The organism is Micromonospora sp. NPDC048868, from assembly GCF_043198195.1.
Lineage (GTDB): Bacteria > Actinomycetota > Actinomycetes > Mycobacteriales > Micromonosporaceae > Micromonospora > Micromonospora reichwaldensis.
Genome location: NZ_JBICUN010000015.1, coordinates 1 through 53,627 on the forward strand (window position 1 = coordinate 1; position 53,627 = coordinate 53,627).

At 74.6% G+C, this 53,627-nt stretch carries 59 protein-coding genes and 2 pseudogenes (1 of these 61 running past the window's edge); 33 read left to right on the forward strand and 28 right to left on the reverse strand.

Annotation, left to right across the window (positions count from 1 at the left end):
- Positions 1-466: dihydropteroate synthase (locus tag ACGFNF_RS21675; RefSeq protein WP_393170213.1), on the reverse strand; the 466-nt coding region annotated here is incomplete at its 3' end.
- Positions 467-665: 199 nt separating this feature from the next.
- On the opposite strand from ACGFNF_RS21675, the pseudogene ACGFNF_RS21680 reads away from it, so the two are divergent.
- The 4 genes and pseudogenes from ACGFNF_RS21680 to ACGFNF_RS21695 form a co-directional block, all read left to right on the forward strand.
- A pseudogene (locus ACGFNF_RS21680) lies at positions 666-1,028 on the forward strand (DivIVA domain-containing protein); the annotation flags it as partial.
- A 521-nt stretch (positions 1,029-1,549) separates the two neighbouring features.
- Positions 1,550-2,047 carry an SRPBCC family protein gene (locus ACGFNF_RS21685; protein WP_132231660.1) on the forward strand — a complete coding sequence of 166 codons (498 nt, stop codon included), beginning with the start codon at positions 1,550-1,552 and terminating at the stop codon, positions 2,045-2,047.
- A 190-nt stretch (positions 2,048-2,237) separates the two neighbouring features.
- Entirely contained in the window at positions 2,238-2,819 is a 582-nt protein-coding gene (locus ACGFNF_RS21690; RefSeq protein WP_151454727.1) for a DNA-3-methyladenine glycosylase I, read from the forward strand.
- A gap of 13 nt (positions 2,820-2,832) precedes the next feature.
- Positions 2,833-3,456, forward strand: a complete 624-nt coding sequence (locus tag ACGFNF_RS21695; RefSeq protein ID WP_393170216.1) for a hypothetical protein — start codon at positions 2,833-2,835, stop codon at positions 3,454-3,456.
- Between the two features lie 68 nt (positions 3,457-3,524).
- Here ACGFNF_RS21695 and ACGFNF_RS21700 read toward each other — a convergent pair whose 3' ends face one another.
- Positions 3,525-4,316 (reverse strand): enoyl-CoA hydratase-related protein, encoded by a 792-nt coding sequence (locus ACGFNF_RS21700; RefSeq protein ID WP_311410636.1) that lies wholly within the window; start codon positions 4,314-4,316, stop codon positions 3,525-3,527.
- Positions 4,317-4,318: 2 nt separating this feature from the next.
- On the reverse strand, positions 4,319-5,137 hold the full coding sequence (locus ACGFNF_RS21705) for a PaaX family transcriptional regulator C-terminal domain-containing protein (protein ID WP_357576614.1): 819 nt from the start codon (positions 5,135-5,137) through the stop codon (positions 4,319-4,321).
- Positions 5,138-5,326: 189 nt separating this feature from the next.
- Here ACGFNF_RS21705 and ACGFNF_RS21710 point away from each other — a divergent pair, with 189 nt between their 5' ends.
- On the forward strand, positions 5,327-5,494 hold the full coding sequence (locus ACGFNF_RS21710) for a DUF3117 domain-containing protein (protein ID WP_007455245.1): 168 nt from the start codon (positions 5,327-5,329) through the stop codon (positions 5,492-5,494).
- Positions 5,495-5,623: 129 nt separating this feature from the next.
- A complete protein-coding gene (locus tag ACGFNF_RS21715) occupies positions 5,624-7,090 on the forward strand; it encodes a leucyl aminopeptidase family protein (protein ID WP_393170218.1) in 1,467 nt (488 codons plus the stop codon).
- A 46-nt stretch (positions 7,091-7,136) separates the two neighbouring features.
- Here the strand turns inward: ACGFNF_RS21715 and ACGFNF_RS21720 are convergent, their stop codons facing one another.
- Complete coding sequence (locus ACGFNF_RS21720) at positions 7,137-7,724, reverse strand: O-methyltransferase (RefSeq protein WP_089003702.1); 588 nt, start codon at positions 7,722-7,724, stop codon at positions 7,137-7,139.
- Positions 7,725-8,003: 279 nt separating this feature from the next.
- On the opposite strand from ACGFNF_RS21720, the gene ACGFNF_RS21725 reads away from it, so the two are divergent.
- Both ACGFNF_RS21725 and ACGFNF_RS21730 read left to right on the forward strand, forming a co-directional pair.
- Entirely contained in the window at positions 8,004-9,347 is a 1,344-nt protein-coding gene (locus tag ACGFNF_RS21725) for a trypsin-like peptidase domain-containing protein (RefSeq protein ID WP_393170220.1), read from the forward strand.
- Between the two features lie 73 nt (positions 9,348-9,420).
- Positions 9,421-9,843: a preprotein translocase subunit TatB gene (locus ACGFNF_RS21730; protein WP_132231648.1), complete on the forward strand. Its 423-nt coding sequence runs from the start codon at positions 9,421-9,423 to the stop codon at positions 9,841-9,843.
- Positions 9,844-10,036: 193 nt separating this feature from the next.
- Here ACGFNF_RS21730 and ACGFNF_RS21735 read toward each other — a convergent pair whose 3' ends face one another.
- From ACGFNF_RS21735 to ACGFNF_RS21745, 3 genes are all read right to left on the reverse strand, one after another.
- A complete protein-coding gene (locus ACGFNF_RS21735; RefSeq protein ID WP_357576611.1) occupies positions 10,037-11,185 on the reverse strand; it encodes an Mrp/NBP35 family ATP-binding protein in 1,149 nt (382 codons plus the stop codon).
- A gap of 162 nt (positions 11,186-11,347) precedes the next feature.
- Positions 11,348-11,962, reverse strand: coding sequence for a DUF1003 domain-containing protein (locus tag ACGFNF_RS21740; protein WP_357576610.1), 615 nt, complete (start codon positions 11,960-11,962; stop codon positions 11,348-11,350).
- A complete protein-coding gene (locus ACGFNF_RS21745) occupies positions 11,955-13,241 on the reverse strand; it encodes a magnesium transporter MgtE N-terminal domain-containing protein (RefSeq protein ID WP_357576609.1) in 1,287 nt (428 codons plus the stop codon). The genes ACGFNF_RS21740 and ACGFNF_RS21745 overlap by 8 nt, the downstream gene beginning before the upstream one ends.
- Before the next feature lie 33 nt (positions 13,242-13,274).
- On the opposite strand from ACGFNF_RS21745, the gene ACGFNF_RS21750 reads away from it, so the two are divergent.
- Both ACGFNF_RS21750 and ACGFNF_RS21755 read left to right on the forward strand, forming a co-directional pair.
- Positions 13,275-14,144, forward strand: a complete 870-nt coding sequence (locus ACGFNF_RS21750; protein ID WP_393170223.1) for a PhzF family phenazine biosynthesis protein — start codon at positions 13,275-13,277, stop codon at positions 14,142-14,144.
- Positions 14,145-14,263: 119 nt separating this feature from the next.
- Complete coding sequence (locus ACGFNF_RS21755; protein WP_393170225.1) at positions 14,264-14,791, forward strand: hypothetical protein; 528 nt, start codon at positions 14,264-14,266, stop codon at positions 14,789-14,791.
- A 24-nt stretch (positions 14,792-14,815) separates the two neighbouring features.
- Here the strand turns inward: ACGFNF_RS21755 and ACGFNF_RS21760 are convergent, their stop codons facing one another.
- A complete protein-coding gene (locus ACGFNF_RS21760) occupies positions 14,816-15,547 on the reverse strand; it encodes an HAD family hydrolase (protein ID WP_393170227.1) in 732 nt (243 codons plus the stop codon).
- A 97-nt stretch (positions 15,548-15,644) separates the two neighbouring features.
- On the opposite strand from ACGFNF_RS21760, the gene ACGFNF_RS21765 reads away from it, so the two are divergent.
- Together ACGFNF_RS21765 and ACGFNF_RS21770 are read left to right on the forward strand one after the other, a co-directional pair.
- The gene (locus tag ACGFNF_RS21765) at positions 15,645-16,616 is read left to right on the forward strand and encodes a DMT family transporter (protein ID WP_393170229.1); all 972 of its coding nucleotides are present in this window, start codon (positions 15,645-15,647) and stop codon (positions 16,614-16,616) included.
- 199 nt (positions 16,617-16,815) lie between these two features.
- On the forward strand, positions 16,816-19,011 hold the full coding sequence (locus tag ACGFNF_RS21770; RefSeq protein ID WP_393170231.1) for an APC family permease: 2,196 nt from the start codon (positions 16,816-16,818) through the stop codon (positions 19,009-19,011).
- A 31-nt stretch (positions 19,012-19,042) separates the two neighbouring features.
- On the opposite strand, the gene ACGFNF_RS21775 is transcribed toward ACGFNF_RS21770, so the two are convergent.
- The 6 genes from ACGFNF_RS21775 to ACGFNF_RS21800 form a co-directional block, all read right to left on the reverse strand.
- Positions 19,043-19,786, reverse strand: coding sequence for a class I SAM-dependent DNA methyltransferase (locus ACGFNF_RS21775; protein ID WP_393170233.1), 744 nt, complete (start codon positions 19,784-19,786; stop codon positions 19,043-19,045).
- On the reverse strand, positions 19,770-21,017 hold the full coding sequence (locus ACGFNF_RS21780; RefSeq protein WP_393170235.1) for an MFS transporter: 1,248 nt from the start codon (positions 21,015-21,017) through the stop codon (positions 19,770-19,772). Before ACGFNF_RS21780 ends, ACGFNF_RS21775 begins: the two co-directional genes overlap by 17 nt.
- The gene (locus tag ACGFNF_RS21785) at positions 21,014-22,033 is read right to left on the reverse strand and encodes an alanine racemase (protein WP_393170237.1); all 1,020 of its coding nucleotides are present in this window, start codon (positions 22,031-22,033) and stop codon (positions 21,014-21,016) included. Before ACGFNF_RS21785 ends, ACGFNF_RS21780 begins: the two co-directional genes overlap by 4 nt.
- Complete coding sequence (locus ACGFNF_RS21790) at positions 22,030-23,124, reverse strand: SagB family peptide dehydrogenase (protein ID WP_357576600.1); 1,095 nt, start codon at positions 23,122-23,124, stop codon at positions 22,030-22,032. Before ACGFNF_RS21790 ends, ACGFNF_RS21785 begins: the two co-directional genes overlap by 4 nt.
- 224 nt (positions 23,125-23,348) lie before the next feature.
- Positions 23,349-24,113 carry a GNAT family N-acetyltransferase gene (locus tag ACGFNF_RS21795; protein ID WP_357576599.1) on the reverse strand — a complete coding sequence of 255 codons (765 nt, stop codon included), beginning with the start codon at positions 24,111-24,113 and terminating at the stop codon, positions 23,349-23,351.
- Between the two features lie 40 nt (positions 24,114-24,153).
- Positions 24,154-24,978: an SDR family NAD(P)-dependent oxidoreductase gene (locus ACGFNF_RS21800; protein WP_393170240.1), complete on the reverse strand. Its 825-nt coding sequence runs from the start codon at positions 24,976-24,978 to the stop codon at positions 24,154-24,156.
- A 125-nt stretch (positions 24,979-25,103) separates the two neighbouring features.
- Here ACGFNF_RS21800 and ACGFNF_RS21805 point away from each other — a divergent pair, with 125 nt between their 5' ends.
- Positions 25,104-26,060, forward strand: coding sequence for a CoA ester lyase (locus ACGFNF_RS21805; protein ID WP_132231620.1), 957 nt, complete (start codon positions 25,104-25,106; stop codon positions 26,058-26,060).
- A 58-nt stretch (positions 26,061-26,118) separates the two neighbouring features.
- Here ACGFNF_RS21805 and ACGFNF_RS21810 read toward each other — a convergent pair whose 3' ends face one another.
- Complete coding sequence (locus ACGFNF_RS21810) at positions 26,119-26,634, reverse strand: DUF4190 domain-containing protein (protein ID WP_357576597.1); 516 nt, start codon at positions 26,632-26,634, stop codon at positions 26,119-26,121.
- A gap of 121 nt (positions 26,635-26,755) precedes the next feature.
- Here ACGFNF_RS21810 and ACGFNF_RS21815 point away from each other — a divergent pair, with 121 nt between their 5' ends.
- On the forward strand, positions 26,756-27,661 hold the full coding sequence (locus tag ACGFNF_RS21815; RefSeq protein ID WP_311410655.1) for an SDR family NAD(P)-dependent oxidoreductase: 906 nt from the start codon (positions 26,756-26,758) through the stop codon (positions 27,659-27,661).
- Between the two features lie 9 nt (positions 27,662-27,670).
- Here ACGFNF_RS21815 and ACGFNF_RS21820 read toward each other — a convergent pair whose 3' ends face one another.
- Entirely contained in the window at positions 27,671-28,234 is a 564-nt protein-coding gene (locus ACGFNF_RS21820) for a DUF4190 domain-containing protein (protein ID WP_357576596.1), read from the reverse strand.
- A gap of 174 nt (positions 28,235-28,408) precedes the next feature.
- Here ACGFNF_RS21820 and ACGFNF_RS21825 point away from each other — a divergent pair, with 174 nt between their 5' ends.
- A complete protein-coding gene (locus tag ACGFNF_RS21825; RefSeq protein WP_357576595.1) occupies positions 28,409-29,605 on the forward strand; it encodes an acyl-CoA dehydrogenase family protein in 1,197 nt (398 codons plus the stop codon).
- 27 nt (positions 29,606-29,632) lie between these two features.
- Here the strand turns inward: ACGFNF_RS21825 and ACGFNF_RS21830 are convergent, their stop codons facing one another.
- The 4 genes from ACGFNF_RS21830 to ACGFNF_RS21845 all read right to left on the reverse strand — a co-directional run bounded on the left by ACGFNF_RS21830 (position 29,633) and on the right by ACGFNF_RS21845 (position 33,769).
- Positions 29,633-30,397 (reverse strand): hypothetical protein, encoded by a 765-nt coding sequence (locus ACGFNF_RS21830; RefSeq protein ID WP_357576594.1) that lies wholly within the window; start codon positions 30,395-30,397, stop codon positions 29,633-29,635.
- A gap of 114 nt (positions 30,398-30,511) precedes the next feature.
- On the reverse strand, positions 30,512-30,919 hold the full coding sequence (locus ACGFNF_RS21835) for a CoA-binding protein (protein ID WP_357576593.1): 408 nt from the start codon (positions 30,917-30,919) through the stop codon (positions 30,512-30,514).
- Between the two features lie 22 nt (positions 30,920-30,941).
- A complete protein-coding gene (locus ACGFNF_RS21840; RefSeq protein ID WP_393170244.1) occupies positions 30,942-31,667 on the reverse strand; it encodes a hypothetical protein in 726 nt (241 codons plus the stop codon).
- 23 nt (positions 31,668-31,690) lie between these two features.
- Positions 31,691-33,769, reverse strand: coding sequence for an intein-containing Rv2578c family radical SAM protein (locus tag ACGFNF_RS21845; protein ID WP_393170246.1), 2,079 nt, complete (start codon positions 33,767-33,769; stop codon positions 31,691-31,693).
- 93 nt (positions 33,770-33,862) lie between these two features.
- Between ACGFNF_RS21845 and ACGFNF_RS21850 the strand changes: the two genes are divergently transcribed.
- Positions 33,863-34,282: a DUF393 domain-containing protein gene (locus ACGFNF_RS21850; RefSeq protein WP_311410661.1), complete on the forward strand. Its 420-nt coding sequence runs from the start codon at positions 33,863-33,865 to the stop codon at positions 34,280-34,282.
- On the opposite strand, the gene ACGFNF_RS21855 is transcribed toward ACGFNF_RS21850, so the two are convergent.
- From ACGFNF_RS21855 to trxA, 3 genes are all read right to left on the reverse strand, one after another.
- Positions 34,246-35,154 (reverse strand): HTTM domain-containing protein, encoded by a 909-nt coding sequence (locus ACGFNF_RS21855; RefSeq protein ID WP_357576591.1) that lies wholly within the window; start codon positions 35,152-35,154, stop codon positions 34,246-34,248. The genes ACGFNF_RS21850 and ACGFNF_RS21855 overlap by 37 nt on opposite strands.
- Entirely contained in the window at positions 35,151-35,591 is a 441-nt protein-coding gene (locus tag ACGFNF_RS21860) for a hypothetical protein (protein WP_357576590.1), read from the reverse strand. Before ACGFNF_RS21860 ends, ACGFNF_RS21855 begins: the two co-directional genes overlap by 4 nt.
- Before the next feature lie 217 nt (positions 35,592-35,808).
- A complete protein-coding gene (gene trxA, locus ACGFNF_RS21865; protein WP_151454943.1) occupies positions 35,809-36,171 on the reverse strand; it encodes a thioredoxin in 363 nt (120 codons plus the stop codon).
- A 548-nt stretch (positions 36,172-36,719) separates the two neighbouring features.
- Between trxA and ACGFNF_RS21870 the strand changes: the two genes are divergently transcribed.
- The 11 genes from ACGFNF_RS21870 (at position 36,720) to ACGFNF_RS21920 (ending at position 45,971) form a co-directional block, all read left to right on the forward strand.
- Entirely contained in the window at positions 36,720-37,235 is a 516-nt protein-coding gene (locus tag ACGFNF_RS21870; RefSeq protein ID WP_132231598.1) for a MaoC family dehydratase, read from the forward strand.
- A gap of 62 nt (positions 37,236-37,297) precedes the next feature.
- Positions 37,298-37,825 (forward strand): hypothetical protein, encoded by a 528-nt coding sequence (locus ACGFNF_RS21875; RefSeq protein WP_192581417.1) that lies wholly within the window; start codon positions 37,298-37,300, stop codon positions 37,823-37,825.
- A 294-nt stretch (positions 37,826-38,119) separates the two neighbouring features.
- Positions 38,120-38,743, forward strand: a complete 624-nt coding sequence (locus tag ACGFNF_RS21880; protein WP_393170249.1) for a TrmH family RNA methyltransferase — start codon at positions 38,120-38,122, stop codon at positions 38,741-38,743.
- A 231-nt stretch (positions 38,744-38,974) separates the two neighbouring features.
- Positions 38,975-39,676, forward strand: coding sequence for a DUF6758 family protein (locus ACGFNF_RS21885; protein ID WP_327030417.1), 702 nt, complete (start codon positions 38,975-38,977; stop codon positions 39,674-39,676).
- Between the two features lie 133 nt (positions 39,677-39,809).
- Positions 39,810-39,968 carry a hypothetical protein gene (locus ACGFNF_RS21890; RefSeq protein WP_007455302.1) on the forward strand — a complete coding sequence of 53 codons (159 nt, stop codon included), beginning with the start codon at positions 39,810-39,812 and terminating at the stop codon, positions 39,966-39,968.
- A 6-nt stretch (positions 39,969-39,974) separates the two neighbouring features.
- Positions 39,975-40,850, forward strand: coding sequence for a PH domain-containing protein (locus ACGFNF_RS21895; protein WP_132231592.1), 876 nt, complete (start codon positions 39,975-39,977; stop codon positions 40,848-40,850).
- 105 nt (positions 40,851-40,955) lie between these two features.
- A complete protein-coding gene (locus ACGFNF_RS21900) occupies positions 40,956-42,122 on the forward strand; it encodes a SigE family RNA polymerase sigma factor (protein ID WP_393170252.1) in 1,167 nt (388 codons plus the stop codon).
- A 56-nt stretch (positions 42,123-42,178) separates the two neighbouring features.
- Positions 42,179-43,396, forward strand: a complete 1,218-nt coding sequence (locus tag ACGFNF_RS21905) for a hypothetical protein (RefSeq protein WP_393170254.1) — start codon at positions 42,179-42,181, stop codon at positions 43,394-43,396.
- Between the two features lie 48 nt (positions 43,397-43,444).
- Positions 43,445-44,311, forward strand: a complete 867-nt coding sequence (locus ACGFNF_RS21910; RefSeq protein WP_357576586.1) for a PHP domain-containing protein — start codon at positions 43,445-43,447, stop codon at positions 44,309-44,311.
- Between the two features lie 40 nt (positions 44,312-44,351).
- Positions 44,352-44,966: a MarC family protein gene (locus tag ACGFNF_RS21915; RefSeq protein ID WP_393170256.1), complete on the forward strand. Its 615-nt coding sequence runs from the start codon at positions 44,352-44,354 to the stop codon at positions 44,964-44,966.
- A gap of 138 nt (positions 44,967-45,104) precedes the next feature.
- Complete coding sequence (locus ACGFNF_RS21920; RefSeq protein WP_393170402.1) at positions 45,105-45,971, forward strand: RecB family exonuclease; 867 nt, start codon at positions 45,105-45,107, stop codon at positions 45,969-45,971.
- A 151-nt stretch (positions 45,972-46,122) separates the two neighbouring features.
- Here ACGFNF_RS21920 and ACGFNF_RS21925 read toward each other — a convergent pair whose 3' ends face one another.
- Entirely contained in the window at positions 46,123-46,980 is an 858-nt protein-coding gene (locus ACGFNF_RS21925) for an oxygenase MpaB family protein (RefSeq protein WP_311410669.1), read from the reverse strand.
- Between the two features lie 54 nt (positions 46,981-47,034).
- Positions 47,035-47,463 carry a Fur family transcriptional regulator gene (locus ACGFNF_RS21930; protein ID WP_393170259.1) on the reverse strand — a complete coding sequence of 143 codons (429 nt, stop codon included), beginning with the start codon at positions 47,461-47,463 and terminating at the stop codon, positions 47,035-47,037.
- A 226-nt stretch (positions 47,464-47,689) separates the two neighbouring features.
- Here ACGFNF_RS21930 and ACGFNF_RS21935 point away from each other — a divergent pair, with 226 nt between their 5' ends.
- Positions 47,690-48,172: a DUF2231 domain-containing protein gene (locus ACGFNF_RS21935; protein WP_393170261.1), complete on the forward strand. Its 483-nt coding sequence runs from the start codon at positions 47,690-47,692 to the stop codon at positions 48,170-48,172.
- Positions 48,173-48,227: 55 nt separating this feature from the next.
- Here the strand turns inward: ACGFNF_RS21935 and ACGFNF_RS21940 are convergent, their stop codons facing one another.
- Complete coding sequence (locus ACGFNF_RS21940) at positions 48,228-48,566, reverse strand: hypothetical protein (protein ID WP_393170263.1); 339 nt, start codon at positions 48,564-48,566, stop codon at positions 48,228-48,230.
- 105 nt (positions 48,567-48,671) lie between these two features.
- Between ACGFNF_RS21940 and ACGFNF_RS21945 the strand changes: the two genes are divergently transcribed.
- Together ACGFNF_RS21945 and ACGFNF_RS21950 are read left to right on the forward strand one after the other, a co-directional pair.
- Complete coding sequence (locus tag ACGFNF_RS21945; RefSeq protein WP_393170413.1) at positions 48,672-48,857, forward strand: hypothetical protein; 186 nt, start codon at positions 48,672-48,674, stop codon at positions 48,855-48,857.
- A 147-nt stretch (positions 48,858-49,004) separates the two neighbouring features.
- Positions 49,005-49,247, forward strand: coding sequence for a hypothetical protein (locus ACGFNF_RS21950; RefSeq protein WP_393170415.1), 243 nt, complete (start codon positions 49,005-49,007; stop codon positions 49,245-49,247).
- Positions 49,248-49,309: 62 nt separating this feature from the next.
- Here the strand turns inward: ACGFNF_RS21950 and ACGFNF_RS21955 are convergent.
- Positions 49,310-49,468 (reverse strand): annotated as a pseudogene (locus ACGFNF_RS21955) (FmdB family zinc ribbon protein); the annotation flags it as partial.
- The gene (locus tag ACGFNF_RS21960; protein ID WP_393170265.1) at positions 49,465-50,133 is read right to left on the reverse strand and encodes a 5-formyltetrahydrofolate cyclo-ligase; all 669 of its coding nucleotides are present in this window, start codon (positions 50,131-50,133) and stop codon (positions 49,465-49,467) included. The pseudogene ACGFNF_RS21955 and the gene ACGFNF_RS21960, both read right to left, overlap by 4 nt.
- An 85-nt stretch (positions 50,134-50,218) precedes the next feature.
- Here ACGFNF_RS21960 and ACGFNF_RS21965 point away from each other — a divergent pair, with 85 nt between their 5' ends.
- The 3 genes in view from ACGFNF_RS21965 to glp are tightly spaced (at most 9 nt apart) and all read left to right on the forward strand, a layout consistent with a single transcriptional unit that may run on beyond the window.
- Positions 50,219-52,486: a diguanylate cyclase gene (locus ACGFNF_RS21965; protein ID WP_393170267.1), complete on the forward strand. Its 2,268-nt coding sequence runs from the start codon at positions 50,219-50,221 to the stop codon at positions 52,484-52,486.
- A 9-nt stretch (positions 52,487-52,495) separates the two neighbouring features.
- On the forward strand, positions 52,496-53,458 hold the full coding sequence (locus ACGFNF_RS21970; protein WP_327030423.1) for a UTP--glucose-1-phosphate uridylyltransferase: 963 nt from the start codon (positions 52,496-52,498) through the stop codon (positions 53,456-53,458).
- On the forward strand, positions 53,455-53,627 hold the beginning of the coding sequence (gene glp / locus ACGFNF_RS21975) for a gephyrin-like molybdotransferase Glp (RefSeq protein ID WP_121396714.1). The gene runs 1,141 nt beyond the window's last position; only the first 173 of its 1,314 coding nucleotides appear in the window; its start codon is at positions 53,455-53,457; its stop codon lies beyond the right edge, outside the window. Before ACGFNF_RS21970 ends, glp begins: the two co-directional genes overlap by 4 nt.

Genomic DNA, 53,627 nt, shown 5'->3' on the forward strand with positions numbered 1-53,627 from the left:
CCGCGCGGTGCGGGCGGGTCCGGGGCGCCAGGCCGCCGGCGTGCGAGCAGACCAGGCCGGCGCCCGTCTGCGCCGCCACCTGGGCCAGGGCCGGGCCGGCGCCGGACCAGGTGTCGTTGAGCAGGTCGGCGCCCGCCGCCACCGCCTCCACCGCCACCTCGGCCCGCCAGGTGTCGATCGAGATCACCACGTCGGGGAAGGCGGCCCGGACGGCGGCGATGGTCGCCACCGTGCGACGGATCTCCTCGGCCACGTCGACCTCGGCGCCGGGACCGGCCTTGACCCCGCCGATGTCGATGATCTCGGCGCCCTCCTCGACCGCCCGCTCCACGGCGCGCAGCGCGCTGTCCTGCGCGAAGGTCGCGCCCTGGTCGAAGAACGAGTCCGGCGTGCGGTTGACGATCGCCATCACCACCAGCTCGTCCGGGCCGAACGTGCGCCCACCGAGCCGAAGCGCCCCGGCCATGCCGCCTCCTGAAGGTCACCGCCGACCCGTCCCCGCCGTCGGCCGATGACGACGCTAGCCGGTCCGCCCGGGTCGGGCCCCGCCGGTCCGCCGTCGCCGCCCTCCGTACCGGTGCGTCGGGCGGGGGTCTTCGGCACGGATCCGGGGCGCGGCGGGTGGCGGGGTCGCTCCCGGCGGTTCGACATGCCACGATCTGTGCATGGGTCAGGTTCTGCTCCTGCTGGTCGTGGCGTTGACCGTCGCGGCGGTCGTGTTCGGGGTGACGGTGCTGGTCTCCGGCCGGGATCCCGGCCTGGTGCCGGCCGAGCCGGACGGACGGTCCGTGCCGCTGCCGGCGTCCCGCCCGCTCGCCGAGTCCGACGTGGGTGAGGTCCGGTTCGACACGGCGCTGCGGGGCTACCGCATGGCCCAGGTCGACCACGCGTTGCGCCGGGCCGCCTACGACATCGGCTACAAGTCCGAGCTGATCGGCGTGCTGGAGGCGGAGGTCGCCGCGCTCCGCGAGGGGCGGACGGCGGATGCCGACGCCCTGCGCCGGGCGCGGGAGCAGGCGGCCGGAGCCGCCGCCGAGTCGTCGCCGGAGGCCCGGGGGACGGTGCCGGTCGGGGCCGACCGCCCGGACGCACCGGGGGACACCGACGTGGTCGTCGCGCCGATCCCCGCGTTCGCGGGCCCGACCGTCGCGTCCGCGGCGAAGGACGCGACGCCGGCCGGCTCCGCAGCCACCGGGCACCCCGGCGACGCCGCCTTCGCCCGGCCCGGCGCCGACCGCGCCGCCGACCGGACCGGCGACGCCGACGCCGACGCCGACACCGACGCCGACGCCGACGCCGACGCCGCCGTGGACCGGACGGAGGCGGGCGATACCGCCGTGGACCGGTCTGACGCGGCCGATACCGCCGTGGACCGGTCTGACGCGGCCGACACCGCCGTGGACCGGACCGACGCCGCCGGTACCGCCGTGGACCGGCCCGGCGCGGGGGACACGGCCGTGAACCGGACCGAGGCGGGCGACGGCACGACGCGGCCGGCGGGTGACGCGACCAGCCCCGGCCCGGTGGTCGGGTCGGGGTCGGAGTCGAAGTGACCGGTCCGGAACCCGGCGACGACCTGCGCGACGTGGCGCAGCCCGGCGCGGGCGAGGTCACCGCAACGGTGATCGTCGACGCGCCGGCGGAGCGGGTCTTCGCGGCGCTGACCGCCTGGGAGCGGCAGTCGGACTGGATCCCCTTCACCACCGTCCGGGTGGTCGAGGGCGACGGCGGCGAGGGCAGCCTGGTCGAGGCGGTCACGGCGCTCGGCCCCGCCGTGCTGCGTGACGAGATGCGGGTGGTCCGGGTGGACGCGCCCTACGAGGTGGGCGTGGTGCACTGCGGGAAGTTGCTGCGCGGCCCCGGCGTGCTCCGCTGCACGCCGCTGGAGCGGAACCGCACCCAGGTGGTCTGGCACGAGTGGTTCCACCTGCCCGGCGGGCCGGCGGGCCGGGTGGCCTGGCCGGTGCTCTGGCCCGGGTCGAAGTTCAGCCTCAGCCAGGCGCTGAAGAAGTTCGGTCGGCTGGTGGAGCAGGGCCGGCTCCCCTGACCGGGGCGGCCGTGGATCGTGCCCCGTCGGGCGACTTGGCTTGATCGACTCGATGTCGCCGACATCGGGGTGTCGGCGTGACCGGGACGCCCCGATGTCGGCGAACCCGGGCGGACCGGGCCCGGCGGCCGGGGCGCTGCGCGGGGCCGCAGGGCGCGGGCCCGTCGGGGCCGTGCCCTAGCGTGGACGTGTGACTGACCTGGTGATCGGCGCCGACGGGCTGCCGCGATGCGGCTGGGGGCACAGCACCCCCGACTACGCCGCCTACCACGACACCGAGTGGGGCCGGCCCCTGCGCGGCGACGACGCGCTCTACGAGCGGCTCACGCTGGAGGCGTTCCAGTCGGGGCTGTCCTGGCTGACCATCCTGCGCAAACGTCCCGCGTTCCGGCTGGCCTTCGACGAGTTCCGGATCGAGACCGTGGCCGACTACGGCGACGCCGACGTCGCCCGGCTGCTCGCCGACGCCGGCATCGTCCGCAACCGGGCCAAGATCGAGGCGGCGATCGCCAACGCCCGGGCGGCGCTGGAGCTTCCGGAGGGGCTCTCCGCGCTGCTCTGGTCCTTCGCCCCACCGCCCCGGCCGGCCCGACCCACGTCGTTCGCGGAGGTGCCGGCGCTGACCGCCGAGTCCACCGCGATGGCCAAGGCGCTCAAGAAGCGCGGCTTCCGCTTCGTCGGCCCGACCACGGCCTACGCGTTGATGCAGGCCACCGGGATGGTCGACGACCACCTTGCGGGCTGCCACGTCGTGGCGGCGCGGGCGGCGTGATGGGATGGAGGCCATGACGACCGACACCGCGCACCGGGCGGACGGGGCGCGCCCCGCCGACGGCACGGGCGCCTGGGCGGTGCTGCTGCCCACCGGGCGCTACGAGGCCGAGCGGCTCGTCCACCACGACACGCTCGAGTTGACCGGCCTGGCCGACGTCGCCCGACCCCGCCCCGGCGACCGGGTGGCCGTGCTGGTCGACGCGCCGCCCCGGCTGGTGGCGCTGGGCCGGGTCACCGGGGCCGGCGGCGAGGAGCGGGAGGACCCGGACGACCCGCAGTCCGAGCGGGTGGAGGCGCCGCTGGTGGTGGCGTACACCCGGCGGGCCTTCGACGAGCCGGCGCCGGCCGACGCGCTGGCGCTCGACGGGCCGGTGACCGCGCTGGACCCGGCGGCCTTCCGGGCCCTGGCCGACCGGCTCGGCCCGCCGCCGCAGCGGCGCTCCTGGCTGGTCAGCCTGGACCTGCCGATCGAGGCCGCGTCGCCCGCCGAGGCGGTCCGCCTGTTCTGGGCCTACGTGCAGGAGCTGGGCCCCCGCGAGCTGCCGGCCTTCGTCTCGCCCTCCGGCGACGAGCTGGCCATGCAGGCGTTCGTGCTCGGCGCGGAGGCCAACCAGGATCCGGAGGAGGACGACTGACCCGACCGGCGACAGCCGCCCGGCCCACCGCCTGCGAAATGCGGGGCCGGGCCGGGCCGGGGGAGGCGTCAGCGGCCCTCGAAGACCGGCTTCTGCTTGTTGACGAAGGCCAGGGTGCCGGCGCGGTGGTCGGCGGTGCCCCCGCAGATCGACTGCGCCTGCGCCTCGGCGGACAGGGCGTCGGCCAGCGTGCCCGCGTCGGCGATGGAGAGCTGCCGCTTGATCGCCCCGTACGCGACGGTCGGGCCGGCGGCCAGCCGGGCGGCCAGCTCCTGCGCGGTCGGCAGCACCTGCTCGTCGTCCTCCACCAGGCGGTTGAGCAGCCCGATCTGGCAGGCGTCCGTCGCGCCCACCGGCTCGGCCAGCATCAGCAGCTCGATGGCCTTCGCGTGCCCGACCAGCCGGGGCAGCGTCCAGGAGGCGCCGGTGTCGGCGGCGAGCCCGACCTTGGCGAACGCCATCAGGAAGCTGGTCGACGGCCCGCCGATGCGGATGTCGGCGAGGAACGCCAGCGAGGCGCCCGCCCCGGCGGCCATGCCCCGCACGGCGGCGACCACCGGCTTGGGCAGGTTGGCCAGCCGGGCGGCGATCGGGTTGTAGTGCGCGCGGACGGTGTCCAGCGGGTTGCCGTCGGTGGACTCCAGGGTCTGCACGTGCTCACGCAGGTCCTGGCCGGCGCTGAACGACCGACCCGCGCCCGCGAGCACCACTGCGCGGCAGGACCGGTCGGTCTCCAACTCGGCCAGCGTGTCCCGCAGCGCCTCCTTGAGCGCGACGTCGAGCGCGTTCATCGCCGTGGGGCGGTTCAGCGTCAGGGTGACGACGGCGTCGGTGCGGTCGACGAGCAGCGGCTCGGTCACTTCTAACGACCCTTCTGTCGGGCGATGCGGTTGCCGGAGTCGAGGCACTGCTCGACGTACCGGTCGGCGGCCGGCCGCAGCCGTGCCGCGTGCCGGTCGAAGAAACTGGCCGCGGCGGTGCCGGGCCAACGCTCGGGAAGCAGCGCCGGGGGCAACTGCGGGTCCCGGAACAGGAAGGTACGCCACGCGTGCACGAGCCGGAACCGGGCGGCGTACGCCTCCTCGTCGAGGCTGCGCACGGTGACCCCGGCCAGCAGCGGTCGCTGCTCGGCGACGAACTGCTCGTACGCCTGGCCGATCTCCGTCAGGTCCCAGGCCCGGCGCACCACGCCCATCGCGCCGGGGGTGCCGGCGGTGTGCGCGGCGGTGAACCGCTCGTAGCGCACGCCCGCCTCGTCGAGCAGCACGTCCACGTCCTCGCCGGGCCGGGTCGCCACCCAGGTGCACTCGTCCAGGGCGCCGTAGCCGAGGAAGGTCAGGTTGGCGGCGAGCCGCTGCCGGTCCCGCCGGGACAGGGGGGCCTCCAGCACCAGCAGGTCGAACCGCCCGTCCCAGGTGATCCGGCCCGTCCGGTAGATCCGCGCGGCCGCCTCGTCCAGCCGGCGGGCGGCTTTCGGGGTGATCGAATATCCCGGTCCGGAGGTCAGCCGACACGGGTCGAGCCACCCCTGACGGACCATCCGGGAGACCGCCGTGCGCACGGCGGGCGGGGCGATCCCGAGCGGCGCCAGCAGCCTGACCAGGGCGGCGACGGGTGCCCGGCCGCCCCTCGCCCGGAGGTGGTCGCCGTACAGGTCGAAGAGTGCCGACCGTGCCTGCATGACCGCACATTGTGACAGGCCTTCTCAGGATAAGCTAGATGCTGTTACATCAATGCTGCTTCGGTTTGGGTCCGGCGGTGTTCATCAGGGAAAATCGTTGGTCGACACCCCCGCGTAGGTTGCGGTGGTCAAGACGAAGTGGCTGTGGGGCAACCCACCGACCCTGGTGTAGGTCTGAGGGGAGACAACATGGCGGCGATGAAGCCGCGGACGGGCGACGGTCCGCTGGAAGTCACCAAGGAGGGCCGGGGCATCGTCATGCGCGTCCCGCTGGAGGGCGGTGGCCGGCTCGTCGTCGAGATGACTCCCGACGAGGCCAACGCGCTCGGTGACGCACTGAAGGCAGCCGCCGGCTGACCGAGGAACGGTCCGCGCGCCCGCGTGGGCCTTTCGTCAACCCCTGAGCCACCGGCCCCGCCGGTGGCTCAGGGTCTTCATTCTCCCGCGGAGCCACGCTCCGCGAGCTTCCTGGAGGTACGGCTCCGCGTGCTCGCCATCCGTCTGCTCGCCGAGCCGGACCGGCTCGACACCCTCGTTCTGCCCGTCCGGCCAGGTGCGGCCGGCGACGAACCGGCCCGACCGGCCCCGGCCGGGGCGACGCTGCCCGACGGCGTGGCCGAGGAGGCCGTCGCCCTGGTGCCGGCGGCCCGACTGACCGGGCGCCCCGGTGAGGTCCATGCGCAGTTGCGACCCGGGCGGGACCCCGGCCGGCTGCTGCTGCTCGGCGTCGGCGAGGGCGACGAGGCCGGCTGGCGGACGGCCGGCGCGGCTCTGGCCCGGGCCGCGAAGGATGAGATCCACGTCACGTTGGCCATGCCGGCCGACGCCACCGAGGCGGCCGTACGCGGACTGGTCGAGGGGCTGCTGCTGGCCTCGTACCGGTTCCGGCTGACCGACGCCGGCACCGCCCCCGCCCTGGCGGAGGTCGACGTCGTGGTGGCCGACCCGGACGCGCACAGCACGGCACTGGAGGTGGCCCGGACGACGGCCCGGATGACCCGGTTCGCCCGCGACCTCACCAACACCCCCTCGTCGGTGAAGAACCCGCAGTGGTTCGCCGACCAGGTCGCCGCCCTCGCCGCCGACGTGCCGGACCTGCACCTGCGGGTCCGCGACCCGGAGGAGCTGGCGGCCGAGGGCTTCGGCGGGATCCTCGCCGTCGGGGGCGGCTCGGCCAGCGGCCCGCGCCTGGTCGAGCTGGACTGGCGGCCGGCCGACGCGCGTACCCACGTGGTGCTGGTCGGCAAGGGGATCACGTTCGACACCGGCGGCATCTCGATCAAGCCGGTGGCGTCGATGAAGCTGATGCGCAAGGACATGGCGGGGGCGGCGGCGGTGGTCGCGGCGACCCTCGGCGCGGCGGCCCTGCGCCTGCCGGTCCGGGTCACCACGCTCGCGCCGCTGGCGGAGAACATGCTCAGCGGCTCGGCGTTCCGCCCCGGCGACATCATCCGCCACTACGGCGGCACGACCAGCGAGACCACCAACTCCGACGCCGAGGGGCGGCTCGTCCTGGCCGACGCGCTCGCGTACGCCGTCGCCGAACTCCAGCCCGACCTGCTGGTCGACCTCGCCACGCTCACCGGGGCGAACGCGGTAGCGCTGGGCAAGCGCACCGGCGCCCTCTACAGCGACAACGACGGGCTCGCCGCGGACGTGCTGGCCGCGATCGCCGCCGCCGGCGAGGCCGCCTGGCGGATGCCGCTGCCCGCCGACTACGCCGAGCACCTCGGCAGCGACCTGGCCGACCTGCACAGCTCGCCGGACCGGGGCGCCGGCTCCGTGATGGCCGCGCTCTACCTGCGGGAGTTCACCGGCGGGCTGCGCGACCGGTGGCTGCACGTGGACATGTCCGCGCCCTCGTGGGCCGACGGCGACGACGCCGAGCTGACCCGGGGCGCGACCGGCTGGGGCGTACGCTCGCTGCTGCGCTGGCTGGGCTCGCTGGGTTGACCGGCCGGCGGCGCCCGCCCCCGGCGGGCCCCCGGTCAGCGGCGGGTCAGCACTTGACGGCGGCGAGCAGCCCGTGGCCGACCGGCAGCAGCGCCGGGATCCAGTGCTCGGACTCCCGGATCGCCTTGATCGCCTCGCGGACGGTCACCGTCTCGACGTCCCGGGCGGCGGGGTCGCCGATCCGGCCGCCGGCCAGCGTGCCGTTGAGCGCGACCACGCCGCCCGGCCGCAGCAGCCGCAGCGCGGCGTCCACGCAGGCGGCGAACCCGGTCGCCTCGGCGTCCACGAAGACCAGGTCGTACGCGCCGTCGGCGAGCCGGGGGAGCACGTCCAGCGCCCGGCCGGTGATGATCCGGGTGCGACCGGCGGCGAAGCCCGCCTCGGTGAAGATCCGCCGGGCGATCCGCTGGTGCTCGACCTCGACGTCGATGGTGGTGAGTACGCCGTCGGCGCGCATCCCGCGCAGCAGCCAGACCCCGCTGACCCCCGTGCCGGTGCCGATCTCCACCACCGCCCGGGCGCTGCCGGCGGCGGCGAGCAGGCGCAGCGCCGCGCCGGCGCCGGGGGTCACCGCCTCCAGGCCGACCTCGTGGGCCAGGCTGCGGGCGGTGCGCAGGACGAGATCCTCGGTCACGTACGACTCGGCGAAGTGCAGGGTCTGGGCCGTCGAATTGCCGGAACCGGCGACCGTGGCGATGGGACACCTCCGGGCGGCATGCGTGGTGCGGGGGCGGGTGGGCACTGTGAGCCTAGAGGCGACGTCGAACGGGCGCAGCCGCGCGTCCGCCACCCGACGATCACGGTCGGCAACCGGTGACTCCATCCGTGGCATCCGTGTAATCCTGGAAGCGGTGTTCCGGCCAGCGCGACCGGGCGACGCTGTCGCCGGGTCCGTGGAGCGCGGGATCCGGGGATGGACTGGGAGGGCACCGACGTGACCGACGGCTGGGACTGGCGCCAGCCCGGGGGAACTCCGGCGCCGGCGCGACCGCCGGTGTCCGGACATCCGCCGGTGGGGTCGCCGCCGACGCCTCAGGGCGCCGGGGGCGGCACGACTTCGCCCTGGTGGTCCGACGCGCTGGCCGACCCGTGGCGCGACCCGGCCGCGCCGACCGCCGTGGTGCTGCCGGCCGCGCCGAGCCCCGGCACCGAGCCGGAGCCGGTCAGCGACCCGGACGCCCCGGGCCGGCCGACGCTGCGGCAGCTCCTCCTCATCCCGTTGATCACCGCGCTGCTCGCGGGCAGCCTGGGCGGCGCGCTCGGGTACGCCTTCGCGGTGCGCGGGGGCGCCATGGGCGGCACGGTGCTCGGCGCGGACCCGCAGGCGCCCGGCCTGGCCCAGCGAAGGCCCGAGTCGCTGGCCGGGGTCGCCGAGCGGGTGCTGCCCAGCGTGGTGACCGTCCGGGTGGCGGGCCTCGGCGGCACGAGCGAGGGCTCCGGCTTCATCGCCAGCGCCGACGGGCACGTCATCACCAACGACCACGTGGTGGCGGGGGCGACCGGCAAGGCGTCGGTGGTCTTCAACGACGGCAGTTCGGCCCCGGCGACCGTCGTCGGGCAGGACCCGGAGTCCGACATCGCGGTGATCAAGGTCTCCCGGACGGGCCTGCGGCCGGTCGAGTTCGGCGACTCCGACGCGCTTGCCGTGGGCGACCCGGTGCTGGCCATGGGCTCGCCGCTCTCGCTGGCCAACACGGTCACGGCCGGCATCGTCAGCGCCCTGGACCGGACGATGCGGGCCGGCGAGCCTGGCGGCCCGACGCGCTACTACGCGGCGATCCAGACCGACGCGGCGGTCAACCACGGCAACTCGGGCGGCCCGCTTGTCGACGGCGCGGGCCGGGTGATCGGGGTCAACTCGACGATCAAGTCGCTGGTCTCCGAGGGGCAGGAGGCGGGCAACATCGGCCTCGCTTTCGCCATCCCGATCAACCAGGCGAAGCGGATCACGCAGGACATCATCGGCACCGGCAAGGCCCGGCGCACGGTGATCGGCGCCCAGGTCGGCGGGTCCGGCGCAGTCACCGGAGGAGCCGGCGTACGCCTGGCGGCCGTGGAGCCGTCCGGCCCGGCGGCGGGCGCGGGGCTGCGGGCCGGTGACGTGATCCTGAAGCTCGACGGTCGTCCGATGACCGAACCGACCGACCTGATCGCCCTGGTCCGGAAGTTCGCGCCCGGCGCGGTGGTGACCGTGGAGTACCGCCGGGGCGCCAACCGGCAGAACGCCTCCGTGACCCTGGCCGCGGACGCCAAGTAGGGACCGTCACCCCCTCCCCGGCCGGTGCCCCACGTGCGTAGTCTTGCTGCTGACGCCGAAGGAGGCCCGCGCAGTGTTCGAGAACCTGAACTGGTGGGAGATCGGTGCGCTGCTGCTCCTGGCGCTGCTGATCTTCGGTGACCGGCTGCCCGCGGTGATCAGCGACGGCCTGCGCATGGTGCGCAACCTGCGCGCGATGGCCAGCAACGCCACCACCGACCTCAGCCGCGAGCTGGGCACCGACATCCAGCTGGAGGACCTGCACCCGAAGGCGTTCATCCGCAAGCACCTGCTCAGCGAGGAGGACGAGCAGGCGATCCGGAAGCCCCTCCAGGGCGTCTACGACAACCTGCGGGCGGACGTCACCGGCGTGCACAACGAGCTGAAGGACGTGGCATCCGCCGCCGACGTACGCGCGAACGGCAGCCGCCCGGCGACGGCCACCGGCGCCGCCCCGGCCCCCGCCCCCCGGGTCAGCTACGACGACGCGACCTGATCCCGGGTCAGCTACGACGCGACGCGAGCTGATCCCGGGCCAGCGGCGCCGATGCGACCTGACTCCGTGAACGGCGAGGTCGCGCCGATCCGGCCCGCCTCGGCGTCGCCACGGACGGCGACGGGGGCGGCGCTCCCGGGGGAACGCCGCCCCCGTGCGGGTGGCGACAGCGCCGGCCGTGGCCGGCGTACGGTCAGCGGCCGGCGGGCTTGAGGCCCAGCGGCTTGCCGAGCAGCGACTCCCGGCGCAGGGCGAGCCGGTCGGCGACCTGGCCCAGCGCCTTCGCGGCCGGCGACTCCGGCTCGGCCAGCACGATCGGGGTGCCCACGTCGCCGGCCTCGCGCACGCGGGTGTCGAGCGGGACCTGCCCGAGCAGCGGCACCTGCGCGCCGATGGTCTTCGTCAGCGACTCGGCGACCGCCTGGCCGCCGCCCGCGCCGAAGACCTCCATCCGGGAGCCGTCCGGCAGCTCCAGCCAGGACATGTTCTCGATGACGCCGACCACGCGCTGGTGGGTCTGCAACGCGATCGCGCCGGCCCGCTCCGCCACCTCGGCGGCGGCGGTCTGCGGGGTCGTGACGATCAGGATCTCGGAGTTGGGCAGCAGTTGGGCCAGGGAGATCGCCACGTCGCCGGTGCCCGGGGGCAGGTCGAGCAGGAGCACGTCCAGCTCGCCCCAGTAGACGTCGGCGAGGAACTGCTGCAACGCCCGGTGCAGCATCGGGCCGCGCCACACCACGGCGGCGTTGCCGGCGGTGAACATGCCGATCGAGATGACCTTCACGCCGTGCGACTGCGGCGGCATGATCATGTCCTCGACGCGGGTCGGGCGCCCGTCCGCGCCGAGCATCCGGGGCACCGAGTGGCCGTAGATGTCGGCGTCGACCACGCCGACGGAGAGCCCGCGGGCGGCCAGCGCGGCGGCCAGGTTGACCGTCACGCTGGACTTGCCGACGCCGCCCTTGCCGCTGGCGACCGCGTACACGCGGGTGCGGGAGCCCGGCTGGGCGAACGGGATGACCGGCTCCTGGGAGGCGCCGCCGCCGCGCAGCTTCGCCTGGAGCTCCTGGCGCTGCTCGGGGCTCATCACGCCGAACTCGATCGCCACGCCGGTCACCCCGGGCACCGCGCCGACGGCGGCCGTGATGTCCGAGCGCAGCTTGTCCTTCAGCGGGCAGCCGGCGACGGTGAGCAGCAGCTCGACCCGTACGACGCCGTCGTCGCCGACCTCGGCGGAGCGGACCATGCCCAGCTCGGTGATGGGCCGGCGGATCTCCGGGTCGTTGACGGTGGCCAGCGCGGCCTGGATCGCGTCGGAGACGGTGCTGACGGGTGCTGACATGCCCGCAATGCTACGTCGGCGGCCCTGCCCCACCGCCGTCAGCGGGGGGCGGTGTGAGCGAATCGATGGCGACGGCTGCGCTGGGCGGCATACCGGACGTAGCGGGACGATCGAGTCGGTCCCGCTGCGCCGGGCCCCCGGAGCAGGCGGCGTCCGGGCCGCTCAGGCGTCGGCCTCCCGGCCCTCCGGGCGGCCGTCGTGGGCCTGATCGCCGTCCAGGTCGTCGCGGGGCTCCTCCAGCCCGTCGCCGTGCTGCGGGACCCTGTCCTGCTGCCGGCGCTCCAGCCGCTGCCGGCGCCGGCCCGCCTCGTCCAGCTCCTCGGCCAGCCGGGCCAGCTCCGAACGGAGGAAGTCCCGGGTCGCGACCTCGCCCATCGCGTTGCGCAGCGCGGCGATCTCCCGCGCCAGGTACTCCGTGTCGGCCTTCTGCATGGTCGCCCGGCGGCGGTCCTCCTCCAGGGAGACCCGGTCCCGGTCGGCCTGCCGGTTCTGCGCCAGCAGGATCAGCGGGGCCGCGTAGCTGGCCTGGAGGGACAGCACCAGGGTCAGGAACGTGAAGGTGTACGGGTCGAAGCGCAGGTGCGCCGGGGCCAGGGTGTTCCAGCCGAACCACAGCGCGATCACGATCGTCATGTAGACGATGAAGTTCGCGGTGCCCATCCCCCGGGCGATCCCCTCGGACCACCGGCCGAAGGCCTCCGGGTCGAACCGGGGCAGCTTGACGCCCCGGGGCTCGCGCGGCTGGTCGAGCCGCTGCGCCCGTCGTTGCTCAGCCATCCGCGCCGTCCAGCGTCGGCCCGGTGGTGGACGGGCGCTCGGCGGCGTCCCGGTCCCGCCAGTCCCGGGGCAGGAGGTGGTCCAGCACGTCGTCGACCGTGACCGCGCCGACCAGTCGGTTGTTGCGGTCGATGACGGGCATGGCGACCAGGTCGTACGTGGCCATCCGGCGGGTGATCTCCGGCAGCGGGGTGGTCGGCCGCAGCGGGTCGATGTCGTTGACCACGATGCCGCCGAGCAGGTCGGCCGGCGGCTCGCGGAGCAGCCGCTGGAAGTGCACCATGCCGAGGTAACGGCCGGTCGGCGTGGTCATCGGCGCCCGGGACACGAAGACCTGCGCGGCGATCGCGGGGGAGAGCTGCGGCTCCCGGATCCGGGCCAGGGCCTCGGCGACGGTGGCGTCCGGCGGCAGGATGACCGGCTCGGAGGTCATCACGCTGCCCGCCGTTCCCGGCGTGTACTTGAGCAGCTGACGCACCGGGTCGGCCTCGCCCGGCTGCATCAGGTCGAGCAGGACGTCCTGCTCGGGCGGCGGCAGCTCACTGAGCAGGTCGGCGGCGTCGTCCGGGTCCATCTCCTCCAGCACGTCGGCGGCCCGCTCGCGGTCCAGCGCGGCCAGGATCTCCACCTGGTCGCGCTCCGGCAGCTCGCTCAGTACGTCGGCCAGGCGCTCGTCGTCGAGCGCGGCGGCGACCTCGTTGCGCCGGGTGTCGGGGAGATCCTGGAGGGCGTTGGCGAGGTCGGCGGGGCGCATGTCCTCCAGCACCGAGAGCAGGTTGGCCGTGCCCCGGCTGTCGGCGATGCCGCTGAGCCCGCGTACCCGCTCCCACTCGACCTGGTGCAGGTGGCCCCGGCGGGTCAACCGGCCGGTCTGCTCGCGTACGGCGACCCGGGCCAGCGACCACTCGCCGCCCCGGCTGCACTCCATCGCCACGTCGACCACGGAGCCCGACTGCCCGCCGGGCTCGACCTGCACCCGGCGGTCGAGCAGCTCCTGGAGCACGAGCAGCTCGTTCGGGCGCTTCTCGAAGCGGCGCAGGTTGAGCGTGCCGCTGCCGAGCACGACCGCGTCGGCGTCGATGGAGGTGATCCGGTTCAGCGAGAGGAAGATGCGCCGCCGCATCGGCATCTCGGCGACGAGACCGACCACCTCGGGCGGGCGTTGCGTCGGCCGCAGCCTGCCCACCGCGTCGCGGACCCGGCCCACCTGGTCGCCGTTGGGATCGAAGACGGCCACCCCGGCGAGCCGGGCGAGGTAGACCCGGGTCGGCGTGCTCACGGGCACCAGCCTAAGCGCCTAGTGTTTATCAACATGTCGACCTTGGCCTACGAGATCGTGGACGTCTTCACCGACCGCCCGTTCGCCGGCAACCCGCTGGCGGTGGTGTTCGGCGCCGAAGGGCTTGCCACCGAGCAGATGCAGGCGCTCGCGCTGGAGTTCAACCTCTCCGAGACGGTGTTCGTGCTCCCGCCCACCCAGGTCGGCGCCACCTACCGGGCCCGCATCTTCACCCCGGCCGAGGAGCTGCCCTTCGCCGGTCACCCCAGCGTCGGCGCGGCGGTGACCGCCAGCCGCCGTGGGATGTTCGGTGTGGGGCAGGTCACCCAGGAATGTGGGGCGGGCGTGCTGCCGATCGAGGTGACCGCGACCGGGGCCACGCTCACGGGCGGCGTACCCACCCTCGGCCCCGAGCTGGACCCGGAGCCGCTGCTGGAGATGGCCGGCCTGGACGCGGACGACCACGTCGGCCCGGCGCCCCGGGTGGCCGGCTGCGGGCTGGAGTTCCCCTACCTCCCGGTCCGCCCGGACGCGGTGGCCCGCGCACGGGTCAACGCGGCGGCGGCACAGCGGTACGGAGTGGAGCACGTCAGCGTCTTCTCCTGGGACGCCGCCGCTCAAACCGCCCACGCCCGGGTCTTCGTCCCCGGGCTCGGTGTGCCGGAGGACCCGGCCACCGGCTCGGCGGCCCTGGGCCTGGGGGTGTGGCTGGTCGCCAGCGGCCTGCTGCCCGCCGACGGGCGCGCCGAGTACACCGTCCACCAGGGCATCGAGATCAACCGCCCGTCCGTGCTGACCTGCACGGTGACCGCCGAGGACGGTCAGGCGGTGGGCGCCACCGTGGCCGGGCACGTCGTACCGGTGGCCCGGGGCGAGATCACGGTCCCGCCGTTCGTCGGCTGACCTGCGCGATCCGTGCCGCCGGACCGGATCGCCCGGCGTCGTGCCCGTGCCGTGCGTGCCGACCGCGTCGACGGCGGCGCGCGGCCGGACCCCGGGCGGCGCTGACGGGACGGGGGTGGATGCGGGAGGATGCGAGGGTGACCGACGCGGAGCGGACCAGCACGCCGCTGGTCGACGAGGCGATGAAGAAGGCCGCCGTGGCCTGGGTGAGCGTGCCCGGCGGGCCGGCGCTCGCGCTGTGGTGCCTGCCCCTGGAGGGGGCGCTCTTCGTGGTCAGCGGCCCCGGGGAGCAGTCCGCCCCGGGGCTGGCCGACGCGACCGAGGCACAGGTCACCCTGCGCGGTGACCACGGCGGGCGGATCGTCACCTGGCCGGCGCGGGTGAGCCGCCTGGCGCCCGGCAGCGAGCACTGGGAGACGACCGCGCCGCTGGTGGCCGCGAAGCGGCTCAACGCGCCCGGGCCCACGGCCGAACTGGTGCAGCGCTGGGCGGCCGACGGCTGCGCGGTGAACCGGTTGGAGCCGGCCGGCGAGCCGCTCGCCGGCGCCGGGCTGCCCGCGGACTCGCTGGCCGAGGTGCCCCGCGAGACGCCGGCGGTCCGGGCGACCCGCAAGCCGTTCCGCCTGCACCGGGTCCGCCGCCGCTGAAGCGTCCGGCCCGGGGCCCGGGCCTCACGCGGGGACGCAACCCGCCGGCACGGGCACGCCCGCCCGCCCCGGCACCCCGTCGACGAGGCCGACCACCTCGTCGAGCGAGCGCAGCATTGGCCCGGTCCAGGTCTCGTCGGCGTTGAACACCATGTGACCGGCCAGGTCCGGCGCGGCCAGCCGTACGGCTGTCATCCCGGCCCGCTCCGCCCCGGTCAGCTCCTGGCTGCCGCCGTCGCCGACGTAGAGGCAGTCCGCCGGCGCCAGGTCGAGCCGCCGGCACGCCGCCTGGTAGAGCGCCGGGTCCGGCTTGCAGCGCCCCACCTGCACGGAAAAGACCCGCACGTCGAGCAGCGGGGCGATCGGCAGTTGCGGCAGGAACGCCGGCAGCTCGTGCGTGCAGTCGCTGATCACTCCCGTACGCAGGCCGAGCCCCCGCAGCGCGGCGAGCGTGGGCACCGCCTCGTCGCGCAGCCGGGTGTCGGCGCGGATGGCCCGGTGGCGGGAGGCGACCGCCGAGCGGACGGCGTCGTCGGAGGGGTGCACCCCGGCCTGCTCGCAGACCCAGCGCAGGGTCGCCTCGGCGTTGCCGAGCCGCCCGCAGGCCCGCTCGTAGTAGGTGCGGTCGAGCACGTCGACGAGCGTGCGCGGGGCGCAGCCCAGCAGCTCGGCCGTCGACCGGTGGGCCTCGCCCCGCTGCACGGAACGGGTCAGCGTGCCGAAGAAGTCGAACAGGACCGCCTGGTAGGTGGGCATGGGGGAGCGCCTCCGGGCGGTAGGGGAATCGCCGGCGCGGACAGGCGTGATCGTAACGGAGTGCTGACGTTCCGTGTTGGCCTGTGGCGTGTGAGGATTGCTCCCCGTGTCCCCCGCAGCGCACCGCCCGTCGTTCCACCCGGCGACCACCGGGGCGCTCGTCCTGGCCGTGGTCGCCGTCTCGTCGTCCGCGCCGCTGGTGGCCGTCGCGGCGGCGCCGGCGCTGGCCGTCGCGTTCTGGCGCAACCTGCTCTCGGTCGCCGTGCTCGGCCCGTTCTCGGCGACCCGGCGACGCGCCGAGTTCCGGTCGCTGACCGTCGGCGCCGGTCGGCGTGAGGGCGTCTACTGCGTGCTGTCGGGGGTCGCGCTCGCCGCGCACTTCGCCACCTGGATGCCCAGCACCAAGCTCACCTCGGTCGCGGCGGCCACCGCGCTCTGCGCCACCCAGCCGGTCTGGCAGGGGCTGATCGCCCGCGCCCAGGGGCGCCGGCTGCCGGGCGCCGTCTGGGTCGGCATCGGGGTGGCGGTCGCGGGCGCGGTCGTGGCGACCGGGGCGGACTTCGCCGTCTCCGGTCGGGCCGTGGCCGGCGACCTGCTCGCGGTGGCCGGCGGCCTGTTCGCGGCGGTCTACACCGCGCTCGGCGAGCGGGCCCGTACGACGATCAGCACGACCACCTACACCACCGTCTGCTACGGGGTCTGCGCCCTGGTCCTGCTCGTGGTCTGCCTGGTCGGCCGGGTGCCGCTGACCGGCTTCGACACCGGCACCTGGCTCGTCGTGCTGGCCCTGGTGGCCGGGGCCCAGCTGCTCGGGCACTCGATGTTCAACTACGCCCTGAAGAAGGTCTCGGCGACCACGGTCAGCGTGCTGGCCCTGCTGGAGGCCCCGGGCGCGGCCCTGATCGGCTGGGCCTGGCTGGGGCAGCTGCCCGGGGTGACCGCCCTGGCCGGGCTGGGGCTGCTGCTGGCCGGCGTCGCCGTGGTGGTGCTCGGCGGCGCCCGCTCGGCCCGCCGCGTCCGCCCGGTCGCCACCGCCGTCCCCGCCGACGCCGGCCCACCGCCCGACTGACGCGCTGGGACGGCCCCCTGCCGCCGGACGGCCCTCTGCCGCCGAACGGCCACCTGGCCCGCAGCCGTCCACCCTGCCGCCGGACGGCCACCCTGCCGGCGAACGGCCACTCCTTTGGCGCGGGAACGGCCGTTCCGCCTGCCGGATCCGGCGGCGTCCGTGAGAGTGCGAGGGAGGGCACGCGGCGGCGGGAAGGCGGATGGCGGAGCGGGACGGCGACGAGGGCGGCACGACCGTCACGCCGTCGGCCGAGTTCCCCCCGCTCGACCCGGACGAGCTGCGGGCCCTGCGCCGGATCGGTGACCGGTGGCGGGTTGCCCGGCGGGGCCGAGGGCCCGGCGCGGACACGCTGCCGGTGGACCCGACGCTGCGCCGGCACCCCGACCGGCCGGCCCCGACGCGGTTCGGCCGGCTCGCCCCGATCGCGATGTTCCGGATCGGGGAGCCGGACGAGTTGGTCGCCACCGCGCCGGCCAACCTGCCCGGCAGCCGGCTCGGCCGGGCGACCACGCGGCTGCGGCGGGGGCTGTTCGGGCCGCCGCTGAGCAGCGCCGCCGTTGTCTACGAGCGGATGCGCAAGCTGGTGGCCCTGCCGGTGCTCTCCTCCGACCTGCTCAGCTCGGTGGCGTACGGGCCGGAGGCGATGCTCGCCGTGCTGCTGCTCGCCGGCAGCGGGGCGCTCGGGCTGTCCCTGCCGCTGGCCGCCGGGCTGGCGCTGCTCATGATCGCGGTCGGCATCTCCTACCGGCAGACCGTCGCCGCCTACCCGCACGGGGCCGGGTCGTACATCGTGGCGGGCGACAACCTGGGCGCGGGGGCGGGGCTGGCCGCGGCGGCGGGACTGATGACGGACTACGTGCTCACCGTGGCGGTGTCCGTCTCCGCCGGCGTCAGGGCGATCACCTCGGCGATGCCGGGACTGGCCGCCTGGACGGTGCCCCTCGGGCTCGCCGTGATCGGTCTGCTGCTGGCGGGCAACCTGCGCGGCGTGCGGGCCGCCGGCAACCTCTTCGTGCTGCCCACGTACGCCTTCGTGGTCGCGCTGCTGGCGCTGCTCGCGGTCGGCTGGTTCCGCGCGGCCGGGCGGGGTTTCGTCCCGGTGGCCCCGCCGCCGGTGCCGGCCGTGGAGGGGCTGGGGCTGCTGCTGGTGCTCCGCGCGTTCTCCTCCGGCGCGGTCTCGATGACCGGCATCGAGGCGGTCTCCAACGCGGTTCCGGCGTTCCGGCCTCCCGAGTGGCGCAACTCGCGCACCACGCTCACCTGGATGGTCGCGATGCTGGTGCTGTTCTTCGGCGGCCTCGTCGGGTTGATCCACCTGTCCGGGCTGGTGCCCACCGCCGAGCAGTCGATCCTCTCCCAACTGGCCCGGGTCACCTTCCCCAGCGGTCCCTGGTACGCCCTGATCCAGGCCGCCACCGCGCTGATCCTGCTGCTGGCCGCGAACACCGCCTTCAACGACTTCCCCCGCCTGCTCTTCTTCATGGCCCGGGACGGGCACGCGCCGCGCCGGTTCCTGCACATGGGCGACCGGCTGGCCTTCAGCAACGGGCTGGTGGCGCTCACCGTCGCGGCGGCGGTGATCCTGGTGGCCTTCCGCGGGCACACCGAGGCGCTGATCCCGCTCTACGCGGTCGGGGTGTTCCTCGCCTTCACCCTGTCCCAGGCCGGGATGGTGCGGCACTGGCGACGCCGGCGCGGTCCCGGCTGGCGCCGCCGGGCGACGATCAACGCGGTGGGCGGCACCTTCTCCGGCCTGGTGCTGGTGACCGCCGCGGTCACCAAGTTCACCGAGGGCGCCTGGGTGGTGGTCGTCGCCGTGCCGCTGTTGGTCCTGCTGTTCCGGGCCATCCACCGGCACTACCGGAGGCTGCACCGGTCCCTGGCGCTGCACCCGCCGCCGGGCGGCCCGGCGCCCGGGCCGCCGGTGGTGCCGGCTGCGCCGCCCGCCGCGGGGCCCGCCGCGCCGGAGGACGAGGAACTGCCCGAGCAGGTACGCCACCTCGTGGTGGTGCCGGTCGCCCGGCTGAACCGGGCCTCGCTGCGGGCCCTGGCGTACGCGGCCTCGCTCGGGCAGCCGACGCTGGCCGTGCACATCGCCCCCGAGGAGCCGGAGGCGGACCGGTTCCGGGAGCAGTGGCGGGTGTGGGGCGACCACCTGCGGCTGGAGACGATCGTGTCCCCGTACCGGGCGGTGGTCGGGCCGCTCGCGCACTACCTGGAGGCGCTGCACGCCTCCCGGGCCGACCTGGTGCTGACCGTCGTCGTGCCGGAGGTGGTGGTGCGCAGTCGCTGGCACCGGCTGCTGCACAGCCGCACCGAGCAGCGGCTGCGTACGGCGCTGCGCCGGCTGCCGGGGGTGGTGGTCACCAGCCTCCCGGTGCACCCGGGCGGGTAGCGGCCCGAGGGACCGGCTGCGGCGCGGGGCGTCAGTCGCGTCGGGCGAGCACGGCGACCCGGGGCAGCGCCTCCGGGTCGGGTACCGGGGTGAGCAGGTCGTCGATGGCGGCGACGTGGCTCGTCGTCCAGCCCGCGTCGGCCAGGGCGGAGAGCACGTCGGCCACGGGGTGGGCGGTGTTGGTGATCGTCGTGGTGAAGGGGGCTGTGCGGCCGTCGTCGGTGCGTAGCTCCCCGGTGACGTGCAGCGGGCGGCGGTCGCCGTCGAGAGGGCCCCGGGACACCTCGACCGAGACCGTGCTGTCCTGCCGGGCGACCGGGGGGACGTCGGCGAGGAGTCCCTTCGTCGTGGACATGTCGAAGCCGAACCAGCCGCCCGGCGCGACCGCCCGGTGCACGCAGCGCAGGTAGGCCCGGACCCGGTCGATGTCGCCGACGTGGTTGAGGACGTCGTACGTGGAGACCGCGAACGCGCAGGGGCGCGGCACCTCGAAGTCGGCGGCGTCCGCGGCGATGAGCACCGCGTTGGCGCCGGCCAGCCGTTCCCGGGCGCGGGCGATCATCGCCGCGGAGACGTCGACCCCGACGACCCGGTAGCCGGCGGCGGCGAACCGGGCGGCCACGATGCCGGTGCCGCAGCCGACGTCGAGGAGGCTCAGCTCCGACCCGGGTGCGACGTGCGCGTGCAGCCGCAGCCACGCCTCGCCCATCCGCTCGGGGTACGGCGCCCAGAAGCGGTCATACGCCGTGACGAAGGCGTCAACGTACTCGGCCATCGGGTTGCCTTTCGTAGTGCCGGACGGTGGAACTGGCCAACGGGACGAGCGCGGCCACGAAGATCACCGTGGCCAGGGCGAGCAGGGCCGTCCGCACGCCGATCGCGGGTACGACGAGACCGGCGGCGATCATGACGGGCGGGCCGAGCCCCACCGCCCCCAGCCACTCGTACGCGCTCACGCGGGACATCGCCTCCGTCGGCACCTCGGACTGGACGGTCGTCTCCCAGAGCACCCCGAAGACGTCGAAGGCGACCCCGGCCAGCACGGCGGCGAGGATCACGAACGGCAGGGCGGCACCGGCTCCGAGCAGCAGCGCCGGCAGCCCCAGCAGCGACACGGCGAGGACGGCCGTACGCAGGGGGCGGGTCGTCCTGATCCGCATCGCCACCAGCACGCCGGCGAACATGCCGACCGCGTACCCGGCCAGGACGCCGGACCAGGCGCCCGCGCCGCCCAGGTGCGCCCTGGCGAGCAGCGGACCCGCGAGCCCGAAGGTGACCCCGACGGCGGCGTTGACCACCGCTGCGGCGAGCACGATCTGCCACAGCCATCGTCGCCGGACGAACTCGCGCCAGCCGTCGCGCAGTTCGGCCGGCAGGTTCCGCCTGGCCGGCCGGGTCGTCGCGGCCAGGCGCAGCCGCGCGAGGAGTCCGGCGGCGACGGCGAACGTCGCGGCGTCGAGGGCCAGCGCCCAGCCCGGCCCGAGCCAGGTGATCAGCGCGCCGCCCGCCGTGAAGCCCGCCACCGTGGCGGTGTTCGTGCCGAGCCGCAGCAGGGCGTTGCCACGCTGGCGCGCCTGCGGCGCGACGAGTTCGGCGGTCAGCCCGTTGAGCGACGGCAGCAGCAGCGCGGAGGCGGTGCCGGCGACGGCCGCGCAGACGGCGAGGGTGGCGACGCCGGCCCGCCCGCTCAGCACGAGGACGGTCATCGCGCCGTACGCCGTACCGCACATCAGCTCCGCCGCCACGAGTACGCGGTGACGCGGCAGCCGGTCGCCGATGACGCCGCCGAGCAGCATCAGCGCGATCCGGGGCACCGAGATCGCGGCGAGCACGAGCGACAGCGCCGTGGGCGATCCGCCGGGAAGGTCGAGCACGGCGAAGGTCAGCGCGAGCGGGCCCATCGCGTTGCCGAAGACGGAGATCGTCCTGGCCGTGGCGAACAGGACGAACCGGCGCTCGCGCAGCGGGTCCGCCGGGCGGTCCACGGACGCGACGGTGTCGGTCATGCCCGGTCCGGGCGGACGATCGCCTGCCACCGCGCCACCGGCTCGCCGGCGTCGAGCACGTGCAGCAGCGGCCGGCGGGCCACCACGGGGCACACGTGCCCGGGCAGCACCCGCAGCTCGTCGCCCACCGACACCGACCCCGCGTCGACCTGCCCGCCGTCGGGCGCGGTCAGCACGACACCGCTCATCCAGGTCTGGTCGGCGCCCGCCAGCAACTCGTCGGCGTCGGTGCGCAGCACCTGCCCGTCGGTGCCGGTGACGGTCGTGGTGACGGATATCGCGACCGCCCCGGGGTCGCACTCGCCCAGCCGGGCGAACCCGCCGTCGAGCAGCGCGTACGCCCCGGCGCAGACCTCGGTCACGCCGGCGACGTCCAGCGCGCCGGCGAGGGTCGGGGTGCCCCCGACGCTGACGGCCGGGCAGGGCGACCCGGCCGCGCGGATCCGCTCGGCGACCGACACCAGCAGGCGCGCCTGGCGGCGGCCCAGGTCGACCCGGTCGCGGGCGGCGGCGGGGTCGGTGATCCCCACGTAGCCGGTGACGCCCGCCATCCGCAGCCCGCCGGTCCGCGCGATCGTGGCGGCCAGCCCCACGGCGGCGCCGGGGTCGACGCCGACGCGGTGCAGACCGGTGTCGACCTCGATCCGCACGCCGAGTTCGACGCCGTGGGCCTCGGCCGCCGCGCCGAGCCCGGCCACCGCGTCGGGGTGGTCCACGTGCACCGTCACCGCGCAGTGCCGCGCGAGCTGGGCGAACCTGGTCCACCGCCACGGGTCACGCCAGGGCCACGCCACCGTCACGTCCGTCACGCCCACCGCCACGTAGGCCTCGGCCTCGGCCGCCGAGTGCACCGCGACGCCCACCGCGCCCGCGGCCACCTGCCGGGCGGCGATCTCGGGACTCCGGTGCCCCTTGACGTGCGCGCGCAGGGCGACGCCGGCCTCGGCCACCCGCCGGCCGTACCGCGCGACGTTCGCGTCCAGCCGGGCCAGGTCGACGGTCACCCGCGGCGTCATTCGCCGCGCCCGTGCCAGGCGTCCGGCGGGAAGGAGAACGCCGCGTCGCCGCCGGCGAGCATCGCCGCCTGACGGTCCCGCTCGGCGGGGTGCGGCACACCGACGCCGGAGACGCCGAGGAACGCCTCGTCCGGCCAGGACAGCCCGAGGGCGTCCTCGACGGGCGCGTCGCGGGTGGCGGCGGTGAAGAACGTCCCGAGCCCGAGCGCCGTCGCGGTGAGGTACACGGTCTGGCTCAGGTGGCCGACGTCGAGCAGGAGCGCACGGTACGCGCGGGCGGCCGGGTACTTCCACACGGTCCGGTCGAGCACCGCCGCGTACATCAGCAGGAAGCCGGCCTGGGCGGCGTGCGGCTGCCCGCCGCACCACTCGCGCAGCCGGTCCTCGCCGGGGGCGGGCGCGAGGCGCACCAGCTCGTGGCGGCGCACCGCGTAGTGGTAGATCCCGGGTTCCAGCCCCGCCACGTCGCGGACCACCGGGTAGACCTCGACCGGGTGGCGGGCCCCGCCGGAGGGGACGGTCTTGAGCAGCGCCGTCCCGACCCCGGAGACGTCCACCTCGCGGCGCACCCCGGCCGTCCAGCGCAGCAGGGCGGCGAACGCGGGCAGTGGCACCGGGCGGTCCGGGTCGAACCATCGGGTCGAGCGCCGGGCCGCGAGGACCGTGGTGAAGTCGACGGCGGGCGGGTCGGCCGGGGGCAGGGCGATGCGTGGCCCGTCGTGCTCCCTGACCGGATCCGGCTGGCCGGACTTGGCGCGCAGCACCGCCGCGTCCTGCGCCGCCGAGCGGAAGACGTCGCTGCCGAGCGTACGGCTGGCCAGGTGGTAGTAGGTGGCTGCCGGTCCCAGGTCGCGCCACGCGCCGAGGCGTTCCTCCCGGTCGTGCTCCGGCGAACCCTCGGCGACGAGCACGTGGGCGTCGAGGAGCTGCTGCGCGAGTCTGCCTTCGGGCTCGGCCCAGTCGGCGTAGTCGCGCAGCAGCCTCTCCGCCTCCACAGTCAACGCGAACTGCCGGTGCCTCAGCGGGTCGTCGCAGACCAGTTGGCCGTCACGCCAGAGGAAGACGACCAGCCGCGACACACGGACACGCATGACTACTCAGGCTTCGCGACCGGTCAGACCTCGACCGGAGGCTCCAGGCAGGTCAGTTCCTGGTCGTAGTCGTCGGACGCCACCGGCTCGAAGGCCTCGATCTGCTCGGTCATGCGGGAGCTCCCCTCACTAATCGGCGTTGATCACTGCGTTGCACCGTAGCAGACCGTCCACAGTGAACACACCCGCCGACGTGGAGCGAGCCGACCCGCTCCCGCGCCGCCTCAGACCTCGTGGACCTCCAGCACCCGGGTGGCCGGGGCGGCGTCGCCCAGCTCACCGCGCAGCGCCACCCGCTCCGGATCGGCAAGGAAACCGTCGTAGCCGTCGCGGGTGTCGAACCGGATCAGGTGCACCTCCGTACGCCCGTCGCCGGTGCGCTGCCGACGCTCCAGCCGCCCGCCGTGCCGCCCGAGCAGGCCGAGCACCGCGTCCTCGTACCGCTGGCCGGCCTCGACCGAGTCGGGGGCCAGCTCCACCAGCGCCACCAGGCGCACGGCGGCGGCCGGGTCGGTGACCAGCGACTTGAAGAAGTGGTGGTCGACGTGGCCGCCGGGGATGCCCTCCCGGCGCCCCGTGTCGAGATAGCCGTGCCGGCGGTAGAACTCCGGTGCCTGGAACGAGAACGAGGAGACCGAGAGCTCCGTGCAGCCGCGCCGGCGGGCCTCGTCCTCGGCGGCCCGCAGCAGCCGGCCGCCCCAACCCTCGGCGCGGCGGCCCTCGCGCACCCACACCATGTCGATCCCGGCGCAGCCGCCCCAGGTCCACCCGGTCAGGCCGGCCACCAGCTCGCCGCCGGCGTCGTCGACCCGGACGCAGAGGCCGGCCTCGTCGTCCGCGCCGGTCGCCCGGTTGTTGAAGGCGGTCAGCTCCGCGTCGAGCCGCGCCTGGAGCTCCTTGTCCTCGCGGAGCACCCGCAGGACGCCGCCGCCCGCGTCCCCGTGCCCGCCCGCGTCTCCGTGCCCGTCGGTGTCGTTCCCCGTCGTCATGGGGCGGAGTATGGCAGCGCTCCGGTCGCGGGCGACACCGTTATCCGGCGACGCCGACCGCCTCGGCGCTGGCCGTCCAGAGCCGGGCGGCGAGCTGCGGGTCGGACGCCCTGGGCAGCGGTCGGCGCAACCGTCGGTCGATGTAGTAGCCGCCCGTGATCAGCCGCGCCGGGTCCTGGTTGGCCAGCCAGACCAGCGTCTCCGCGCCCTTCTCCGGGCTGCGGAACGGCAGGAACCGCATGCCCAGGGCGACCAGCCGGCTGTCGTTGCCGAACCGGCTGCGCACCACCCCCGGATGGAAGGAGTACGCGGGGATCTCCGGCCAGCGCCGGGCCGCCTCGGCCGTGAAGAGGATGTTCGCCTGCTTGCTGGTGCCGTACGCCTGCATGGGCCGGTAGCGGCGCAGCGCGGCGTTCAGGTCGGCCGGGTCGAGCACGCCGCTGCGGTGCGCGCCGGAGGCGGTCACCACCATCCGGCCGATCCGGTCGCGCAGCAGGTTGCTGAGCAGGAACGGGGCCAGGTGGTTGGCCTGGATCGACAGCTCGAAGCCGTCGACCGTGGTGAGGGGCTGGAGCGCGATCGCCCCGGCGTTGTTGGCGAGCACGTCGATCCGGTCGTACGCCTCGCGCAGCTTGCCGGCCAGCCGGCGGACGTCGTCCAGGACCGCGAAGTCGGCCCGGAACAGCTCCGGTCGCTCGCCGGACGCCTCCCGCACCTGTTCCGCCGCGGCCTGGAGCCGGGCCGGGTCGCGGCCGACCAGTACCACCTGGTCACCGCGGCGCGCCAGGTCGACGGCGGCCGCCAGCCCGATGCCCGAGCTGGCCCCGGTCACCACCACGATCCGACGCCCAGTGAGATCTTCCACAGGTCCATTCACCCCGGTCACGGCACGAGGTTACCGTGGCGTCACAAAGACCTTTGGGATCGTCAAGCCCTCGCATTTCGTCAGGTGACGTCGGCGTGCCCGCGCACGCTGGAAGGAGCGCATCCATGGCCGCAGTCGGTCGCCCCCGTCGGTCCTGCCTCGCGGTACCCGGCTCCAGCGTCAAGATGCTCGGCAAGGCCCAGGGGCTCCCGGCCGACCAGGTCTTCCTGGACCTGGAGGACGCGGTCGCCCCGCTCGCCAAGCCCGACGCCCGGAAGAACATCGTCGCGGCGCTCAACGAGGGCGACTGGTCAGGCAAGACCCGCGTCGTCCGGGTCAACGACCTGACCACGCCGTGGACCTACCGGGACGTCATCGACGTGGTGGAGGGTGCCGGCGCCAACCTCGACTGCGTCATGCTGCCCAAGGTGCAGAACGCGGCCCAGGTGCAGTGGCTCGACATGACCCTGACCCAGCTGGAGAAGACGCTCGGTCTGGAGGTCGGCCGGATCGGCATCGAGGCGCAGATCGAGAACGCGGCCGGCCTGGTCAACATCGACGCCATCGCGGCCGCCTCGCCCCGGGTCGAGACCATCATCTTCGGTCCGGCCGACTTCATGGCCTCGATCAACATGAAGTCCCTGGTGGTCGGCGCGCTCATCCCGGACTACCCGGGCGACCCCTACCACTACATCCTCATGCGCATCCTGATGGCGGCCCGGATGCACGACAAGCAGGCCATCGACGGCCCGTTCCTGCAGATCCGCGACGTGGACGCGTTCCGCGAGGTGGCCAAGCGCTCGGCGGCGCTCGGCTTCGACGGCAAGTGGGTGCTGCACCCGGGCCAGATCGACGCCGCGAACGAGGTCTACTCGCCGGCCCAGGCCGACTACGACCACGCCGAGCTGATCCTCGACGCGTATGAGCACTACACGTCGGAGGCGGGCGGCCGGCTGGGCGCGGTGATGCTCGGCGACGAGATGATCGACGAGGCGTCCCGCAAGATGGCCCTCGTGGTGGCGGCGAAGGGCCGGGCCGCGGGCATGACCCGTACCTCGTCCTTCACTCCGCCGGCGGAGTAGTCCCCGCCCCTCCCGACATCCGTGCCGCCCCGGTCCGCGCCGGGGCGGCACCGTCGCGTCAGTAGTTGGTGCCGCCGGTGTCGGCCTGGGAGATCGCGAAGATGATGATCGCGACGTAGAAGAGGACCACCAGCAGGTAGAGGCCGGTGACGATCCAGCCGACGATGATGCCGGCCTTCGCCATGCCCTCGCCGCCCTCGCCGGTCTCCCGGATCTGCTTCTGCGCGACGTGGCCGAGGATCGCGCCGATCGGCGCGGTGACGCAGGAGCCGATGCCGACCAGGGCGAGCACCAGGGCGGCGATGGCCAGGCCGTTGGTCCTCAACGAAGGCGCGTAGCCGTAGTTCGGGTAGGCCGGCGGGTAGGCGGCGGGCCCGGGCTGCCCGGCGGCGTGCTTCATCCCGGCGTACGGGTCGCCGCCCGCGTACGGGTCCGGGGCGTACGGGTCGGGGCCGGTGGGCTGGGCGGGGACGGGTTGACCGCTCACCGGGAGGGCGGGGTCGGCGGGTGGGCTCGACTGCTGGCCCGACCACGCGGGGTCGTTCCAGCCGCCGGAGGGCGGGGGATATGTCATTCGTCTGCTCCGTAGGGTGCGGGGTGCGCCCGTCAGGGTAGTCAGGCCTGCCCAAAGCCCGGGGTGTCACCACCGGGTGTGCCGCGTTGCCCGGGCCGGAGGAAGCGGGCAGGATCCTGGCATGGTGATTGACGCGCGAGCCGCGGACCGCTCCGGCAGCCGACCGAGACGGGACGCGAGCCGCCCCGGCGTGGCCCGGCGCACCCGCGCCGCCGCCCAGCCGGGCACCGCCGGCATCGACGAGCCCGCGCCGCTGCCGGACCCGGTGACCCTGCGCCTCGACGGGAAGGTCGCCCTGGTCACCGGGGCGGGCAGCCCGGACGGCATCGGGTACGCGACGGCCCGCCGGCTGGCCGACCTCGGCGCCCGGGTGGCCATCGTCTCCACCACCCGACGCATCCACGACCGGGCCGGCGAGCTGGGCGTGACCGGCTTCGTCGCCGACCTCACCGACGAGTCGGAGGTGGGCGCGCTCGCCGACGCGGTCGCCGAGCAGCTCGGGGACGTCGAGGTGCTGGTCAACAACGCGGGCCTGGCCAGCCGGGCCAGCCCCGAGGTGCTGCGACCGGTCGCCCAGCTCAGCTACGACGAGTGGCGCGGTGAGATCGACCGCAACCTCACCACCGCGTTCCTGTGCAGCCGCGCCTTCATCGGCGGCATGGCCGAGCGGGGCTGGGGCCGGATCGTCAACCTGTCGGCCACCGCCGGGCCGGTCAACGCCCTGCCCACCGAGGCGGCCTACGCGGCGGCCAAGGCGGGCGTGGTCGGACTGACCCGGGCGCTGGCGATGGAGATGATCGCCGACGGGGTGACCGTCAACGCCGTCGCACCGGGCACCATCCACACCGCGGCCTCCACGGTGGCGGAGATCCGGCAGGGCCTCGGCACCCCGGTCGGCCGCCCCGGCACACCGGACGAGGTGGCCGCGGCGATCGTCTTCCTCTGCTCGCCGGCCGCCTCGTACATCACCGGGCAGATGCTGGTGGTGGACGGCGGCAACAGCGTCCGTGAGGCTGAGTTCCGCTGATCTGCGGGCTCAGTAGTTGGGGCCGTTGTTGCCGGCGAGGGCGATCAGCGCGATCCAGCCGCAGCAGGCCAGCACGCCGAGCCCGGTGATGACGTAGCTGAGGATGAGGCCCCACGTGGCGAGCTGGTCGCCCTCCTCGCCCGTCGTGCGGATCTGCCGCTTGGCCAGGTGCCCGAGGACGATGCCGATCGGGGAGAAGACGAACGCGAAGACCAGCGAGAGGATGGCGAGCACGTTCGTCCCGCCGGCCCGGGGACCGGACGGCGGGCCGTACTGCCCGTAGGGCGTCTGCGGGGTGTACGGGGGCTGGTGCCCCCACTGCTGCCCGTGCGGCGGTTCGCCGGGCTGCTCGTAGCTGGGCTGCCCGTATGCGGGCTGCTGGTGGGCCGGCGGCTCGTAGGACGGCGGCTCGTAGGACGGCGGTTCGTAGGGCGGCTGCTCGTGGGCCGGCGGCCCGTACGACGGCGGCTCCGGTGGGGGCTCGTAGCTCGACGGGTCGTGCCCCGGCGGGGGCTCCCAGGGTGACGGCGACCGGTCCGGATCGGGCGGCCCCGACGACGGTGGCTGGCTCACGGTCTCCTCCTGCCGGTGGCGGATCGCGTCCCCTCTTGCCGGACGCTACCCGCAGCGGTGAACCTTTTCACAGCGGTTGTGTGGACTGGTCACCTTGGCCTCGACCGCCGTGCGGCCAATACTGACGGAGCGTTCAGTTACCCATGAGTAAGGCGCCGACCCCCGGAGGCTGAGATGGCCCGACTCGCCCAGACGCCCGGCCTGACCGATGTGCAGCGGTCGATCCTGGAGACCGTCCGGGAGTTCGCCGACAAGGAGATCATCCCGCACGCGCAGCGGCTGGAGCACGCCGACGAGTACCCGAGCGACATCCTCGACGGGATGCGCGAGATGGGCCTCTTCGGTCTCACCATCGACGAGGAGTACGGCGGGCTCGGCGAATCCCTGCTCACCTACGCGCTGGTGGTCGAGGAGCTGTCGCGGGGCTGGATGTCGATCTCCGGCATCGTCAACACCCACTTCATCGTCGCGTACCTGGTCTCCCAGCACGGCTCCGCCGAGCAGAAGGCCCGGCTGCTGCCGAAGATGGCGACCGGCGAGGTGCGTGGCGCCTTCTCGATGTCCGAGCCCGAGTGCGGCTCCGACGTCTCCGCGATCAAGTCGAAGGCCGTCCGCGACGGCGACCGGTACGTGATCAACGGCCAGAAGATGTGGCTGACCAACGGGGCGTACTCCTCCGTGGTGGCGACCCTGGTCAAGACCGACACGGGCGCCGACTCGGTCTACGGCAACATGAGCACCTTCCTGCTGGAGAAGGAGCCCGGCTTCGGCGAGACCGCGCCCGGCCTGACCATCCCCGGCAAGATCGACAAGATGGGCTACAAGGGCGTCGAGACCACCGAGATGGTGCTCGACGGCGTGACCGTCCCCGAGTCCGCCGTCCTCGGCGGCGCGGAGAAGGTCGGCCGCGGCTTCTACCAGATGATGGACGGCATCGAGGTCGGCCGGGTCAACGTGGCCGCTCGCGCCTGCGGCATCTCCATCCGCGCCTTCGAACTCGCCGTCGCGTACGCCCAGCAGCGCCACACCTTCGGCCAGCCGCTCGCGAAGCACCAGGCCGTCGCGTTCAAGCTCGCCGAGATGGGCACCAAGATCGAGGCAGCCCACGCGCTCATGGTCAACGCCGCCCGCCTCAAGGACGCCGGCCAGCGCAACGACGTCGAGGCCGGCATGGCCAAGCTGCTCGCCTCGGAGTACTGCGCCGAGGTCGTCCAGGAGGCGTTCCGCATCCACGGCGGCTACGGCTACTCCAAGGAGTACGAGATCGAGCGCCTGATGCGGGAGGCCCCGTTCCTGCTCATCGGCGAGGGCACCTCGGAGATCCAGAAGACCATCATCTCCCGCGGCCTCCTCAAGCAGTACAAGCTCTGAGGTAAGGAAGGGCACCTTCCTGACGCCTCAGGTAGAGGAAGGTGCCCTTCCTGACACGTCGGCACCGGCGGCGGGCTCAGGTGCGGTGACCGGCCCCGCCGCCAGCACCTGCGGTCGTTCCCGGTACGCCTCGATCGCGGCCGCCAGGCGCTGCTCCGGCACCGCCACGTCCCGCCCGCCGACCACGGGCGCCGGCTCGAACGACCGCCGCACCCTCGGCCGCAGCCGCACTCCGGCGAGCCGGCCGTCCTCCCGGTGCAGGCTCACCCGGTCGATGTTGGACCAGTCGTACCGTCGGCGGCCGTGTCTGATCCCGCTCGCCGTGAGCGCCAACCGCCCGGTGAACCGCACGCCGGAATAGGCGACGACACCGCCCGCTGCCGCCACCGCGACCAGGAGCACCAGCCGTACGACCCGGGCCCACTGCGGGTCGGCGGGCAGCGTCATCGTCACCACCAGCATCACCGCCGTCGCCCAGGCCAGGGCGGTGACGAGGTCGACCCAGCCGGCCAGGGACCGCCGAGCGACCAGACCGGGCTCCGTGCCGTCGAGGCCGGCCACCCGTTCCCGCCAGACCAGCCGGGCGTCCTGCCGCGGACACCACCGCCGCAGCAGCGCGGTCACACCGACGAAGAGCCAGAAGACACAGACATCGGGATCGAACCGGGGAACCCGGAACAGCGCGGCGGCCACCGGCACCGTCACCATTGCGGCCACCGTCGCGGCCAGCAGCCGCCGCGGCCAGAGCCCGTCGTCGCGCTTCGGCAGCCGGCCGGACAGGCGGAAAGACATGACCGCAGGGTACGAGCCGTCGACAACGTGCGGGCCTGACCCGCCGCCCAGCCGACTCGTGCAACCGCCACGGCGGGCGGGACTGACCGCAGTGCCGGGATTCCCCGAACCCGGTCAGCCCAGCCGGGTCAGGCCGGCGGCGGCGCGCTCGACGATCAGGCAGCGGTCCTCGACGTAGTCGACGCCCGCCTCCGTGGCGATCCGCCGCGCCTCGGCCGAGACGATGCCGAGCTGCAACCAGACCGCCGGGGCGCCGATCGCCACCGCCTCGCGCACCACGTCGACCGCGTCCTGCGCCGGCCGGAACACGTCGACAAGATCGACCGGGTGCGGGATGTCGGCAAGCGACCGGTAGACCCGCTCGCCGAAGAGTTCGTCGGCCGTCGGGTTCACCGGAATGATCCGCCAGCCGTGCCGCTGCATCTGCAACGGCACGCTGTGCGCGGCCTTGCGCGGGTCGCGGGAGGCGCCCACGACGGCGATCACGGCGGAGTCGGCGAGGATCTGCTGAGCGGAGCGCACCCGCCGACTCTAACCCCGTCGCTCAGCCGCCGCCCGCGAGCACGTGACGCAGCCGGGCGTACTCCTCGGGCGTGCCGATCGCCGCGCGGTGTTCCGGGTGGGCGGCGTAGTGCGCGATCGCCCCGGCCAGCAGCTCCGGCGCGACATCCAGGCCCCAGGTCTCCACGTCCACCTGGCGACGCCGGATGATGCCGCCGCGACGGACCGACTCCGGACTCCGCACCGGCAGCCGGAGCGAGCCGATCCGTAGCGGGTAGACCCCGGCCGCCGGGGCCAGCGCCTCCCACGGCACGTGGACGTGCCGCAGCGGGTCGCCGGCGGTGATTCCCGTCGGGGTCAGCGCGACCCCCGGCACCCGTCGCCAGTGGGCGACCGTCAGCACGACGGTCAGCGGGCCGGAGATGCTCGGGTAGATCCACCAGAACTCGTCGGGGCTCGCGAGGGCGGGGTAGGTCACCTGGTACGCGAGGAAGCCGAGGATGGCGCAGCGGTAGTTCGTCCGGAACCTGGGGGCGCTGAAGAAGGCGGGCTCGTGCTCGTCCACCCGCAGGTCGGCTGTGCCCGGCCGTCCGAAGATCGGCACCAGGCTCCACGCCAGCATCAGCAGCGGCGGCAGCATGAGCAGGGCGGCGGGGCCGCCGGTCCGCGACGCCCACCCGGTCAGCACGCCCCAGAGCAGCCCGAGGAGTACCGCGACCGCCGTCGTGACCCGCTGCCGGCGGAGCGCCCGGACGATCGTCTCCCGCACGCCGGCAGCGTATCGGCAGCCGTCTACAAGAGAGTGAGCTGCTCGGCGGGCGGCGGCGCGGGCGCTGGTTCGGTGCGGCGGTGGTCGTCGCCGCGTTCGCTCCGGGGCAGCCCGTGCCGGCGTGCCGCGATGCGCACCCGCGCCGTCAGTTCCCGCTGGTAGGACTGCGGGGCGTACGCGCCGGAGCGGTAGAGCTCGCGGTAGCGGGGGACCAGGTGCGGGAACTCGCGACCCAGCCAGCGCGCGTACCACTCCCGGGCACCCGGGCGCAGGTGCAGCGCCAGCGGCGTCGCGCTGGTCGCCCCGGCGGCGGCGATGGCCGCCACGGTCGCGTCGATCGACTCGTCGTCGTCGCTGAGCCCGGGCAGGATCGGCGCCATCAGCACACCGACGTCGAAGCCGGCGTCGGCCAGCGCCCGTACGGCGTCGAGCCGCCGCCTCGGGCTGGGGGTGCCCGGCTCCACCGCCCGCCAGAGCCGCTCGTCGACGAAGCCCACCGAGTACGACACGCCGACCCGGGTGACCTCGGCGGCCTGGCGCAGCAGCGGCAGGTCACGCAGGATCAGCGTGCCCTTGGTGAGGATCGAGAACGGGTTCGCGAAGTCGCGCAGCGCCGCGATGATCTGCGGCATGAGCTGGTAGCGCCCCTCGGCCCGCTGGTAGCAGTCGACGTTGGTGCCCATCGCGACGGGCGCGCCCCGCCAGCGCGGCGCGGCCAGCTCCCGCCGGACCAGCTCACCGGCGTTGACCTTGACGATGACCTTCCGGTCGAAGTCGTCCCCGGCGTCGAGGTCGAGATAGGTGTGCGTGTTACGCGCAAAGCAGTTGTGGCTCACGACGCCATCGGCGATGAAGTCGCCAGTGCCGGTCGTGATGTCCCAGAGGGGCAGTTCCAGCCCGAGGGGCTCGATGCCGACCACCCGGAGAGCCGCCTGACATTTCAGCGCCGCTCCGTCGATCGACCGCTTCCGGGTGATGGCCGGGTCGGTCAGGTGGAAGAACCGTAGCCGCTCGCGTAGCCCGCCGGTCAGCCGGATGTTTCGTACGCGGTTCGCGCGGCCTAGATCTTCGACCACGCTCGTGAAGCCGAAGTGGCTCAGCGCCGCCGACGTCTGGTCGAGGATCTCGTTGCTGCTGTTGCTGATCCGGAGAACGCCCCGGCTGCAACTGCCCTCTGCGTCGAAGATCCCGGCGAGGAAGCCCAGCCGCCAGTCGTCGGTGGGATCGTCAGGCCACCGCACCAGGGCGGTGATGGCCTCGATCGAGCGCTGCCGGGACGTCCGGATCGCGGAGATGGCTCGTCGCGTCGCACTTGCCGGGGTGTACGCGAAGCTGTCTGTCTTCACCCCGGCGCTGTCGAGGAAGCGCTTCGTGCGACCCAGCGCCTCCTCGTCAGCGAGCGCCAGGCGGAACCGGTGCACCACCCCGTAGGAATAGCGGTAGGTGCCGAGGGTCGCGTCACCTCGGATCATTCCGCAGAGGTAGCCCCGCCGGTAGTCGGCCGAGTCCTTCGGGCCCGTGGCAAAGCGGCCGGTGCCGATCAGGCGGTTGTTCGTCGTCAGGTAGGGGCGTTGCCCCGCGCCATTCATCGCGCCGGTCACGTGTTTCCAACCACGGTCGGAGAGAAACCGGTGGTCGCCGCTGGCGATCAGCGTCGTGCCGTCCTCCAGGGTGACCCGGTAGGCCGGCTTTACGGTCGACCACTTGGCCAGGACCGTGGTGACGACGTAGCGACGGTAGGCACCACGACGCTGCGTGCCGTAGATCCGGTCACCGATCTCCAGCTTGCTGATCGGCTTCGCGCGTCCGTCGGCCATGAGGATCGGCGTCTCGCCCGAGAGGCAGTAAACGCATGCATGACTGCATCCCCGGTAGGGGTTGATCGTCCACTCGAACGGGACCCGGGACGTGCCGGGCACCTTGTTGATGATCGACTTGGCCTGCACCTCGTAGAACGTCATGCCGGCGAAGCCCGGCGTGTCGAAGGTGCGGGCGACTGCTCCGGGCAGCGCCAGCGGCAGGGGTGGTGTCGCCGGCGCTGCCCGGTCGGGGACTCCCTCGTCCGGGGGAGCGGCGAGGTTGTCCCAGCGCATGGCCCTCATTCGAACACGCGTACGAGCAGAGCGCAAGCGACCCGCCGTGTTCCCGCCCACCTCGCGGCACCGCGCGCGCCCGGCGGGTGGAGGATGGGGGGCATGGAGAGGTCGACGTTCGTCTACGACGGGGACTGCGCGTTCTGCACCCGGTGCGCCGAGTTCATCGACCGGCGCATTCCGACGGGCGTGCGGGTGGTGCCGTGGCAGTTCGCCGACCTCGACGCGCTGGGCCTGAGCGAGGCCGAGTGCGAGGAGGCGGTGCAGTGGGTGGGCGCCGACGGCTCCCGCGCGGCCGGTCCGGACGCCATCGCCAGGCTGCTCCGCGACAGCGGTCCGCTCTGGCGGGTCGCGGGCGCTGGCCTCGCCTTCCCGCCGGTACGCGCCGCCGCCTGGCCCGCGTACCGCTGGGTGGCCCGAAACCGGCACCGGCTGCCTGGTGGCACGGCCGCCTGCGCGCTGCCGCAGGAGGCGCGGGAGCGCCTCTACGGACCGTCCGGTCGCCCGGCCGCCGACGCCTGACCCGCGAGTGCCGGCGCGGCGCCGGCGGGCGCTGCGGTGTCCCGTCCCCGGCGGGTGAGCAGCCGGCGCGCCCAGACGATCGGCCGGACCCGCTCCAGCGGCAGGAAGCTGGTCATCGCGGCGAGGTGCGGGGCGAACGAGATCGTGATGGTCGCGACGGTGACCAGGTGGAACGAGTAGAAGAAGCCCACCGTGGCCAGCCGCCAGCGTTCCCTGAGCAGGAACACCACCGGGCTGAACAGCTCGAACGCGACGATGCCGAACTGGGCGACGATCAGCAGGTACGGCACCGAGGCGATCAGGTCGGCCAGCTCGGTGCCGCGCCGCAGGATCGCCCGGGCCAGCACCGAGCCGGTCAGCCAGTCCAGCCCGCCGAAGCGCAGCTTGGCCCAGGCGGCCAGGAAGTACGTGCAGATGACCGCGATCTGGGTGACCCGCAGCGCCCAGCCGCCCGCCTCGGTGCGGGTGGTGTCGCCGTGCCGGGCCCGGCCGGCGGTGGGCAGCACGGCCAGCGCGACGAGCAGGCCGAACCGGTCGTGGTCGACCTTGCCGTAGCTCATCGCGACGATCATCCACTCGAAGTAGAGCGCGAAGACCGCCCAGCCGAGCAGGCGTGGTGCCCGGCCGGTCGCGGCGAGCAGGGCGAGCAGCAGCAGGGCCCAGAAGACGACGGTGACAAGCGTCTGGGTCGGCGTCGGCAGGGGCAGCACCCGGCCGACCAGCAGCGGCTGGTAGAGCTCGCCGGGCACCGCCACCCGGGTGCGTACCCAGGGCGTGAAGACGACCAGGTCGGCGGCGACGAAGAGGTAGATCAGCGTGCGGAAGGCGGCCACCCGGCCGCGGGGCACCGCCTCGGTCAACCAGCGGCTCATCGGTCCGCCTGCCAGGCGACCACGGTCTCGTCGGTCCAGCGGCCGGTGGGTCGCCCGTCGCGGATGCCGTGCCAGCGGATGACGATGCGGACCTCGACCAGCTCCGCCGCGTCCGGGTGACGCTCGGCGTACGCGTCGGCGACCTCGGTGAGCAGCGCGGGGTCGGCGGCGTAGCGGCTCTGCTGGCCCTCGATCTCGGCCCGGCGGATGCCGGTGGCCCGCTCGCCCAGGTCGACGACCGCTCCGCTGCTGTCCACGCCCTCGACGCGGGTGTCAGGGGCGGGGGAGTTCGGCGGGTTGGACGTGGAGTACATCCGGAACGGGCCGAACGGGAAGTGGTCGTCGGTGCCCCAGGCGGTGCCGGCCGACAGGACGGCCAGGCCGAGGGCGGTGACGGCGAGCCGGACGGCGCGACCGCGGGTGGTCAAGGTTTCCATCGGGTCGTGACGATACGGGATGTACCGCCCGCCTCGGCTCCCTCCGACGGCCACTTCCCGCTGGCCGGCGGGCCAGGGCTGCCGCGTTCCGGGCCCAGGGCGGAGACGTCTCCACGGGCGCAGGGTGGGGATGCGGGTGCCGGCCGTTCCCCGCCACCCGGCGGGTGTACGACGACGGCCGGGCCCGTCGGGTCCGGCCGTCGTGGAGCGCTGCGGCTCAGTGGCTGTGCCCGGCCAGCTTCTCGCGGACGTCGTCCATGTCGAGGGCCTGGACCTGCTCGATCAGGTTCTCCAGGGCGGACTCGGGGAGGGCGCCGGGCTGGGCGAAGACGATGACGCCGTCGCGGATCGCCATGATGGTCGGGATCGAGCGGACGTCGAACTTGGCGGCCAGCTCCTGCTGCGCCTCGGTGTCGACCTTGCCGAACACGATCTCGGAGTGCTTGTCGGAGGAGCGCTCGTAGACCGGGGCGAACCGCTTGCACGGGCCGCACCAGTCGGCCCAGAAGTCGACCAGCACGATGCCGTCGCTGCCGGTCACCTCGTCGAAGTTTGCCGTGGTCAGCTCTACGGTTGCCATGAAAGTCTCCGATCGGCGCGGAATAGCTACGTCTGGTGGAACCAGGGCGTACCTCGTGGAATTCCCGGCCCGCTTCCGCCGAAACGTGCTCGTCACGGCGTTGCGCAGGTCACGTTCACATCGATGACGATGGTTCCTGTTCGCCGTTGCGGTACGCAAGTGCACGACGCATTTGCGTGACCGGTCGTGATGGGAGCGTTTCCAAAGAGATCGACACGATTGACCGGAACGAATGAGCAATCAGGCGGTTGACAAGCGATGATCCGGCGTGCGGAGATCGCCGAGGTCCGGTCGGCCGAGCACGCACAGTAGTGTTACGAAAAGGTAAATGTGACCTCCGTCTCTGTTCGGTTCGCCTTCCCGTACGGCAGAATCTTCCGCATCAGAGCGTGGGCGGCGGGTGCCGGGGAGGGCCCCGCCGCTCATTGCGTCTCCCCCCGGTTGTGGCGGTGTGACATTTCCGCACGCCCCGCGCCCCGCGCCTCGCCTTAACACTCCATAAGGCATGCTGTGCCGAACTCCATCGCCGCCCGTCGAAGGGGACAAGGATGCAGTTCGGCCGCTACTACGAGGAGTTCGAGGTCGGCGCGGTCTACCGGCACTGGCCCGGCAAGACGGTCACCGAGTACGACGACCACCTCTTCTGCCTGCTCACCATGAACCACCACCCGCTGCACATGGACGCGCACTACGCCGAGACGGCGAGCCAGTTCAAGCGCAACGTGGTGGTCGGCAACTACATCTACTCGCTGCTGCTGGGCATGTCGGTGCCCGACGTCAGCGGCAAGGCCATCGCGAACCTCGAGGTGGAGTCCCTGCGGCACGTGGCGCCCACCTTCCACGGCGACACGATCTACGGCGAGACCACCGTGCTGGACAAGCGCGAGTCGTCCTCCAAGCCCGACCGGGGCGTGGTCTCCGTGGAGACCCGCGGCTACAACCAGGACGGCACGATGGTGTGCGTCTTCCGCCGCCGGGTGATGGTCCCGAAGAAGGAGTACGCGACGGCGGCGGTGCCCGAGGGCGTCGACCCGGAACGGCCCAGCTTCCCCGAGCCGCGCTGACCGACGGGCCCCTTCTCATCCGGGTTCCGGGTGGTAGGGGCCCTTTTTCCGATCCGGGGCATATGCTGGCGCCGGAGGTCCCCATGAGCCACTCCGTCGCCGGAGAGCCGTCCTCTGCCGGCCGCCGTGCCGCACCGCTGACCACCGCCGTCTACTCCGCCGCCGAGTGGGACCTGCTGACCAGCCTGCCCGGCCGCGTGATCGTGGCCGCCGCCGCGCCCGGCCCCGGACGGCCCCACCCGGGAGTCGCCGCCGGGCTCGCCGGCCTGGACGCGGTCGCGGCCGGCCGGGCCTTCGACAGCGATCTCGTACGCGCGGTGGTCGCCGCCATCTACGCCCGGCACGACGGGGCGGGCGATCCCGTCGAGCGCCTCACCGACGTGGTGGACCTGCTCGCCGCCTGCCGGGCCGCGACCCGGGTGCTGCGGCGGCGGGCCGATCCCGCCGACTCGGCCGCGTACCGGCAGTGGGTGCAGTCGGTGGCGGCCCGGGTGTGCAGGGCGGCGACGGCCGGAGCCCCCGGGCTGCCGCCGGCCCCCGCCGACCGCCGCTTCCTCGACCGGCTCGGCGGCGCGTTGGGGCTGCGCTGAACCGCCCCACCTCCCCTCGCCCACCCCGCGCCCGCGCCCCCGCCCCGCCCCGCCTCGCGCCCCCGCCACGCCCCGCCGAACTTGCACTTGTTGCCCTGGCAAAAGTCGCAATCCGCCTGTATCGGGGGGCCGAAACTGCAAGATCGGCGGCGAGAGGGTGGGGCGCGGGGTGGGGGCGGCAGGGCGGGGGGAGGGGCGGCGCGCGGGGTGGGGGCCAGCGGGATCCCGGCGGCGGCTGGCCCGGGTCGGGGTCGAGGCCCGGGGCGGGGTCCGTGGGCCGTACCCTGCGTGACCGTGACCGGAGACCAGCTCGACGTCGGCGTGGGACCGTGGCCCGGGGACCCGCCGGACGACCCGCGGTACGACCCCGAGCTGCTCGCCGAGGGCGACCGGCGCAACGTCGTCGACCGGTACCGCTACTGGCGGCGCGAGGCCGTGGTGGCCGACCTGGACCGGCGACGGCACGACTTCCACGTCGCGATCGAGAACTGGCAGCACGACTTCAACATCGGCACTGTCGTCCGCAACGCCAACGCCTTCCTCGCCGCCGAGGTGCACGTCGTCGGCCGCCGGCGGTGGAACCGGCGCGGTGCCATGGTGACCGACCGCTACCAGCACGTCCGGCACCACGAGACCATCGAGGAGTTCGTCGCGTGGGCGGCCGGACGGGAGTTGCCGGTCGTCGGCATCGACAACCTGCCCGGCTCCCGGCCGCTGGAGACCACCACCCTGCCCCGGCGCTGCGTCCTGCTGTTCGGGCAGGAGGGCCCGGGCCTGTCGGATCCGGCGCGTGCCGCCTGCGACCAGCTCTTCTCGATCGCCCAGTACGGCTCCACCCGGTCGATAAACGCCGGCGTGGCCAGCGGCATCGCCATGCACGCCTGGATCCGTACGTACGCCGGGCCGCCGCCGGGCTGACCGCCGCCACGCCCGGACTGACCGCCGTCGCTCCCCGGGCTGCCTGGCGTCGCTCGCCGGGCTGCCTGGCGTCGCTCGCCGGGCTGCCTGGCGTCGCTTGCCGGCCTGACCGCCGTCGCTCGCCGGCCTCGGGCTCGTCGGGGGACCTGAGCCGCCCCGCCCTAGGGGGGAGTCGGTGGCACCGAAACCGGCGCTCCGCTTGACGGGGCGGCGTGCGGGGGTGACGGTGGGATGGTGAGTGTCGCGGTGAGTTGCCCGAAATGTGGTGGACCGGTGCGGGCGCCGGACCTGATGCACACCGAGTCGCGCTGCCTGGACTGCGGACCGGTTTCCCCGCTGCACGTGCCCGAGCACATCGGGACCGAGATCGTGGCCAGCGTGGTGGAACGGATCGTCGCCGCCGCCGACCCGCCGACCCGGCCGAGGACGCCACTGTGGTGCCCGTGGCCGCTGCCGACGGGCTGGACCATGACCGGTGTGGCGTACGCCGGCGACGACCGCACCGGGGTGCGTGCCACGGCGGTCGCCTGCGCCGGGCCGGAGCCGCTCGGCGGTGGCCCCGCGGACCTGGTCTTCGTCGCCGAGGAGCCGGGCGTCGGCCTGGGCACCCGGTTCGCGGGCCTGGCCGGCCCGGATCCGGGCCCGGAACTCGCGCAGGCGTTGACCGATCCCGGGCCGGGGCATCCGGAGCATGTCGGGCAGGCCAGGATCAAGGTGGCCGGCCATCCGACTCCACTGTGGCTCGTGAACTCGCCGACGGATCGAAGCGCGTACGCCGGCGAGGCTCGGGGATTGTGGCTCCATGCGATAGCCTGGCCGGCGAGTGCGGGTCACCTCCTCGCGGAAGAAGTCGTGCTGCACGACCTGACCGAGTGGACACCGCCCGAGCTCGTGTACGGCGCACCGTCTCCGTATCTGCACGGGAAGGCTTGACGGGCCCTAGGGCTTGACAGGCATCCCGGAATGTCGGAGAACGGACGCAGATATTCACTGTACGACACCACACTGATACTCTGGGTGCCGCTGCGGTAATGGGACCCGGCGCCGCGCGAGAGGATGGCCCGCCATGGTCAAGAAGGTCCTCACCTGGGCCGGAATCGCATTCTTGATCTTCTTCGTCGCATATCGGCCAAATTCTGCGGCGGACGTGTTCAAGTCACTGGGCGGCGGGATCATGGACATCGCCCAGGGGTTCGGCGACTTCTTCACCAGCCTCGTCGCCTAGCCGCCGATGGGAAACCCCTCCGGTCCACCCTTCGATCCCGACGATCCCGATCGGGAGCGCCGGGAGCGGGACACGGAGCCGATCCCCCGGATCGGCCCCGACGACGGGCCGGGCTACGGCACCGGTCCGGGTCTCTCCGACGGTCCCTCCCTCTCGGACGACGCCGGCTTCGGCGACGGCCCGGCGTACGCCGGGGAGGGGCGGTCCGGTCGGGCCTGGGTCCGTGACCCGGAGGCCGGCTACCAGCCACCGCAGATCTCCGAGGACGAGCTGGCCGGTCTGCGGGCCGACGCCGCCGGCATGGCGCCCCGCCGGGTGCTGCCGTTGGAGGACGAGCCCAGCTCGCTGGTGGCGCGCTACCTCTTCCCGACCGAGCGCTACCGGGGCGAGTGGAAGCGGCACTGGATCCACCTCTCCACCCCGCTGCTGGTCGGCATCGCCGCGACCTTCGTGCTGGGCTACCTCTCCGGCTTCCTCGCCGGGCAGGACGTGGGCGCGCTGACCACGATCGCGGTGCTGCTCTGGTTCGCCGTGATGGGGTGGGTGGCCTGGAAGGTCGCCGACTGGTGGTACGACCGCTTCATCCTGACCAACAAGCGGGTGATGGTGGTCAACGGCATCATCACCCGGCGGGTCGCGATGATGCCCCTGGTCCGGGTCACCGACATGAAGTACGAGCAGAGCCCGACCGGCAGGGCGCTCAACTACGGCACCTTCGTGCTGGAGTCCGCCGGTCAGGAGCAGGCGCTGCGTGAGATCAAGAACCTGCCCAACCCGAACGAGCTCTACCTGCGTGTCGTCGAGGAGATGTACGAGCCGCAGGCGGTCGAGGCGCGGCTGGGCAAAGAGGCCGACGAGGCCAAGGCCGACGACGGGGCGTGAAACTTTTCGTCCGAACATCGGAGGAACTGCGCACCGTTCGCCGTCGACCCGACCACCCCGGGCATGGCAACCTGCCAGGACAACGGGGCGCGGAGGTGGCCGGTGGTGAGCAGGGATCCCCTGGAGGAGGAGTTCCGCGACTTCGTCGCGGCCCGCTCCGGCGCCCTGCTGCGCACCGCCTACCTGCTCAGCGGGGACTGGGCCACCGCCGAGGACCTGTTGCAGACCGCGTTGACCAAGACGTACCTGGCCTGGAAGCGGCTCGGCGGGATCGAGGCGATCGAGCCGTACGCCCGCCGCGTCATGATCAATACTTCGACCAGTTGGTGGCGGCGGCGCTGGCACGGTGAACGCCCCACCGACGTGCTGCCGGAGCGGGCCGGGATCGACGAGATCGAGCAGCAGCTCGACCGGGACCTGCTCTGGCGCCATCTGAGCGCGCTGCCCAGCCGGCAGCGGGCGGTGCTCGTGCTGCGCTTCTACGAGGACATGTCCGAGGCGCAGACCGCCGCGCTGCTCGGCATCTCGCCGGGCACGGTCAAGAGCCAGACGTCGCGCGCCCTGGGCACCCTGCGCCGCCGGATGGGCGCCGAGGCCGTCCTCGACCTGCCGGCGGCCGGGGCCGACCCGACACCGGCCCTGCCCCGGGCCGACGCCACCGACCGCCCCACCCCCGCCCGCGACGGCGCCGACCGTCCCGCTCCCGCGCAGGGCGGCACCGACCGTCCCGCTCCGGTCCGCGGCGGCGCGCCGGTCCGCCCGTCGACGGCCTACGGGGCGCCGACGATGGTGGTGGGCGAGGACGCGGCGGCCGTGGTCGCGGCGACGAACGCCCCGTCGCCGCTCGTCGCGCCGGCCACGGCGGGCAGGCCGGACGGCACCACCACTGCCGCCGCCCCGGGCCGGTCGGGAGGCGTCACCGCCCCGGGCCGGCCGGGAGGCGTCATTGTCCCGGGCCGGCCGGGAGGCGTCACCGCCCCGGGCCGGCCGGTAGGCGTCATTGTCCCGGGCCGGTCGGGAGGCGTCACCGCCGTCCCGGGCGGCGCCGCGACCGGACTTCCGGCGCAGCCGGCCACCGTTGCTCCGGCGGCGGACGCCGGGCGTGCCACGTCGGCCGCCGAGCTGACCGAGGAGGCGGCGGGCGATCCGGTGCCGGTCGCCTCGGGGGCGCGGGCCGGGGCCGGGGCGGTGTCGCGTACCGCCCGTGACGAGCAGCGCGGCCGGCAGGCCACCCTCCCGGTCGTACCGGCCGGCTCCGGAGAGCACCGGTGAGCCGTCCCGTCGATCGTGGTGACAACCGGACCGAAGGCCCGACGCGTCCATTCGCCGTGACCGAGGACGAGCTGGCGCAGGCGCTACGGGAGACGTTCGCCCGCCGGGTGTCCGTCGCGCGTCCGCTCGTCGCCGATCCGGCGGGGCTGGCGATCCGGCGGGCCGACCGGTCCCGGCGCCGGCGGACGTTGACCGGGATCGCCCTCGCCGCGGTGGCCACCGTGACGGTCAGCGCCGGAATGGCCCAGCTCGGGCAGCAGCCCGGGCGACCCACCCATCCGACCGTGGTGCTCGGTGACCCGTACGCCTCGCCGTTGCCGGACCCGACCCCGCGGCTGTCGGCCGCCCCGCGGACCGACCTGGGGCGGGGCGAGGTGGACCTCATCCTCAACGACGTGCTGGTCACCGCCAGTGGGCAGCGGCTCGCCCTGCCCGACGTCGGCACGGCCGCCGAGCGTGCCCAGCGGCTCCCCGACCGGGCCGGCTGGGCGGTGGTGGGCGCGCCGACGGCGGCCGGCCGGTCGCTGTGGATCGTGCTGTCGGACGGCAAGGCACACCTGCTCCTGGCCGGGGCGCGGGACATCGTCCTCAGCCCCGACGGGCGGCAGGTCGCCTGGCGGGAGGGGACGGACCTGGTCGTCGCGGGGATCGTCGGCACCCAGGTCGTGGCCGCCGCCCGCACCCCGGCGTCGCCCGACGCGGTGCCGGTCGCCTTCGCCGGGGACACGGTCCTGGTCCGCCTCGCCCCCGACCGGCCCGGTCACGCCCTGTGGCGCCCGGCGGCGGGTCCGCCGCGTGGCGCAGGCGACGCCGCCCTGCAGGTCTACGACACCCGCCCCGACGGGCTGGCGGTCGCGCTGGTGTCCGCCGGCACCCCCCGCCGGCCCTGTGTCGCACTGCTCGACCCGGCCCGGGACCTCGCACCGGTACGGACCGGTTGCGGGCCGACGCTGACCGGCGACGCGGCCGGCGGGGTGTCCGCCGACGGGCGGTGGCTCCTGGTCAACGGGAAGGCGGGCCGGCAGGACCGCGCGCTGCTGGTCGACCTGGACCAGCTCGCCGTCGCACCGGCGACCCGCCCGGCCGGTCCGCCCGTGGCCGGGCCGGTGGCGTGGACGCCGCCGGGGACGGCCCACTATCCGGCCGCCGACGGCGCCCTGGTGCGCGTCGAGGTGAGCCGCGTGCTCGACGGCGAGATGGCCGTGTCCGTGCCCGTCACCGGCCTGGCCGCCGGAGAACGCGCGGTGCCGGTGGGCGCCGACCGCCGTCCCTGACCGCGCCCGCGCGCCCGGGGCGGGCCGCCGGCCGGTAGCGTCGGGCCGATGAGCGCGGCACCGCGGATCGACCTGCACACCCACTCCACCGCCAGCGACGGCACGCTCAGCCCGGCCGAGCTGGTGCGGGCGGCGGCGGAGTCGGGGCTGGACGTCGTGGCGATCACCGACCACGACACCACGGCCGGCTGGGCGCCGGCCCTGGCGGCGCTGCCGGCCGGGCTCAGCCTGGTCCGGGGCGCGGAGCTCTCCTGCCGGTGGTACGGCGAGGAGCCCGCGCTGCCGCTGCACCTGCTGGCGTACCTCTTCGATCCGGACGCCCCGGAACTCGTCGCGGAGCTGGCCCGGGTGCGGGCCGCCCGCGAGGAGCGGGGCGAGCGGATCGTGGCGCTGCTGCGGGCCGACGGGATCGACGTGAGCTGGCCGGAGATCCTGACCGGCGCGGGCGGCGGGACCGTGGGCCGGCCGCACATCGCGCAGGCGCTGATCCGGGCCGGCCTGGTGGCCACCACCACGGAGGCGTTCGGGCCGGACTGGCTGGGCGAGCGCTACCGGCTGCCCAAGGAGGACATCGACGTCTTCCGCGCGGTCCGGCTCGTGCGCGCGGCGGGCGGCGTGCCGGTCTTCGCCCACCCCCGGGCCACCCGGCGGGGGCGGATCGCGCCGGACGAGCTGATCGCCGACCTGGCCGCGATCGGGCTGGCGGGGCTGGAGGTCGACCACGAGGACCACTCCCCGGCCGAGCGGGCGCACGTGCGGGCCCTGGCCGGCGAGCTGGGCCTGCTGGTGACCGGCTCGTCGGACTTCCACGGCACCCACAAGACCGTCCGGCTCGGGGCGTTCACCACCGACCCCGGGGCGTACGAGCGGATCGTCGCCGAGGCGGGCGGAGTGACCGAGGTCGCTTCCGGCTGATCCGCGTTTCCGCCTCCGACGGCGCGGCTACGTTGATCACGTGGATGCCAAGCTGTTCGGCGAGGTCTTCGTGACCCTGCTGGTGATCGTCGACCCGCCGGGCATGATGCCCATCTTCCTGGCGCTGACCGGCCCCCTGACGGCGCGGGACCGTAACCGCGCCGCCTGGCAGGCCGTCGCCCTGGCGCTGGGCGTGATCGTGATCTTCGCGGTGGCGGGGCAGACGCTCCTCGACTACCTGCACGTGGACCTGCCGGCGTTGCAGGCCGCCGGTGGCCTGCTGCTCATCCTGGTGGCGCTGGAGCTGCTGACCGGCAAGGCCGACGACCCGAGCCAGCAGGTCACCTCGAACATCGCCCTGGTGCCGCTGGGTACGCCGCTGCTGGCCGGCCCCGGCGCCATCGTGGCCACCATGCTCTTCGTCCAGCAGGCCGACGGCGGGGCGGACGTCACGGCCATCGCCGCCGCGATCGTGGCCGTGATGGCCACCGTCTGGATCGTGCTGCGGTTCTCCGGCGGGATCGTCAAGATCCTGCGACCCGGCGGGATCGAGGTGCTGACCCGGATCGCCGGCCTGCTGCTGGCCGCGATCGCGGTGCAGCTCATCGCGGACGCGGTGGCCGCGTTCGTGACCCAGTACGCCAACATGACCTGACCGGCGGCCGGTTCTGTCGGGGGTGGATGGCAGGATCGCGGTGTGCGACGAGCCTCTTCAGCCGGACGGTCCTCCACCAGCGGCGGCCGGGCGCCCCGGCCGCGCGGCGAGCAGCCCGAGCAGCTCGGCTTCGAGGGCATGCCGGAGCGGCTCTTCGTCTGCACCCCGAGCAAGCTCGGCGCCTATGCCGACTGCCCCCGCCGCTACCGCTACTCCTACGTCGACCGTCCGGCCCCGCAGAAGGGCCCGCCGTGGGCGCACAACTCCCTCGGCGCGAGCGTGCACAACGCCCTCAAGAACTGGTATGCCCTGAGCCCCGAGCGGCGTCGGCCGGAGGCGCTCGCCGCGTTGCTCAAGGGCACCTGGGTGCGTGAGGGCTACCGTGACGACGAGCAGGAGCGCGCCGCCTACCGGCGGGCCCTGGGCTGGCTGGAGTCCTACGTCGAGACCCTGGAGCCCGGTGCCGACCCGCTCGGCGTGGAGCGGGTGGTGGCGGTCAAGACCGCGGTGCTCGCCTTCAACGGCCGGGCCGACCGGATCGACTCCCGCCCCGGGCCCGACGGTCCGGAGCTGGTGATCGTCGACTACAAGACGGGCCGCACCGGGCTGGACGCCGACGACGCGCGCGGCTCGCAGGCGCTGGCGCTCTACGCGTACGCCGCCGAGCGGGTGTTCCGCCGGCCGTGCCGCCGGGTGGAGCTGCACCACCTGCCGACCGGCACGGTGGCCGCGCACGAGCACACCGTGGAGTCGCTGGCCCGGCAGCTCACCCGGGCGGAGGAGACCGCCCGCGACATCATGGCCGCCGAGCGGGCGGTCGCCGACGGCGAGGACCCCGACGAGGCGTTCCCGACCACACCGGGCCCGCGCTGCGGCTGGTGCGACTACCGGCGCACCTGCCCGGTCGGGGCGCAGGCGCCGGGCAAGGAGCCGTGGGCGGCCGTCGAGCGCGCCGCCGACCCGGTGGTCGCGCCCGCGGCCGACCCCGCGCCCGGCAGGGACTGACCACCCCGCAGGCCCCGGGCCAGGACCGACCGCCCCGCAGGCCTTCGGGCCAGGACTGCCACCCCCGCAGGCACGGTCACCCTGCTGCCGGCGACACGGTGCCGGCCCGGGTCGCACAGGGCGCCCACCGGGCAGCCGGTCCGGCCGTGGGTCAGGCCGGCGTGCCGGCGAGCCGGGCGGCGCGTTCCTTGGCGGCCTGCTGCAACGGCCCCTCCCGCCACCGGCGGGGCAACGTGGCGAGGGTCAGCCGCAGCGCCCGGACGCTCAGGTCGGCGGAGAGCGCGGTCGTGGGCAGGCCCAGCCCGCCGTACATCCGCCGGGCCCAGGCCGGCAGCAGCGCGAGCGCCGTGCCGGCGATGCCGAAGTACGCCCAGCGGGGCGGCCCGAGGTTGAGCCCGATCCGGGCGGGCAGGCTGAGCTTCCACGGGATCGGCGGCGCGGTGAGGAAGAGCGCCGTCTCCGCCGCCTCGCGGGTCATCCGCAGCTCCGGGCGGATCCGCCGGTAGTAGTCGGCCACCTCGGCGGCGGTGCCCGGCACCGTTGCCGGGTCCAGGCCGACCAGGGCGGCGGAGCGCCGCTGCTCGGTGTAGTAGCCGTCGATCTCGTCGGCGGTCAGCGGCAGCCCGGCCCGGCGGGCCGTGTCGAGGAACGATTCGACCTCGGTGACGTGCACCCAGCGCAGCAGCTCGGGATCGTCGACCCGGAACTCCTCCCCGGTGAACAGGTCGGTGGCCCGCAGGCGGGCGTGCCGGCGGCGTACCCGGAGCCCGGCGGCCTCCGCCTCGGCGGTGGTGCCGTAGATAGTGGTGCCCACGTAGGTGGCGGTACGCACCAGGCGGCCCCAGGCGTCGGAGCGGTAGTTGCTGTTCTGGGCGACCCCGGCCATGGCCCGGGGATGCAACGACTGGAGGTAGAGCGAACGCAGGCCGGCGACGATCAGGATCGGCTCCTCGTGCACCTTCCACGTGACCGAACCCGGACCGAAGAGGCCGAGGTCATCGGAGTCCACCGACCAAGGGTGCCACGCGGTGCCGCCGCGCGCCGCGTGGAGAGCGGTCGGCCGTCAGTCGTCGGCGGAGCGGCGGGCCTGGCAGGTGGGGCAGAGGCCCCAGAACGTCACTTCCGCCTCGTCGACCTCGAACCCGTGGGCGATGTCCGGGTCGAGGCAGGGCGCGCTGCCGACCGCGCAGTCGATGTCGGCGATCTTGCCGCAGCCCCGGCAGACGACGTGGTGGTGGTTGTCGCCGGCACGGGCCTCGTAGCGGGCGGGGCTGCCGGCCGGCTCGATGCGGCGGGACAGCCCGGCGCGCGACAGTGCGCCCAGCACGTCGTAGACCGCCTGGGTGGAGACCGAGTCGATGCGCTGGCGCACCTGGCGGGTGATCTCGTCGACCTCGAGGTGGCCGCCGGCGGCCAGCACGTCGAGCACGGCGAGACGCGGCCGGGTGACCCGCAGGCCCCTCGACCGGAGCAGTTCCTCGCCACCGGGCATGTGCCAATGACAGCACGCGGGTCGGGGACCGACAACCGGCCTCCGGCGCAGGGTGGCGCCGGCCACAACCCGGGTCGCCCCGAGCCGGCCGCCACGTCGGCGGGCTCCTCGCCGGGAACGGTGAACCGGACCGGCTCCGGGCGCGTGTTCCCGGTCGAGATCGACTGGGCGGGTCGACCGGCGCACCGTACGCTGGCCCCGCGACCGCGTACCGCCGGAGGTGTGGATGTTCAAGGAGATCCTGGGTCTGCCGGCCCACGTGCTGGTGGTGCACGCGGTCGTCGTGCTCGTGCCGCTGCTGGCCCTGCTCTCCGCCGCGTACGTGGCGTTGCCCCGGTTCCGGGCGCGGCTGGACTGGGCGGTGGCGATCCTCGCCGTGGTGGCGCCCGTGTCGGCCTTCGTCGCGGTCGAGTCGGGGGAGGAGCTGACCGACGCGTTCCTCGCCCGGGGCATGCAGGGCCCGATCGTGGAGCAGATCTTCGCCCACTCCCGCTACGGCGACATCCTGTTCCGCTGGGTGCTGCCGCTGGCCGTGGCGTCGCTGCTGCTGCTGTTCGTGACGAGCGGGCACCGGCGGGTGCCGAAGCTGCCGTCCTGGGTGACCCCGGTGCTCTCGGTGGTGGTGGTGGCGCTCGGCGTCGTCAGCCTCGTCTACGTCTACCTGACCGGGCACTCCGGGGCCGAGACCGTCTGGGGCAACACCCTCTGACGTCCCGCCGGCCGCGTCGGGCCGACGGGCGGCGCGGGCCGCGACCGGGCCGAGGTCAGAACACGAGCCGGGTGCAGAGCACGCAGACGAGGACCACCAGCACCACGGCGGCCACCGTGCCCACGCCGTACGTGAGTCGTTGCGCCCGCTGCTCCGCCGCGTCGAGTTCCGCCATGTCCTGCGCCGGCAGTCGCCGGGGCGGTGGCGGTCGCAGGTGCACCGGTGGGCGCCACCCGGCCGGTGGCGGGGTGGTCGCGGGCGGCCCCGCGTAGCCGCTCCCACGCGCCGGGGGCGGCGTGGCCGGCCCCGGCGGCGTGCCCGTGGGCCGCTCGGGCGAGCCGTCGGGCCGTCGCCAGTAGTCGTCCGGGGTGCCGCCGGAGGTGGGGGTCGTCACGCCGTCCGACGCTACCAACGCCCCGGCCCGGTGGCCGGCCGGACGCGGCGGCCCGGCGGTTCGTCGGCGCTCCCGCCGGTGGTGGCTGCGCTAGTCTTGCCGCTCGTGAGCATCACCGACGATCCGGGCATGCCGGCGGTACGCGGCGACGACGACCGCGCCGTCGACCTCAGCGACGACTTCGTGGTGCTGCCCGAGCAGACCGCCGACGACACCGACCAGGGCTGGGGCGAGCGCTCGGGCGGCAACGACGACTGGCTGCTCGCGGAGCGCCCCCCGCACTGGGACTGAGCGGGTCACCGCCGCCGGGCGGACGACCGCGTCGGGCTGTGGACAACCCCCGTCGGGCTGTGGAAAACCTCCGCCGGGCTGTGGACGAGCGCAGCCGGCCCGGGACCGGGCCCCCGGTTCGAGGGCCGGCTCCCGGGCCGGTGCGGCGTGGGTCAGGAGGAGCTGGCGCTGCTGGCGGCCGGGGCCTTGCCTCCGCCGCCGGTGGAGCCGCCCGAGCCCGACGACGGGGACGAGCCCGACGACGAGGACGAGGAACCGGCGGACGAGCCCGACGACGAGGACCCGCCGGACGAGCCGGAGTCACCGCCGGAGGACGAGTCGGACTTCGCCGGCTTGGCGGCGCCGCTCTTCGCGCTGTCCGAGCCGGACGAGCGCGAGTCCGTGCGGTAGAAGCCCGATCCCTTGAACACGATGCCGACGGAGTTGAAGACCTTCCGCAGCCGCCCCTCACACGCCGGGCACTCGGTCAGCGGTGCGTCGGAGAAGGACTGCACCGCCTCGAGCTGGTGACCGCACGCGGTGCAGGCGTACTGGTACGTGGGCACGTTCTCCTCCGGATCTGGCCACGGCCGGTTGGCACTCGACGTATTCGAGTGCCAATGGTGCGTCATCGCCCCCGGATTCGTCCAGCGGAAGTGTGGGGCGCGACACCCGCCACGCCCCCCGGGGCGGCGTCCAGCGTACGCAGGCCGTCGGCGGGCGTGACGACCGCGCGTACCGGGCGGTCGTGCGGCTCGGCGGGAAGCGCCTCCACCAGCTCGCCGTCGTGCAGCGGGACCACGGTCAGGGCGGTCGCCGGCACCCGGGCCAGCGCCCGGTCGTACGAGCCGCCGCCCCGGCCCAGCCGCAGCCCCTGGCGGTCCACCGCCAGCGCGGGCAGCACCACCAGTTGCGCGTCGGCGACCGCCGCCCGGCCCAGCCGCGGCCCGGCCGGCTCGCGCATCCCCCGCCCGGCGGCCACCAGCCCGGCCGGCCCGCTCCAGGCCGCCCAGTCCAGGTCGAGGTCGTCGCGGAGCACCGGCAGCAGCAGCTCCCCGCCCGGCGGCAGCGCCGCGTGCAGCACCGCCGGCAGGTCGGGCCCGCCCGGCTCGGAGCCGACCGGCACGTACGCCGTCATCCGCAGCGGACGCAGCCGGCGTACGAGAGCCACCAGCTCGGCCTGCACGCGCCCGGCGGCGTCGGCCCGGTGCGGCGCGGTCAGCGCCCGGCGGCGGGCGAGCACGGCGGCGCGCACATCCCGCTTCGCCTCTTGCGCTCCATCAGAAAAATCGGGCACGCAACACTCCTGACGCAACGTTTGTCGCCTGGTGGCTCTGTGTCAGCATCGCAAGCAACGGCGGCGTAACTTCCGGGGGGACCGAGTGACGCTACGCGGGCGGTTGACCACAGCCTTCCTGGCGGTGGCGCTCGGCCCGGTGGTGCTCGGGGTGATGTTCGTCGGGGCGACCGTGGCGGCGGTCGACTCGAGCCGCTCCACCGAGCGGCTCGCGGTGGCCGCCGCGACCGTGCGCACCTCCGTCGACGCCCTCTGCCAGCAGTTGCGGGCCGCCGCCGACGCGGTCGCCCTGGCCGGCGACCGGCCGGCCGCCGCGAGCCAGGTGGTCCGCCGTGGCCTGGCCGCCGCCGTGCGGGTCGCCGACGTCACCGGCCGGATCACCTACGCCAGCCCCGGCGGCCCCGCGGGGCCCTGGCGGGACTGCGCCGACCCGCCGTCCGCCGGGCCGGTGCGGGCGCTCGCGGCCCGGGCCGACCTGCGCGACCGGGCCGGCGGGCCGCTCGGCACGGTCACCGCCGCGCAGCCGGTCGACCCGGCCTTCGTGGCGCGCCTCGCGGCCGTGACGGGGGTGGCGGTCACCCTGATCGACGACGGCGCGGCGCCCGTCCGGCTCGCCCACAGCACCGAGTCGACCGGCGTACGCGACGCCGTGCTCGCCGCCGCCGACACGCTGCACGGCGAGCGCGTCACCGAGACCCCCGACGGCCGGTACGTCCGCCTGGTCGGCCCGTCCTCCGGGCAGCCCCTGCCGCTGGTGCTCTCGGTCCCCAGCGAACGACCACGCGGCCTGTACGTCGCACTGGGCTCGGCGGTGCTGGTGGCGACCCTGCTGGCCGTGGTGGCCGCCTGGCGGCTGGCCCGGGTCACGACCCGCCCGCTGGTCGAGCTGGCGGGCGCGGTGGACCGGGTGGCGCGCGGCGACCTGACCGCCCGGGTGCCCGTGCGCAGCCGGGACGAGATCGGCCGGCTGGCCGGCGCGTTCAACCGGATGACCCGCGAGACGGGCACCTACGTGGCGGCGCTGACCAGCAGCCGCGACCAGCTGCGCGGGCACCTCGCGGTGCTGGGGGACACCCTGGCCAGCACCCACGACCTGCAACGCATCCTGCGGGTGATCCTGCACAGCGCGATCGCGGCGACCGGCGCCCGGGCCGGGGCGGTGCTGCTCGTCGACGACGGCGGGGTGCTCGTCGCGCAGTGCACCGAGGGGCTGGACGGGCCCGACCCGGCGGACGAACCCTCGGGGCCGTTGCGGGTGCCGCTGGGCAGCGGTGTGGTGGGCGCCGTCGCGGCGACCGGGGAGCCGCGCCGGGGGCGGGTGGAGCCCTCCGTCGCGCCGCCGGGGGAGCCGCACTGCCGGACGTACATCGCGGTGCCGTTCGCGGCCCCCGGCACGACGGGCCCGCCCGACGGCACCGCCCGCGACGGGCCCGCGCCGCGCCCCGGGGCGGAGCCGGCCGCCCCGGCCGGGGCGCGCGGTGTGCTGGCCCTCTACGACCGGCTCGGCGCGGACGAGTTCGACGACGACGACCTCGTCACCCTGCGCACCTTCGCCGGCCACGCCGCCGTGGCGGTCGACAACGTCCGGGTGCACGAGGAGGCGCAGCGGCTCTCGCTGACCGACCCGCTCACCGGGCTGTGGAACTACCGCTACCTGAAGGAGTCGATCCGCCGGGAGGTCGAGCGGGCGAGCCGGTTCGGCCGGATGCTCAGCGTCCTCGCCCTCGACCTGGACCGGTTCAAGGACGTCAACGACACGTACGGGCACGCGGCCGGGGACGCCGTGCTGGCCGAGTTCGCCCGCCGGGTGCGCGGCGAGATCCGCGAGGTCGACCTCGCCTTCCGGCAGGGCGGCGAGGAGTTCGTGCTGCTGCTGCCGGAGACCGACGCCCGGGGCGCGGCGATCGTCGCGGAGCGGCTCGGCGCGGCGGTCCGGGACGCCCCGATCACCGCCGACGGGCACGGCGGGGCGGCTGTGGCCATCGGCGTCACCGTCTCCGTCGGCATCGCCGTGCACCCCGACCACGGCAGCACCGGCCAGCAGGTGCTGGACGCCGCCGACGACGCCCTCTACGCCGCCAAGGCGGCCGGCCGGGACACCTGGCGCATCGCCGAGGAGCGGGCCGGACCGGCGGCGCGGGAGATCCCCGTACCGGCCACGGCGGCCACCCCCGAGGACGGCCTGCCGCGCGCCGGCGCTCCCCGCCAGCCGGTGCGGACCCACCCCGAACCGGCCGATCCGGCCGACGCCACCCCGGGGAGCGCGCCGGCCGCGCCCGACCCGGTGCGGCCGGGTCCCTGCGGCGGCGCGTCTTCCGGTCCTCACCCTCCACGACAGAGCCGTGGCCGATAGTCTCGCGACATGTCGGAGCACTCAGCGAACCCCTCATCGGCGACCGCCGCAACCGGTCGCTCCCGCGCGGTCAAGGCCGTCATCCCGGCCGCCGGTCTGGCCACCCGGTTCCTGCCGGCCACGAAGGCGGTGCCCAAGGAGCTGCTCCCGGTGGTCGACCGGCCGGTGCTGCAGTACATCGTCGAGGAGGCCACCCAGGCCGGCATCGGCGACGTCCTGCTGATCACCGGGCGGGGCAAGACGTCGATGGTGGACCACTTCGACCGCCGCCCCGACCTGGAGGCGCGGCTGGAGGCGAAGGGCGACGCCGAGCGGCTGGCCGCCGTGCGCGGCCCCAGCGAGCTGGCCGAGATCTACACCTGCCGGCAGCCCGAGCAGCTCGGCCTGGGCCACGCCGTCGGCTACGCCGAGTCGCACGTCGGCGACCAGCCCTTCGCGGTGCTGCTGGGCGACGAGTTCGTCAAGCCGGCCGAGCCGCTGCTGCCGGCCATGCTGGAGCTCCAGGCGCGCACCGGCGGCGTGGTGCTGGCCTTCTTCGAGGTCGACCCGGCCGAGACGAAGCGCTACGGCATCGCCTCGGTGGAGCCGGCCGAGGCGGAGCTGACCGACATCGGCGAGGTCGTCCGGGTCACCGGCATGGTGGAGAAGCCCAAGCCGGAGGACGCGCCCAGCAACCTCGCGGTGCTGGGCCGCTACGTGCTGCCGAGCAGCATCTTCGACGCCATCCGGCGGACGGAGCCGGGCAGCGGCGGGGAGATCCAGCTGACCGACGCCATGGAGCTGCTGCGCAGCGAGGGCACCCCGGTGCACGCGATCGTCTACCGGGGCACCCGCTACGACACCGGCATGCCGCTGGGCTACCTCCAGACCGTGGTGCAGATCGCCGCCGAGCGCGACGACCTCGGCGCCGAGTTCCGCAAGTGGCTGGCTGAGTTCGTCAACTCCGACGCGTCGGGCGTGACTGGTACATGACAGCGTCGGCCGACGCCGAGGCGGCCGCGAACGAGTTGACGCCGCTCGCCGACTACCTGGGCAGCGTGCTGCGCAGGTTACGCGCGCTGCCTCCGCTCGACCTCGACCTCACCCAGGCGCACGGCAACGTCCTCGCCGAGGACGTCGTCGCGCCGCACTCCTTCCCGGC

What these genes read in the sequence shown, in the direction of transcription:
- ACGFNF_RS21695 (WP_393170216.1), top strand. Translation starts at nt 2,833, where the DNA reads ATGACGACCGACACCGCGCACCGGGCGGACGGGGCGCGCCCCGCCGAC.
- ACGFNF_RS21705 (WP_357576614.1), bottom strand. Translation starts at nt 5,137, where the DNA reads ATGCAGGCACGGTCGGCACTCTTCGACCTGTACGGCGACCACCTCCGG.
- ACGFNF_RS21710 (WP_007455245.1), top strand. Translation starts at nt 5,327, where the DNA reads ATGGCGGCGATGAAGCCGCGGACGGGCGACGGTCCGCTGGAAGTCACC.
- ACGFNF_RS21725 (WP_393170220.1), top strand. Translation starts at nt 8,004, where the DNA reads ATGGACTGGGAGGGCACCGACGTGACCGACGGCTGGGACTGGCGCCAG.
- ACGFNF_RS21735 (WP_357576611.1), bottom strand. Translation starts at nt 11,185, where the DNA reads ATGTCAGCACCCGTCAGCACCGTCTCCGACGCGATCCAGGCCGCGCTG.
- ACGFNF_RS21740 (WP_357576610.1), bottom strand. Translation starts at nt 11,962, where the DNA reads ATGGCTGAGCAACGACGGGCGCAGCGGCTCGACCAGCCGCGCGAGCCC.
- ACGFNF_RS21750 (WP_393170223.1), top strand. Translation starts at nt 13,275, where the DNA reads ATGTCGACCTTGGCCTACGAGATCGTGGACGTCTTCACCGACCGCCCG.
- ACGFNF_RS21755 (WP_393170225.1), top strand. Translation starts at nt 14,264, where the DNA reads ATGCGGGAGGATGCGAGGGTGACCGACGCGGAGCGGACCAGCACGCCG.
- ACGFNF_RS21760 (WP_393170227.1), bottom strand. Translation starts at nt 15,547, where the DNA reads ATGCCCACCTACCAGGCGGTCCTGTTCGACTTCTTCGGCACGCTGACC.
- ACGFNF_RS21770 (WP_393170231.1), top strand. Translation starts at nt 16,816, where the DNA reads ATGGCGGAGCGGGACGGCGACGAGGGCGGCACGACCGTCACGCCGTCG.
- ACGFNF_RS21775 (WP_393170233.1), bottom strand. Translation starts at nt 19,786, where the DNA reads ATGGCCGAGTACGTTGACGCCTTCGTCACGGCGTATGACCGCTTCTGG.
- ACGFNF_RS21780 (WP_393170235.1), bottom strand. Translation starts at nt 21,017, where the DNA reads ATGACCGACACCGTCGCGTCCGTGGACCGCCCGGCGGACCCGCTGCGC.
- ACGFNF_RS21785 (WP_393170237.1), bottom strand. Translation starts at nt 22,033, where the DNA reads ATGACGCCGCGGGTGACCGTCGACCTGGCCCGGCTGGACGCGAACGTC.
- ACGFNF_RS21790 (WP_357576600.1), bottom strand. Translation starts at nt 23,124, where the DNA reads ATGCGTGTCCGTGTGTCGCGGCTGGTCGTCTTCCTCTGGCGTGACGGC.
- ACGFNF_RS21795 (WP_357576599.1), bottom strand. Translation starts at nt 24,113, where the DNA reads ATGACGACGGGGAACGACACCGACGGGCACGGAGACGCGGGCGGGCAC.
- ACGFNF_RS21805 (WP_132231620.1), top strand. Translation starts at nt 25,104, where the DNA reads ATGGCCGCAGTCGGTCGCCCCCGTCGGTCCTGCCTCGCGGTACCCGGC.
- ACGFNF_RS21810 (WP_357576597.1), bottom strand. Translation starts at nt 26,634, where the DNA reads ATGACATATCCCCCGCCCTCCGGCGGCTGGAACGACCCCGCGTGGTCG.
- ACGFNF_RS21815 (WP_311410655.1), top strand. Translation starts at nt 26,756, where the DNA reads ATGGTGATTGACGCGCGAGCCGCGGACCGCTCCGGCAGCCGACCGAGA.
- ACGFNF_RS21825 (WP_357576595.1), top strand. Translation starts at nt 28,409, where the DNA reads ATGGCCCGACTCGCCCAGACGCCCGGCCTGACCGATGTGCAGCGGTCG.
- ACGFNF_RS21830 (WP_357576594.1), bottom strand. Translation starts at nt 30,397, where the DNA reads ATGTCTTTCCGCCTGTCCGGCCGGCTGCCGAAGCGCGACGACGGGCTC.
- ACGFNF_RS21845 (WP_393170246.1), bottom strand. Translation starts at nt 33,769, where the DNA reads ATGAGGGCCATGCGCTGGGACAACCTCGCCGCTCCCCCGGACGAGGGA.
- ACGFNF_RS21850 (WP_311410661.1), top strand. Translation starts at nt 33,863, where the DNA reads ATGGAGAGGTCGACGTTCGTCTACGACGGGGACTGCGCGTTCTGCACC.
- ACGFNF_RS21855 (WP_357576591.1), bottom strand. Translation starts at nt 35,154, where the DNA reads ATGAGCCGCTGGTTGACCGAGGCGGTGCCCCGCGGCCGGGTGGCCGCC.
- ACGFNF_RS21860 (WP_357576590.1), bottom strand. Translation starts at nt 35,591, where the DNA reads ATGGAAACCTTGACCACCCGCGGTCGCGCCGTCCGGCTCGCCGTCACC.
- trxA (WP_151454943.1), bottom strand. Translation starts at nt 36,171, where the DNA reads ATGGCAACCGTAGAGCTGACCACGGCAAACTTCGACGAGGTGACCGGC.
- ACGFNF_RS21870 (WP_132231598.1), top strand. Translation starts at nt 36,720, where the DNA reads ATGCAGTTCGGCCGCTACTACGAGGAGTTCGAGGTCGGCGCGGTCTAC.
- ACGFNF_RS21875 (WP_192581417.1), top strand. Translation starts at nt 37,298, where the DNA reads ATGCTGGCGCCGGAGGTCCCCATGAGCCACTCCGTCGCCGGAGAGCCG.
- ACGFNF_RS21885 (WP_327030417.1), top strand. Translation starts at nt 38,975, where the DNA reads ATGGTGAGTGTCGCGGTGAGTTGCCCGAAATGTGGTGGACCGGTGCGG.
- ACGFNF_RS21890 (WP_007455302.1), top strand. Translation starts at nt 39,810, where the DNA reads ATGGTCAAGAAGGTCCTCACCTGGGCCGGAATCGCATTCTTGATCTTC.
- ACGFNF_RS21895 (WP_132231592.1), top strand. Translation starts at nt 39,975, where the DNA reads ATGGGAAACCCCTCCGGTCCACCCTTCGATCCCGACGATCCCGATCGG.
- ACGFNF_RS21910 (WP_357576586.1), top strand. Translation starts at nt 43,445, where the DNA reads ATGAGCGCGGCACCGCGGATCGACCTGCACACCCACTCCACCGCCAGC.
- ACGFNF_RS21920 (WP_393170402.1), top strand. Translation starts at nt 45,105, where the DNA reads ATGCCGGAGCGGCTCTTCGTCTGCACCCCGAGCAAGCTCGGCGCCTAT.
- ACGFNF_RS21930 (WP_393170259.1), bottom strand. Translation starts at nt 47,463, where the DNA reads ATGCCCGGTGGCGAGGAACTGCTCCGGTCGAGGGGCCTGCGGGTCACC.
- ACGFNF_RS21935 (WP_393170261.1), top strand. Translation starts at nt 47,690, where the DNA reads ATGTTCAAGGAGATCCTGGGTCTGCCGGCCCACGTGCTGGTGGTGCAC.
- ACGFNF_RS21970 (WP_327030423.1), top strand. Translation starts at nt 52,496, where the DNA reads ATGTCGGAGCACTCAGCGAACCCCTCATCGGCGACCGCCGCAACCGGT.